The sequence below is a fragment of the Corynebacterium macginleyi genome (assembly GCF_003688935.1).
Lineage (GTDB): Bacteria > Actinomycetota > Actinomycetes > Mycobacteriales > Mycobacteriaceae > Corynebacterium > Corynebacterium macginleyi.
Map to the genome: position 1 here is coordinate 1 of NZ_REGE01000005.1, position 57,671 is coordinate 57,671.

Here is a 57,671-nt window from a genome sequence, read left to right on the forward strand (position 1 = left end):
CGCGGGTTACATTCCTTTCGAGGATAAGTAAGAGTTGATTCGAAAGGTACCCGCGGTGGTCGCCTTTATGTGCACCGGCACGAGGCTTCACCCGGGTAACAGATACACCACACTAGCGGACGCAACCATCCAATGGCCGTGAAAAACCTCCGCGCCCGAAACACCAGTACCAACAAACGTAACACTTGCACACACCACAAAAGTTGCAGTCAACTTCTTTCCAAATCTCATCCGTAGCCCTTCCATGCCACCGCACCTTCAACAGCTCAGCCCCAGATAATTGACAGCCAAAATTATGGTATCGCTACGATTGCACACCGTCCACAGAAATGTGAATAAAAACGCTTTTTCAAACGAAATAATTAGCCAAAACGCCAGATAGACACAAGCGCAGACTCGATCTTCGCGTCTCGCAACAGACCGTCAAATAACCTATATGGGGGGTATATAACTCTAAACTGCACATTCAGGCTGGGCAGTTTACGCATTGCATGTCACCGATGCACTTAGGGGACTCGACCCCCGAAAAGTGGACACATCGGGGGTTGGGCCCGCCTTTCCCAGCACGGCATTACAGCTTCCACCGGAAGTGTTGGTGACTCCTATAATAATGCACCGGCGGAAAACGTTAACGGGCCCTCACAAGAACAAGCTAATCCATACCCGCAGGTAGGACGACGTTGTCGAAGTGGAAATCGCCACGTTCGAGTGGGTGTCATGGTGGAACGAGGTAAGGCTCCACCAAAGCCTGGGATACCGACCCCCCAGCCAAGGTGGAAACCGAATTTTGGAAGCAGACCCCGCAACAGGGAATAATAGAAATCAAGGCAAATGCCTAGGAACAAAACCCGGGGCACTTCAATCATCATCGTTGCAACAACCCCTAGAATCCAAGCGCTATGATTATGCCCGTCGCTTCTTTTTGACCCCAGAGAGGAACTGCCAATGCTGGTTGCCGCCCTCGTCCTTGCTCTTGTGGCCTTTGTAGCTTTGGTGACGTATGTACTAACCACCGGCGAGTGGGCGTTGTACTTCGTCTTTATCGCGGCGGGCGTCGGCATCGTTGCATTTATTTTTGATTGGGCGCGTAAATACCGTGCAGATAATCAATTGATCGAAGATGACTTGTCCCAAGAGCGGAAGCAGCACTAAGGCCGGATACAGTTCTAGCTCACGGCAACACGCGTAGGTCTGAAGCTGGCTTCAGCCACTCTGAGGTTACCCTCGGGAGGCCGCCAAAGAACCAGCAAAATACCCGGCGTAGTTGAAGGTCGCGATCCACGCGCGGGACTGTGCCAACCAACCCAGGCAACCTACCGCCAAAGGCAAGATGGGGGTACAAAAGAATCTCCCCAAGCCTATGGCTACAGCTGGGTCGGCCGTACCACGCGCCAGCGAGGAAGTCACTTTCACAGAAAAAGCATCCAGGTGAGTAGTTTCAGTCGTGGAGGAATGAGCGTCTCCTTCAGGCTTCCCTATTGTTTTCCTCTTGCGCAATGCCCTGGACGATTTTTGCCCTTTCTACTGCAGTCGGCATTCCAGCGTATACGCCAGCATGGAGAATAGCTTCAATAATTTCTTCAAATGAGCACCCGTTGCGGCGCGCTTCTCTAATGTGCGTCGCGAGCTCCGCATGTCTGTCTTGCGCAGCAAGAATACCTACGGTAACTAAACTGCGGGTTCGTAAATCGAGTCCATTTCTAGGCCAAAGGAATCCCCAGGGAGCTGTCTCAAGTAATTCGAGCACGGGTTGTGCGGGCCCCATCCTTTTAAAGTGGTGTTGACATAGTTATCACCCAGGAGAGAGTGTCTAATGGTTTGTGTGTAGGTTCCCAACCTACATAAGGAAATAAGCCAGAATGACTAGTGTGGCACGACGAGATGCGGCTGATAAGGCCACAATTTGATGCGATTGAATAAGGAAGCTTCTTGCTCACCCTGAGATGGCGAAACTTATTGACGAGCTAGGCACGTCCACCACGGATGCCAATGACCTGGTTCGCGGCATGTTGCAAGTCTCGATCACTAGGGGCTTGAATGCTGAGATGGATGCCCACCTGGGCTATGCATCCGGTGATAGCCCAGCTAAAGCTACTGTTGGAAGAAGATAACTACCGCAATGGGACGTATCCAAAGACCGTGGATTCTAACTACGGGCCTGTAAGCAGTGATGTTCCACGAGATAGAAACGGCACGTTTGTCCCTACCATGGTGCCCAAAGGCTTAAGGAGATTGACCGACGTTGAGTGAGACGATCGTCAGCTTGTATGCCGGCGGAATGACCATTCGGGATATCCAGCATCATATGGCAACAGCGATGCGTGTCGATATCTCTCATGAAACAATTTCCGCGGTCACCGATGCCGTTCTCGGTGAGGTCATGGTCTGGCACAACCGCCAGTGAGATGAGTTCTACCCCGTTATCTTCCTGGGTGCTGGTTGCGTCCAGTAGTGTGGTGTATCTGTAACCCGTGGTAAGCCTCGTGCCGGTGCACAATAAGGCGACCATCACGGGGTACCTTTCGAATCAACTTCTACTTATCCTCGAAAGGAATGTAACCCGCGATGGCCACTAACCCTCATCATATCGATCCCACTGCGTATCTGGAAGAATTGCTCACCCAAGCCTCCCCAGACTTGATGCGCCAGATGCTTACAGACTTCATCAATCAGATCCTCTCGGCCCAAGCAGATAGTGTTTGCGGCGCCGATTACGCCACGGTGTCTCCACAACGGACTAATACCCGCAATGGCTACCGTCACCGCTGCTTAGACACCAGGGTAGGAAGCATTGATGTTGCTATCCCGAAACTACGTCACGGCGCATTCTTATGGGCCTGACCCCCGAAAAGTGGACACATCAGGGGATAGTTATGCTGCTGTGGTCCGGGTAGCTGAAATCTTGGTTTCACACACATTAGGTGTTACAAGGTTGCACCAAGAGTGCCGTCTTCGCGTATTACAGAATATCAATGACCGTGGCCACATCCTTGGTTGTTCCTCCCTTGTTAGCAGCAGGTAGGTAATGTCGCCGACATCAACTCGATTCGGCGCGTTAGCGCTAAAATTGCGGCCTACTACATCCGGCATGAGGCGATGGCCAGGCTCACACCTAGTGGTGGTAAATCGTCGGCGCTGCGGTAACCTTCGCGACGATGACGGCATCGGATTACATCTCTAACCTGAGGATTTTACGGGTTTGGACCGATGTATAAAACGAGCAACGATTCAGCTTTAAAACGTGTCACATCCACTTAACCGAGTATTCGGTTCGATGGTCATAGCCACACTGAGAAGCAGAACTCCCGTGAGTTGCTTTAAGCAAATTATTTTGCAGCCTTACCCAGGATGTCACGTTCTTCGCGCAGCTTCGCGTTTTCTTTCTCCAGCTGGCGGATCCATATCAGGATTCTTTCGCCGTTTGGGCATTCTCATGCACCGGTTTTATGCAGGCGCGTTTGCCGGTGCCGTACTTAGTGCCCCATGAATGTGTTGATGCGCGGTTGATTCCGAGCTCGGCTGATGCTGAGTTCAGCGAGAGGTCCTCAGTGTTTTTGATAGAGGGCCACGGCATCGCGTGTGAACTGTTCGGAGTGCCTGGGCATGATGGTGGATTACCAATTTTGCTAACCCAACCGGACTGGAGATCAGGTGTCCGCCAAACTGGGGTGAGCCCGTAGATTCCGTAGCGACGGCATACTAAGCGGTGCCATGTATCCTCCCACCTTTTAGCAGCTTGGTGGAGTGAAAATTCGCCGACAGCCGAAAGAACGCTACGCCCACTCCTCTAAGGGCGTGGGCGCTACGGTTACCTATTTTAGGTTAGTTACTCATCCAACCAGCATCTTAGTTCTTACCGGCACCGCCGTTAGGAGCGGCAGTTCCGCGAGTCTCGAGCTCTTCCAGCTGAGACTCGAGGAGAGTCTTCAAGCGGGTGCGGTACTCGCGCTCGAAAGTGCGCAGCTCGGAGATACGTGCCTCCAGAGCAGTCTGCTGCTGCTTGACCGTATTCATCACTTCAGTGTGCTTCCTCTCAGCATCAGCCTGCAGCGATGCGGCCTTTTCCTCCGCCTGGCGAATCTGTGCCTCGGCACGGGAAGAGGCATCGTATTCGGTCTGCTGAGCCTTGGACTCTGCTTCAGAGACTAGCTTCCTCGAACGGTTTTCTGCATCCTGCACCTGAGCGTCGTACTTCCTCTGCGCCTCAGCAAGCTGTGCCCTGGAACGAGATTCAGCATCGGAAAGTTGCTTTTCAGCAGCTGTGCGAGCTTCAGACAGCATGGACTCAGACTCGGCGCGAGCCTCAGAAGTCAGGCGATCTGCCATCTGCTGGGCCAAGCCCAGCACGCGGGCTGCCTGCATGTGCGTATCGGGGGTAGCCAGGCCGTCTTCACCCTGTGTAGCACCGGCAGCGGTGGCCGCAGCGCTGAAGGAAGCTGAATTGGAGGAACCTGCTGCGGAAGCGGAGCTCTTCCAATTTTCGTTCTCACGCTGGGAAGACTCTAGCTCATTCCTGGCCCTCCTGGCCTCTGCACGAGCCTCCTCGGCTTCCCTCTTGGCCTTTTCTGCCTCGGCCTGAGCTGCCTTTGCCTGCTCCTGGGCCTTCTTGGTTTCTTCCTTCGCGCGAGCAACCTCAGACTTGGAGTCCGCCAACTTGGTTTCATACTCAGCACGCAGCTTAGCCTCAATCTCCTTGCGCAGAGCTTCTCGGTCTGCGCCAGAGGTTGCGGCGGCCATGGCACCGGACCCTGCTCCGTTCATCTTAGCCCCGGAGCTAAGATCGCTCACCTGCGCCTGCAAGTCTTCATTTTCATCCTGCAGCTGGGCAAGGGCGTCCTCAACGAGGTCGAGGAACTGATCTACCTCATCCTCGTTGTAGCCACGCTTGCCAATCGGCGGCTTACTGAACGCGACGTTGTGTACATCAGCTGGTGACAGTGGCATGACTTGTCTTCCCCTTCGAATTGATCCAGCCCCGGAGCTTCCAGGGCCTTAGGAGCTGCGGTTCCAGTTTATCTAAACCTTCCCCACTAAGTTATATGTGGTTCATGATACGGGTTATCGCATTATATTGTAACCGAAAGTCCACAATAATGGACGTAACGCCGACTCTCAATGTCTACCAAAGGTTACGGAGTGATGCGAAGTTGTCCTACAGGAAAATAACCTGCAGGAAAAGCGTCAAGAACGACAGCATAAAAAACAGCACCAAGACGGAAACATCCAGCGCGATCCCGCCCATCTGCAGCGGCGGAATAACCCGGCGCAAAGCTTTAACCGGTGGGTCCGTAATGGCGAACAGAGGTTCGGCGACGATCATGAACCACCGCGGAGGGTTGAATTGCCGCGAGAAGGATTGAATCATCTCGATAATAATCCGAGCGATCAATACCCATGTATAAACCCTCACCAAAAAGATGAGAATAATTCCAATTTCAATCACGATTAGTCAGCCTATCGAATAGTCCCCCGTAGGTGTGCATTGCGCACTGTACGGGGGTTAACGGAATCTGCGGCGTAACATCTGGCTCGCGTTCCTAGCGCAGACCGCCGGCTCGCTCCAGTTCAGGTGTGGCAATATCGGCAGACCTAGGCACGACGGCGAACACCCGACGCTGGGTATCCATACCCTTCGTCAGATTGAGCATGCGCCCTTCCAAACCGAAACACAGGCCCGCGGCGAAATCGATGAAACGTTTAGCGGTGCTGTGTTCGGCATCGGTAACCTCAAAGACGACTGCGTCGCCATCACGGAAAGGCTCGCCCACCTTGGCGGCATCGTTGAATGAGGTCAGGGAGATAGCCACAATAGTAGGAACGAATTTTTCCTCGACGAGTGATGGTGTTGGGGTTGGCTCATAGGCCTGGGGAGCGCGGCGCGGTGCATAGGCCGCAGGGGCAGCGGCTCCATTGCCCATATAACGCGGCTCGTCGTTGTAGTAGGCGTCGTCTTCTTCGAAATCCATCGGACCAAGCCCGAAGAAATTCTTCGTCCTATCAATGAATGACATTTTGGGTCTCCCTCTGACCTAAATTTGTTCAAAGTTTAAGCGCGCAAATGTAAATGATGTGACTCATGTGATTTGCGCTGTGAAATGCGCTTTTGCAATATTTTTAACCTACTGGGCGCTTTCCCATGATGCTGGTTCCGACACGCACAATATCCGTGCCCGCGGCAATCGCTGCATCCAGATCCGCGCTCATCCCAGCCGAAAGTTTGAGGCGTCGGTCAAGGCGCTCGGACAACCGGTCAACGTCGGCCCGGACCGTTTCGAATACCTCCCGTGCATCAACATTGAGAGGAGGTACCACCATGAGCCCAGCAAATTCTAAATGCTCCGCCTTTTCAACGGTCTCGACCACCTCGTCCAGTTCTTCGCGCACTACTCCCCCGCGAAAAGTATCGCCATCGGCGGAGACCTGAATGAATACCGCAAGGTTGGTGTCTCGCTCACCGCGCTCATGTGCAAGGCTCACGCCGCGGTCGAGGGCCTTGGCCAACTTCACCGAATCCACCGAATGGACGCTGGTGGCCCACCGCGCGACATGGTTGGCCTTTTTTGTTTGAATCTGGCCAATCATGTGAAATCGCAGCCGATCTAATTCCTGTGCCTTCGCTCGGGCTTCTTGCTCGCGGTTTTCCGCCACGTCTTCTACCCCAAGCTCCGCCAAAAGGGCGATGTCTCCTGCGGGATGGAACTTAGTCACGACCAGCAACTGCGGGGCCGGGCGGTCATGCTCGGCGGCAATGGTGCTTATACGCTCCCGCGTTGCGGCCAGATTTTCTGCCAGTTCTTGTTTCCGTTTACTCATGATTAGCCTCCAGCCAAATCACACCAGCCTGGCGTCCAGTGGTTCCTTCGCGCCGATAGGAAAAGAAATTCGTGTCCTCAATGGTGCAGCGCGGATCCGAATCGATGTTGGTAATGCCTAGGCCCATCAATTGGCGGATAAGCCCAGCCCGGACGTCTATGCCCCACGTACCCTGCGCGGTCTTGCATTTCGAGCCTGGAAGCCGCCGTTCAACATCGTTAGCCATTTCTTCCGGCACCTCGTAGTTTTTGCCGGATGCGGCGGGCCCCATGACCACCTGGATTCGCTCCGGCTGGGCACCGAGTTTCTGCATCTCACGCACGGTATTGACTACGATTGCGTTACGGGCACCGAGCCGACCGGCATGGACGGCGGCGATGACCCCGGCGGAAACATCAACAAGCAGCACGGGCGTACAATCCGCGACGAGGACGCCTAGGCCGAGCCGACGTTGCGTGGTCAAAATCGCGTCCGTTGCGGGCACCGGGGTATCGCGCGGGCCGTCAACGACGGTGACCGTATTGGTGTGGAGCTGTTCCATCCACACGATGTTTTCAATCCCGGTGATACGCAAAAGGCGCTCACGGTTAGCCGCCACGTTAGCCGGATTGTCGCCGACATGGCTGCCCAGATTGAAAGACTCATAGGGATAGGCAGACGCCCCGCCTGCACGGCTGGTAAAAACCATGCGGACGGGGCGGTTAGTGCGATGTTCCTCGTTTACTGACATGCACACCAGCGTAGCGGTTTGCACTTAGCGCATGAAGGACGGCACATCGAGATCGTCGTCGCCATCGTCACCACGGCGCTGACTTGGCCGGGACAGACGGTAGTCTTCACGGCGGTCCTCGCGGAAGCGATCGGAGTTGGTAAAAAGTCCACTAGACTCGCTGCGGCGCTCCTCCGGGTGGCGGTCATCGTAACGGCGCTCATCAGCGCGACGGTCCTCAGCCCCGCGAGCCTGGCCAGCGCGCGGCTCATAGGAATGGCGCGGTGCGTAGTCATCGGCAGCGGACTGGGCAGACGCCGGGGTGGCAGAGGCCGGGGCGGCAAGGTTGCCGGCCTCGCGATCACGGTTCTCAAAAAGCGAGCCCGGCTTGCGCTGCTCGGGGGCGCCCTGTGCGGATGCCGCCTGGGCCGCGTTAGCCTCGGCATCGAAACCGGTGGCGATGATGGTGATGCGGATTTCATCGCCCAAGGTGTCATCAATGATAGTTCCAAAGATGAGGTTGACGTCTTCATCCGCACGTTCTTCGACCATCGAGGCTGCGGAGTTGACCTCGTGCAGCCCCAGGTCGGAACCGCCGGCGATGGACAGCAGCACGCCCTTGGCACCCTCCATCGTGGATTCCAACAGCGGCGAGTTGATGGCCTGCTCAGCGGCGGTCATGGCGCGGTTATCGCCCCGTGCGGAGCCGATGCCCATCAACGCGGAGCCTGCATCAGACATAACAGAACGAACGTCAGCAAAGTCGACGTTGATCATGCCTGGGATGGTAATCAGGTTGGTAATACCCTGGACACCATTGTGGAGGACCTCATCCGCTGCGCGGAAGGCCTCCACGATGGAAAGCTCCTCCCCACCGAGCTGCATCAGGCGATCATTTGGAATGACGATGAGGGTATCGCAGACCTCGCGCAGCTCTTCGATGCCGGCCATGGCCTGGCGAGTACGACGCGCGCCCTCGAATTTGAAGGGGCGGGTAACAACGCCCACGGTCAGCGCGCCCATTTTCTTCGCGATGGACGCCACAACGGGAGCGGCACCCGTACCGGTACCGCCGCCCTCGCCGGCGGTCACGAAGACCATATCAGAGCCCTGCAGGGCGTCTTCGATTTCGGACTTGTGGTCTTCCGCAGAGGTCTTGCCTACCTCAGGGTTGGCGCCTGCGCCCAAACCACGGGTGGCCTCGCGGCCGATGTCGAGCTTAGTATCGGCATCAGAAAAAATTAGCGCCTGGGAGTCGGTGTTAATAGCGACAAATTGAACGCCTTTCAGGCCTTCTTCGATCATGCGGTTAACGGCGTTGACGCCGCCGCCGCCGACACCGACGACCTTGATATCCGCGAGATTGTTATTAGAAGAGATCATGTGAGTAGGTCTCACCTTTCGCTACTTTAAGTCTGCACGTGCATTAAACGAGGGATGTATGCGCTTCACAAGTGTGAACCGCGTTCCACTCCATCTTTAACGACACAGCTGTAATTTTCATGCTCATTTTACGCGTGTCGGGACTCTCAAGTACCACTTTAGGGTTGCTGGCCTGCAGTTTTGCCTTCCACTTCAACAACACTGATAGCAGCTGCGGAAAAAGATCAACGGCTCTGCCGCGCATACGATAGGGCGCAGTAAAAAAGGGACAAGTGCGAGTACTTTCTCTGTCCCCACCGAGGGTTCCACCCTATCTGCGGGTAGTGACCAATTCGGGGTTGGAGATATTCCATTCTTGGCCGCCCATCTTCAGCACAGTCTCAAAAGCGCGGGCCTTATCGTCGTTATTTTCATCGCTGACACCCCAGAAAATACGGCGATCATCTTTGGTAATAAACTGCAAGGAATAGGAATCGGTGACCTCGAGGGTAGCGACTTGGTGGCGCACCTCATCAGACAGCGCGGCGATGGCAGAGACCGCATCTTTGGCCGCAGTGGAGCCACTGTCGATGTCCCCGGTGAGTTCCACCGCACCTTCAGGCGGATCGGCGGAAATAAATTCCTGTCCCTTGTCATCGATGAGGTAGGTGGTGTCGTCCCTTTTCACAAAGGCGACGGCCTTGTGTTCCTGGACGGAGATGTTCAAAGTCGATGGCAGGTCGCGCGAGACCGTCACAGAATCCGCCCAGTCCAGGCTCGCAACGCCACGAGCCGCCTCGTGGGCGTCTACCCGCAAGAGGTTTTCGCCCTCAGAGACTCCTGCGGCCTCTCGCACCTGGGCAGCATCGAGTTGGTGTATGCCCTCAACCTCAAAGTTTTTCACCGTGAAGATGGGCACCGCCCACACCACGCCGCCCACCACCAGCACGAGGGCAAACAGGCCGCCGATGATGCCGAAAAAGACCTTCTTCGACACCCGCACTAGTGGGCCCGCAATTCATCGAGGATTTCTGCGGCCACGAGGGTGATGGAACCGGCTCCGATGGTTAAGATAATATCCCCCGGCCGCGCAATGGAGACCACGTCTTTGGCCGCAGCGGAAAAGTCTGGCTCAAAGATAACCTCCATCTCATCTGGCATCTTCGTGGTGATAATGCGCGACGTAATGCCCTCAACGGGTTGTTCGCGGGCGCCGTAGATATCGAGTACGACGGCGGCATCGGCAAGCGCAAGCGCCTGCGCAAACTCGGCGTCGAATTCCATGGTGCGCGAGTACAGGTGTGGCTGGAAGCAGGCGATGACGCGCCCGCCATCGCCTTCCGCCGCAACCTTCGCGCGCGCCGCCCGCAGCACAGCAGCGACCTCGGTGGGATGGTGGGCATAATCGTCGAAGACGCGGACGCTTCCCCCCTGCCAGTCCACGCTTCCCCGGTACTCAAAGCGGCGGCGCACTCCGCTGAAGTCCGCAAGACCCTCCGCGATGGTGCCGGGCTGACCGCCGGATAGCACGCCAGCGATAAGCGCCGCCATGGAATTGAGCACCATGTGATGGCCGGGGATCTGCAGCTGGTAACTCACAGACTCTTCCACGCCGGGCAGGGAAAGCTGCACGGTACACGCCATGCCGGCGGCGGTGGTCTCCTCCGCCGTGAGCGTTGCGGCCAGCGGCACGGAGGTAGTGCGCGCCGTCTCTGCGCCACCATATCCAAGGACGTTGATACCGCGGCTCAATGCCTGCTCGCCGATCCTGGCCGCATGCTCGTCCTCCGCGCACACAACGAGGTAGCCGGTCTCCGGGGTGACCAAATCCGCGAAGTCCGCGAAGACCTTGAAGTAGGCTTCCGCGGAGTGGAAATAATCAAGGTGATCCGGCTCCACGTTGGTGATAACGGCGATATCGGGGCTATAGCGCAGGAGCGAGGCATCGGATTCGTCGGCCTCTGCGACGAAGGCCTCGCCGGTACCGCTGTGCGCATTGGTTCCGGCGCGGTTGAGTTGACCGCCGATGGCAAAAGAGGGATCCAAACCCGCGTGTTGCATGGCACTGACCACCATCGATGTCGTCGAGGTCTTGCCGTGCGTGCCCGCCAACAGCACCTGGGTGTGGCCCTCCATCAGCGCGGCAAGCAGGTCCGAGCGGCGGATGAGCGGAATATTATTCTCCCGCGCGGCGAGGAGCTCCGGGTTATCCTGCGGAATCGCCGCGAAGGACGTCACGACGGTGGTAGGCAGCTCACCAGACAACTTGAGGTTTTCCGCGTGGTGTCCAATGGCCACCTGTGCTCCCATAGAGCGCAGTACCTCCACCGGGGTGGAATCCTTCACATCGGACCCGGTGACGACGGCGCCACGGGCAACGAGGATGCGGGCAAGACCCGACATCCCAGAACCCCCGATGCCAATGAGGTGGACGCGGCTGAGATCGTAGTGTGCGGGATCGGTCATTTACTTATCCTTCTTTCCTACCTGCAGTTCTGCCTCCTGCACACGATTAGCGATGCGGTCAGCGATGATATGTGCCGCATCCCCCGCCGTGGACTGGGCAGCCGCCTGCGTCATGGCTTTCAGGCGCTCTGGATCATCGAGGATCGCGCGGACCTCTTCGATGAGGCGATCGGCATCCAATTCCGCATCGGGAATCTGCACGGCGGCGCCGGCTTCTACCATTTCACGCGAGTTCAACGCTTGCTCGCCGTTGCCGTGGGGCAGCGGAATATAGATCGCGGGAAGACCCGCAGCGGAGACCTCAGCCACCGTCATCGCGCCCGAACGGCACACCACGAGGTCCGCTGCGGCCAGCGCACCGGCCATATCATCGATGTACGGCAACGCGGCGTAGTTCGGGTGTGGCTCGGGTGGATCGTTTTTCTTGCCATATGCATGCAGGAGCTGGAAGTCTTTCGTAAGGTCCCCCGCTGCGCCCGCCACGGCGCCATTGATGCTGGAGGCCCCCTGGGAACCGCCAGTAATCAAGATGGTGGGAAGCTGCGCCAAGTCCCACTTCGCGCGAGCATCCGCGGCGGCATTTCCGTTCTTGTCCGCAGCATCCGCGGCCAGGCTGGGGCGCACTGGGATGCCGATGACCTCACCCTCCATGCCGGAATTGGCATGGGCGTTGAGGCCGATGCCGCCGAGCTTGACGCCCAGCTTATTGGCCATGCCTGCCAGGGCATTGGTCTCGAGGACGTAAAAAGGAATGCCTAAGGTCTTTGCCGCGATATAGGCAGGCCCAGAGACATAACCGCCGGTACCGAAGACGACATCGGCCTCCACCTCTTTTAAGACCTTCCGCGCCTGGTAAACGGACCGCGTGAGTTTGACAGGCAGCTTAGCCAGGTTGATATTGACCTTGCGAGGAATCGGCACGGGGGTAATCAGGCGTAGGTCCACACCGCGGGTGGGGATGATATCGCTTTCTAACCCTTTTTCTGTCCCTAATGCAGTAATCCGAGCGCCGTAGCGCTCGCGCAGAGCTTCACCGACGGCAAGAGCGGGCTCAATATGTCCTGCAGTGCCGCCACCTGCAAGGACGACGGAAAATGGCGTGGAAGTCATAGCCTAAAGGCTACCAGCGCCTACTGCCACGGACGGTTCTCGGCGCGCGGATATCTCCGCCCACTTCCGGTCACCGGGCGGCCATAGCGGGCGTCGCGCGCCCGCGGACTAACCTCCCGCGGCCGGGAGTGCCGGGGTTGGGAATGCCGACCCCGCGATTTCTGCTTCCCCGCCGCTGGCGGCTGCGGCTCACCGATAAGAAAGAGGCGATCAAACAGCGGGCGTCCGAAGTTCTGCATGGCAGAAATCTGCATAGGCTCGTGGCGCGCCACATTGCACAAAATGCCCATCGAACCGATCGTGATAATCGCGGCGGTACCACCCGCAGAAATCATCGGCAGCTGAATACCAGTCACCGGCAGCACACCAATGACATAGGAGATATTGATAAACGCCTGGGTCACCACACCGATGGTCAGCGTCGCGGCAAGCAGGGATTGATATTGGTTCTGTGCGCGAGTCGCGGTGCGCAGCCCTATGTAGCCCAAGGCAGCGAATAAAAAGATCACCAGCGCGCCGCCCCACAGGCCGAGCTCCTCGCCCACGATGGCAAAGATGAAGTCATTCTTGGCTTCTGGCAGGTAGAACCATTTGGCGCGCGATTGGCCGAGACCAACGCCCCAGAAGCCGCCATCAGCAAGCGAAAGAAAGCCCTGGTAAGACTGAAAACCCGTGCCCTCGGTATCGGAAATATTGCCAAGGAGAGCATCGAAATAGGTATGGAAACGGTGGGAGCGGAAGCCACCGATGAAAAAGACTGCGAGGAGCCCCAGCGCACAGAGGATGCCGATGACAATGGGCACCCGCCTATTCACGCCGGCGAAAATAAGCGTAAAGACCACGACGGTCGCGAAGGACAAGGCCATGCCCAAGTCGCCTTGTCCCACTATGAGCAGAAACATCACGCCCGCGATAAGTGAATACATCATGAACGGGTCCGATAGTTTGAGGGACTGGTGTTGCTTATCAGCCAGGACAGAGGCACCGAACATTCCTACCGTGATGCGCGCAAGCTCGGAGGGCTGCAGGGAAATCGGGCCAATATAAATCCACGATTGGGACCCCACCTCCGCGCGGCCGGTACCAATGCCGGGAATGAGCACCGCGATCAACAGCAGAATGGAAAGCATCAATAGCCACGGGATAAATTTGCGCAGCGTATGCGGGGAAACTTTCAGGCCGAGCCAAAATGCAACCAACCCGAAAATGACCAGGCCGGTTTGCCGCAGCGCCTGGTTCCACACGCCGCCATCTTCTGTCAGCGACGTGGCCATGGAGGAGGAAAAGACCATGACCACGCCGATACCGATGAGCAGGAAGATAATCAGACGCAGCAGCTGATAATCTAGCCCGGCCTGCTGGCGGGCTTGTTCGCGCACGTCACTAATTCGCTGGCGCAAGCTCGTCGAGCGGCGCCGGTGCGGGGAGGTGGCCGTCATGAAGTCTCCTAATTAAAAAAGGCCTACTGCGCACAGGCAATTTTGCGCGCCGCTGCGGCAAACACATCACCGCGTTGGGCCATTCCGGTGTACATATCCAAAGATGCCGCAGCCGGGGCCAGGAGGACAGTATCGCCTGCCTTGGCGTGTTGCACGGCGGCGCGAACGGCAGAGTCCATAGCCACCTCCGGGTCGGTATCCTCAATGAGCTCCACCGGGGTATGCGGGGCGTGGCGCGCGAGCGCTGCAGCGATAATACTCTTATCGATGCCCATCAGCACTGCAGCCTTCAACCGCGCGGCGTGGGTGGCGATGAGCTCATCCACGTCCGCCCCCTTGAGTTGTCCCCCGGCGATCCAGATAACGGAATCGTACCCTCCCAGGGCGGCATCAGCCGCGTGCGGGTTGGTAGCCTTGGAATTGTCGATATAGGACACCCCACCGTGCTCGTGGACCACGGCGCCGCGGTGCCCGGCCACCGCGTAGGCGGCTAAACCTTCCTGAATGGCGGCGGGGCTTGCACCCGCCAAGCAGGCCACGCTCGCGGCCGCCGCCGCATCGAGGACTCCCGCAAGACCGGCCGGCTCTATGCCCTCGGCGGCGCCCAGATCTAGGGCTTGCCCGCCGCCTAACCTAGATACCAAGCGCCCGGCGCTCACCCCAACCTCACCGGAAGCTGGCTCACCGGCGGTAAAGCCGTATACGCCATCGATCCCCTCGACATAGCGGCCCGCCACGGCATCATCCCTGCCCACGACGGCGCAGGTGCCGTGCAAGGCCTTGGCCTTGGCGCGGGCATAGGCATCAAAGGATCCGTGCCAATCCAGGTGGTCTTCAGCCACGTTGAGCAGCACTCCCACATCAGGACGAAGCTCACTGGACCAATGCAACTGGAACGAGGACAGCTCGGCGCACAAGACATCTACCCGCGAGGTTGCGGTGAGGGCATCAAAAAGCGACACCCCAATATTGCCCACGGCCTGGGCACGCAGTCCGCTACGGGGGGTATCGGCCTGCATGATTTGAGTCAGCATCCCCGTGGTGGTGGTCTTACCATTCGTTCCGGTGACAACGAGCCAGATGCGCGGTGGGCCAAAAACCTCGGCGCGGTCGAGGCGATAAGCCAACTCCACATCGCCGATGACCTCCACGCCCGCGGCCTGGAAAGAGTGTAGGAGTACGGAATCGGGACGCCAGCCCGGCGAGGTCACCACCAGGTCATATTCGCCCGGAACTACGACGTTGGCAGATACCGTCGCCACGCGAAAATCTTCCGCCACGTTTGCTAGGGCCGCAGCATTGGAATCAGCGACGGTAGTATCCACGCCGAGGTGCGCGAGCATCGCCACGCACCCGCGGCCCGCGATCCCCGCGCCTGCGACAAGTACGCGCCCACGCAGAAAAGGTGGAAGCTCAGCCATGATGAGTGCCTCAATTCTTAAATATCTGGTGCCTGAGCACTATTTCAGGTTTCCGAAGCTGACTGCGGAGAGCCAATCGCCGTAGAAGATGCAGATGCCCGCCATCGCGGCCATCGCACTCAGCAGCCAGAAGCGCGTCACCACTGCGGTTTCGGCCCAGCCGCCGTTTTCAAAGTGGTGGTGGATGGGCGCCATGCGGAAAAAGCGCTTGCCTGACGTGCGGAAGACGACGATCTGAATAACCACGGAGACCGTCTCTATAACGAAGATTCCACCGATAACGATCATCAGCAACTCAGTGCGGGTAGTCACAGAAAGGCCGGCGACAAGGCCGCCGAGCGCAAGCGAACCAGTATCGCCCATGAATATTTTCGCCGGCGCGGCATTCCACCACAGGAAGCCCAGGCACCCGCCCAGACCAGCGGCTGCGAGAACAGCGAGGTCCAAAGGATCGCGGACCTCGTAGCAGCCGGCCGCCGGGGAAATGGAGCACGAGTTGCGGAACTGCCAGAAGCTAATGAGGGTATAAGCACCCATCACCATAGCGGTGGTACCAGCGGCAAGGCCATCTAGTCCATCAGCCAGGTTGACAGCATTCGACCATGCGGCGATAAGCAGGTACAAAAAGACCAACACGAGGATCGTGCCGATAACAGCACCGCCGACGGCTATATCAAAGGTATCGAAATCACGAACGAAGGACAGGTTTGTTGAGGCCGGGGTCAGCCCGTTGGCATCCGGGAATTGAAGGGCGAGAATACCGAAAATAAGCGCAATGGCCAGTTGGCCTACCAGCTTGGCGGTTTTATTAAGGCCGAGGTTGCGTTTTTTAAAGAGCTTAATGAAATCATCCGCAAAGCCCAGGCCACCGAGTCCCATGGTCAAGAAGTAGACCAATAGCCCCGAGGGGCTAAATCCGCCGTTGCCCGTCGCGCGTGCATAGATCCCAACTATAAGGTAGGCCACCGTTATGGCCAGCAAAATCGCCAGACCGCCCATCGTGGGGGTGCCCCGCTTCCGCAGGTGGAGTTGCGGGCCGTCCTCGCGGATTTCTTGGCCTTTTCCGACACCAGAAAAATACCGAACCAAAACCGGGGTGGTAAAAATCGCGATGAGGAAACTGACGACGCCCGCGATGATGATCTGAGTCATTGCTAGAGATCTTTCTCCTTGAGATGGTGACTAACGGCGATTGAGCTTTTCTGCCACGCGCCACAGGCGCTGGGCATTCGAAGATTTCACGAGGACGACGTCCTTAGCCGAACGCGCGGACCAGTCCTCTACCCCGGCAGGGGCTACCCGCAGGATATTTTCCACGGCCGCCGTCGCGGCCTCAATATCGGGGCAAAGTTCGGTCTGGATGCCGTGCGCGTGAGCGGCCTCCGCCATGGCTATGGTATTCGCTCCTTGTCCTACTGCGACTAGGTGGTCCACATGGTATTTAGAGAGTACCGAACCTAACATGCGGTGAGCTTCGACAGCCTCACCGCCGAGCTCGCCCATCTCCCCGAGCACCGCGATGGAGCGGGCATCGGGGCGGCCGGCGGAAGTATAGGCCAAAGCAGCAATCGCGGCGTGCATCGAATCCGGGTTGGCATTATAGGAGTCATCGATAACGGTGAGACCATCGCGGCGGGTCCGCACGTCCATGCGATGCGCCGAGCTCGTCTGGTGCCCGCTCAGCGCCCGAGCCACAACCGCGGGATCCACACCCGATTCAATGGCCGCAGCGGCCGCAGCCATGGCGTTGGAAACCTGGTGCTTGCCAAAGACCTGCAGCTTAATCTCCATCGGTGGCACGGCTGGGGCGTGAAAGGTAAAGGATGGGCGGGCGACATCATCAAGCTCAATATCCGTGGCATAGTACTGCGCGTCCGCGGCATGCGGGCGGCTGGCGGAATAAAATACCACCTTCGCCTGGGTTCGCGGCGCCATGGAAGCCACGAAAGGATCATCCGCATTGAGTACCGCTACCCCGCCGTCTGCTGCGGCGGGAAGAGCCTCAATGAGCTCGCCTTTGGCCAGGGCGATATTTTCTCGCGAACCGAACTCACCCAGATGCGCGGTGCCTACGTTGAGCACCACACCCACCGTAGGAGCCGTAATCTCCGTCAGGTGGCGAATATGGCCGATGCCGCGCGCGGACATTTCCGCTACCAGGAAACGGGTGTGCTCATCGCAGCGCAGGGCGGTATAGGGAAGGCCTACCTCGTTATTGAAGGAGCCGAGAGGAGCCACGGTTTCGCCCTCGGCGCGAAAAATGGTGGCCAACAAATCCTTTGTAGAGGTCTTACCCGCGGAGCCGGTAACGCCGACAATATCTAGGCCTTGCTCCGCTGCGAGGCGGGAAGTCACCTCGCGTGCCAGATCAGATAAAGCCCCAATCACAGCGGCGGCAGAGCCATCCTCATCGTTGGCATAAATATCTGCATTTGCAGAATCACCGGTTACGCGGCCTTGGGGCTCAAGGACTACCGCCGGTACCCCCACCGGCCGAGCGGCTAGCACAGCCACGGCGCCTTGTTCGATGGCCTTTTTAGCGAAGTCATGGCCATCGACGCGGGCACCAGGCAGGGCTACGAACAGGCTGCCGCTGGTGACCTTGCGCGAATCAAACTCCACGAAACCGGTTACGCGCCTATCGGGATCATCTACGCTATCCAGCCTACCGCCGGTTATCGCGGCGATATCTCCAATAGAAAGTGGAATCATTGCTACTCCTTCGTACCCCTAAGAGTATCGCGATACGCCATTCCCGCCAGCTTTTCCTCAATAGCGCGCGCCATTTCTTCTCGGTCATCAAAATGCAGGGTGCGCTCGCCGACGAGCTGGCCTACCTCGTGCCCCTTCCCAACGACGATGATGGCATCGCCCGGCTGCGCCCAATTCACCAGCTCATCAATGGCGCGCGAGCGGGAGGCAATCTCCCTAATATCGCCGTGGGGTGCAGCCTGCCGCGCGCCTTGAATGACCGCCGTACGGATCGCGGCAGGGTCTTCGGTGCGGGGATTATCATCAGTAACCACCGTGAGTTCCGCCCGGGTGGCCGCGGCCGCTCCCATCACCGGGCGCTTGGTGCTATCGCGATCACCACCAGCACCGACGACAACGCCGACGCGCCCGGAAGTGCCCTCCACTTGCTGGCGCAAAGTATCGAGAACCTCCGCAATGGCAGCGGGCTTGTGGGCATAATCCACCACGGCTACGAAGTCTTGCCCGCGGTCGATCCTTTCCATGCGCCCGGGAACTGCAACATTTTCCACCCCGGCCAAGAATGCCTGTGGGTCTTCACCCACGGCAGTGGCCATCCCCAGGGCGAGTGCAACATTGGCGATATTGAACTCGCCGGGCAACGGCAGCCGGAAGGAATAATCGGTGCCGTCCAAGTCGAGGTCGACCTCTTGTGCCCCGGTCGGCTCGGTGGCTGTTTGCTGGGCAGTGATCGTGGCATCGCCTGCGCGCGTTGCCACCGTCGTAACCGGGGTGCCTGCGTCTGCTACCAGCCCGTGGAGGCGCTCGCCCCACTCATCATCGACGCAGATGACAGCCCGTTGAGAGGCTTGCTCACCCAAGAACAGCCGGGACTTGGCAGAAAAGTATTCCTCCATCGTGGGATGGAAATCGAGATGGTCCTGGCTGAGGTTGCTGAACCCAGCGACCGCAAAGTTGGTTCCGCGCACCCGGCCGAGCTCCAAGGCGTGAGAGGAGACTTCCATCACCACGTGGGTGACACCCTCGTCCTTCATGCGGGCAAAAAGCTCTTGGAGCCGTGGCGCTTCCGGTGTGGTCAAGGAGGTAGGCACCGGGGTGCGATTGATGCGAGTGCCGGTAGTGCCGATAAGCCCCACTGAATGGCCGGCGTGTAAAAGGCCAGCCTCCAGTAAGTAGCTAGTCGTGGTCTTGCCGGATGTACCGGTGATCCCCAATACCGTTAGATCGCGGGTGGGATGTCCATATATTTCTGCCGCGATAGGACCTAAGACGGCGCGGATATCGTCTACTACGATAATTGGCCGGGTCTCGTTAGTTTGGCGGAGATGGTCAAGCCCGGCGGCATCGGTAAGAACCGCGCCCGCCTGGGTATCCCCGACGAACTGGGCGCCGTGCACGCGCGTACCGGGAAGCGCCGCGAATAGCGCGCCAGCGGGAAGGCGGGCGGAATCCAAGCCGCACGCGCTGACCTCTACGGTGCCATCACCGATGAGGCGTCCGTGTGAAAGCTGCGCAAGTTTTTCTAAGGAAACAGACATTTCAAGCTCCTATTGTTCCCGCAGTAACAACCGCGGCGCTGGGTTCGAGGTGGGAATGTTGTCGCGATTGAGCAGCCAGGAGGAAATATCCCGAAATATGGGGGCCGCAGACTGGCCGCCTCCGCCATTGTCTTCCACGCCGGACTTAGGTTCATCAACCATGACTGCAACGACGAACCGTGGGTCATCAGCAGGTGCGATGCCCGCGAAAGTGATCCAATACGCGGAATTAGAATACGCCCCGGAATTCGGATCTACTTTCTGCGCGGTACCGGTTTTGCCGGATAGCTGGTAGCCCTCCAATTGGGCATTTGCGGCCGTGCCGCTCTGCACGCCGGCGTCGTCATCTTGGAAGACAGAGCGGAACATATCCACCGTGGTTTGGGCGGTGTTTTTGTCCACAACCTGGGTCTTCTTCGGCTCGGCGAGTTGTTCGATCTCGCCATCGGGGCCTTTGATCTCAGCAATGATGCGCGGTTCGATGCGCTCGCCGCCATTGGCAATTGCTTGGTAGACGCTCGCCATCTGCAGTGTTGTCCACGCCTGGCCCTGGCCGATGGGCAGGTTGGCGAAGGTGCCACCTGACCACTGTTCTAGGTCTGGCACAGTACCGGCGGATTCATTCGGAAGCTCCACACCCGTGGTCGCGCCCAACCCGAACTTCTTCAGATAATCCGCATACTTTTCGGGTCCAAGTTTGTCAGCTATCATCAGGGTGCCCACATTGGAAGACTTACCAATGATCCCGGTGGTGGTGTACGGCTCAGTGCCGTGGGCCCAGGCATCGTTGACGGTCACACCAGCCATATCGATGGAACCGGGTACCTGGTGCACCTCATCCGGCGTGGTGATGCCTTCTTGCAAAGCAGCTGCCGCCGTCACCACCTTAGCTACCGAACCCGGCTCGTAGGGATGGGAGATGCTGCGATTCTCAAAGTCTTTGCCTTCTTTGAGTTGCTTTTCAATATCTTTATTTGGATCCACCGTGTCAGTGTTAGCCATGGCGAGCACCTGGCCCGTCGCTGCATCAAGCACCACCGCCTCGGCCCCCTCCGCCTGAGAATTGGCCTTGGCCTTTTCCAACTTTTGCTGGACGTAAGTCTGCAGATCCAAGTCCAGGGTAAGGGTGACATCGCGGCCATCGACGGCCTCCACAACATCGCGCAAGGTGCCGGGTATGACCTGCCCGTCGGTGGAGACATCCTCCGTAGACTGCCCATCGATGCCGGTCAATTCGGTATCGCGGGCTGCCTCAAAGCCAAATTGGCCGTGGCCGCCCATCGATACCTTACCCACAATGTTTTCAGCAATCGCCCCATTGGGGTACTGGCGGATATCTTGCCGGTCAGCCGCCACACCGTGATACTTATTGGAAATCTCCACGGCGACATCCGGATCCACGTTGCGAACCAAAACCTCATACTGGGTATCAGCCTTGAGCTTGTTTTTAATATCGTCCGCTTCAACCTTGGAAGCAGAGGCACCCGAATCCGCAATCATTTTCGGGATCCCTTCAGCCATCTCTTTGAGCTTGTCCTCCATTTGCTTGGTGAGGTACTCATCTCTGCTACTGTCATCCAAGCCCTCGAGCTTGCCTTCGGAGGTGGCCTCAATCTTGGCCTGCTCCTTGAGTTCAACGCGCAGGCGCGCCGGAGAGACAGTCAAAGAACGAGATTTCATTGTATAGGCCAAACGCTGGCCATCGCGGTCCAATATCTCTCCGCGGCGGGCAGGATCGATATAGACGCGTTCGCGCTGGGTAACAGCCTTCGCCGCAAGATCTGGACCCCACACCAGTTGCACCCAGGCGAGGCGACCGCCCAAAGCCACACCGACGACAATAACGCAGGTCAAAATGATGCGCAGACGCTGGCGCATGATGGCTTTTTGGGGCACAACAGAGCCCACAGCGCGGCGCGGCCGCGGACTGTCCCTACGGTTACCACCATTATTCGGTGCAGTCACGGTGCCTAATCACCTTCCCTTCGCCGCCACAGGTTCTTGCATGTACCGATTGTGCCCTACAGAATGGGCTGGGCCCGCGCTACCACGCGCGAGCACCTAGAATTTCACAACTTATTCTGTCCGTTTAATCGTTCTAGCCGGTATACGGCGCGCGGACGGGAAGGTGGGGGCGATTTTCGCCAGCGCTATCGTGGTTATCTGCGTCATCGCTACCGCGGAACTCGCCCCTATCCTCGTCCGCATCATCGGTGCCGACGTATTGCTGCTGACCGCGCGGTACGGCGTTAAGGGAATCAGACATTCCCTCAGTGTCCTTCGGGTCGCTTGACGCTTGCCCCGGACGGATGGGCTCGCCGTTGACATCGATAAGTTTTTCCGTATCCGGAGTGCCTTCGCGCTTGGCGATGATCTCTCCATCCCCGCCTACCTCAGTCACGCCAGGTTGCTTGGGCACTGCCAGGCCCAATTCATCAGCGCGGCGGGCAATATCGGCCGAGGAGCTCAAATTTTCGGCGTCCCGGTTGAGCGATTCAACCTGGTTATCCAATTGCGATTCCTGCACAGTCAGCTGTTGGATTTTAAACGTCTGCGTGGTCGACAAACCAGACAGCCACATGGCTAGCACTACCCCGCCGATGAGCAAGGTGGCGGCCAAGACAGCCACGCGGGTATAAGAATAATTCTGCTTCGCCTGCGATTGCAGTTGCCGGCCACGGAAGCTGACGACCTGTTTCGAACCCAGCCGATTCGCCCCGCGGTGTGGAATCCTGGTACGACTAGGGACGGTCCGGGGTGCCGTTGTCCCAGCAGTTCTGGTAGAGGTACGCTCGCGCACTGCGGTTGGCGCTCCCGTATCAATTCCGGTGGTGAAGTCCCGGCTGGCGCCCATACTGCGAGTGGCCTGTCTGTCGCGGCTACCCGTTAAGTGCTGATTTCGACGTGGGATGGTACTCATTTCTTGCCTCCCGGGGGTAAAAATTCTGGCGTGCCTTTCAGCCGTTCTAGGGCGCGCACGCGCACGGATGCGGCGCGGGAATTTTCATCTACTTCCGCTTGAGATGCCTTTTCGGCCCCGCGGGTTACCGTGGCGAATTCCGGTGCGGTACCCGGCAGGTCCATCGGCAAGCCGATAGGCGTGGTGGACGTAGATAGATCCTTGAATGCCGCTTTGACAAGGCGATCTTCTAAGGACTGGTAACTCATAAAGACTGCACGGGCCCCGATAGATAGCGCACTGGTGATGACAGGAAGCACATTCTCAATAGCCTCCAACTCACGGTTTACCTCGACCCGCAGCGCCTGGAAGGTGCGCTTTGCTGGGTGCCCACCCGTGCGGCGAGTCGCCGCCGGAATGCTCGAATAAAGAAGTTCCACCAAGCGGCCCGAGGTGCTAAAAGGTTCCTTCTCTCGCTCCTTGACAACAGCGGAGGCAATCTTGCCGGCAAAGCGCTCGTCACCATAGGTCTTGAGAATCCGTGCCAAGTCTTTGTGCGAGTACGTATTGAGTACGTCAGCAGCGGTAAAACCGTGGCTGGAATCCATCCGCATATCTAGCGGCGCGTCGGTCTTATAAGCAAAGCCGCGCTCTGCTTGATCCAGCTGCATGGAAGAAACACCCAAATCAAACAAGGCTCCCGAGATGCCGTGGGAGCGGGCAGTAGCAAAGATCTCACCCTCACCTTGGGCAATGGCGGTACCGAGCTCATCGAAGCGAGCATGAACCGCACAAAAACGCGAGCCAAAAGGCGCTAGCCGCGCAGTAGCATTTTGCAATGCCTGCTCATCGCGATCCACACCGATAACCTGCGCCTGCGGAAAGGCCTGAAGGAAGTACTCGCTATGCCCCCCGGCACCCAAGGTGGCATCCACAAGAACAGCCTGCGGGCCCGCAGTCTCCACCCCAGGGCGCAGAAGCTCTGCCATGCGCTCGCGCATGACCGGCACATGTCCGTGGTTATCCACCACATCGTAATTAAGGTTAGTTGTAGCCATGTCTCCCCGCGTCCCCCCTTTCTCATTTCCGCTGTGCAGGACTTCCCATCGTGGAAAGCATGCCGAGTGCATATAGGGCCCTGTCCGAGGTAGGTTTCTGATATCGGGGAAGTACACCAGAATCATCCACCTCGGACAGAGTCCTTACACGCACTCGATATGCAGGCTTCTAAAGCAAGCCCGCAAGTACGTCATCGGCATCTGCCGCCGAATAAGCATCTTCAGTTTGCGATTGGTACTCAGCCCACGCTGCCGCATCCCAAATTTCGAGAAAATCCACCGAGCCAACCACCACACACTCTTTGGACAAGCCCGCGTACTCACGGTGACCGGCGGACAAGGTGATGCGACCATGCCCGTCAGGCCGCTGTTCGTCCGCACTTGCCGCCAAGTTACGAATAAAAGCGCGTGCTTCCGGATTAGTTCGAGAAACCGCCGCGGCCTTCCGTGCGCGTTCGGCGAACTCTTCCCGCGGGTACACGGCCAAAGAATGATCCTGTCCCTTAGTAACCATCAAGCCACCGGCGAGTTCATCACGAAATTTTGCAGGAAGCGTTAAGCGCCCTTTGTCATCAAGTTTCGGAGTGTAGGTTCCGAGAAACATCCCGGCTTCCACCTTCCTCATTCGATAACACCGGATTCCCTCACGTCGGAAGAGAGTTTTTCAACCCCAATCCTCCGCTGCGCCCCACTCTACCCCACTTTCCCCCACATTCCCCACTTAAATCGCCACATCTACGGTAAACCAAAAGGAACATGCAGGTAAAAAGGCATTTTTTCGGTGGGAAGAAATCCTACATCCCATCTTGACAGCCCCGAAAACTCACCCCTTTAGCCATAACTGTCACAACAAAATTACTTCGCCCCATACGTCACTTACAGCACATTGCCTGCATATTGGACCTGTTATCACCCTCCGCTACCCACAAGCCCGCACCGATCTGCATGTTGTGGTCAATTAGTGGGGCAAAGTGGGGAATTTTGGTGAGGGCGAAAAAATCCCCAGCCACTCTTTCAAGTGACTGGGGAAATGGAGAGCTCGCGGTTAATTCTCCTCAAAACGCCGACGGAAGTTTTCCTCAAGCTTGCTACCTACTCCATTCTTACGAGACGGCGCGGCTTTCCTCACCTTTCCATTAGTGGATTTTTCCCTTACTCCACTAGTAGGCCGGTCGCCGTGGAGCATCCACACACCAGAGGCAAACATGACCAAGAATCCGGCGATAGACAGCGCAATAAACCACAAGCTTTGCTGCGCCAAGGCCACGCCGCCGACGAGCATGCACAGACCAACCACAATGAGCGCAACCCCACGCAGGGTAAATGCACCACCGGAAGCACCGATCGAAGTAGATTTAGACACAGAAGCGCCAAACTTAGGATCGTCCGCTAATAACGATTCCTCTATTTCACGGAGCGTGCGTTGCTCCTGTTCAGAAAGAGACACTGTTCCTCCAACTAGGGACTGGGCTTCGGCCGATATTTCTTCTACCAATACTAACGTCCAGAGTAACCAGTATGTTCCCTAAAAGATAGTCACTCCTCTCAAAAGTGATTATGCAGCGAAAGATCCTAAAATTGTCTCGGTTTCACTCTCATCCAAGAATTGCGCCGCCTGCTGCATTAATCCATATACATATTCTTCATCCGGAGTTGCATCCAGGCCAGATGCCACCCGGGCGCGTGTACGGGAATAGGACTTAAAAACCTCCGCCCACTGCTTTTCTCCGGCTCCTACTAGAGCCAAGCGATCCCACGCGCTCGTTGGCAGACGTCGGCGGCGAGAGACCACCGACACGGCCACCCGCGCGCCAGCCGTGCGCAATGCAGACTGATAGGCAACCTCCAGCGCCTGATCAAAGCGGCCATCCGCCGCATAGCTTCTTGCCCGATCCAATAGCTCACGAGCTTGAAAAAGAAAGTGAGCCCGCTTCGCCCCCTGCTTGCCAGCTAGGTGACCGGTAGAGCGGGACTGCGTTGCCGAAATAATCTGTGCCATTATTTCCTCCTGTACTGCGCCAATAACTAATCATGCTCGATTGCCGTTCACCTTAACCAGCAAGCCGGACATCTACCCATAATGGTAGTTCAAACGTTCGAATTAATCAATATTTTTACCTGCTCCAATCCTGAATCCATCGTGCTATGTTCGAATTTTTAAGGCTCTATCGAATAACCCCGTCCCACCCTCGTCCACCGATAGCCGCACGTATCTGGTGTGATGGATAACGTGAGTTTCGAAATCCGGCGCTTAACCCCGCAAGAGTTCGCGATGTTGTCTACCCAACTCGTGGAGATCTACATCGAGGCCATGGGATATGACCCGATCACGTTTTCGCGCAGCGTTGACAATTGGCGGACGGATTCGATGCGCCCTGGGTTTACAGCGCTTATCGCTACGCATGATAACGGCATCGTAGGCCTCGCCTATGGGTTTTTGGGTTCACCAGATAGTTGGTGGGACTCCGAATTGCGCCGAGCTCTGCGCAGCGCAGGCGGCCCAACGGAGTCCGACTGGCGCATGTTGCGCAGTTACTTTGAGGTGGCCGAAATACACGTGCTGCCATCCTTTCAAGGACACGGCTTGGGCAAGAAATTATTAAAAGGGCTGTTGTGGAATGTCCCTGCCCGCTACGCCCTATTGTCCACGCCGGAGGCCCCACAGGAGGCAAACGGGGCTTTTCGCCTCTACCGTTCTGTAGGTTTCTTTGATGTCGTGCGCCACCATCGCTATCCCACAGATCTCCGGCCCTTCGCAATTCTGGGAGTGTGCCTGCCGCTATAATTCTTGCGTTATTTTCTTCTCGGCCCAAGGCGGTATCGTATGAAGGTGTGACTATGACGAATATTCCTGAGCTTGCGGATATCCCCGGCGCAGTGCGCGAAGAGTTAACCAACTTCTTAGACCAGCGCCGGGACCACGTGGCCGAGATCGGCACCCCAGTTAGTACCGCAATGAGCTTATTGGAATCATTCATTCTCGACGGCGGGAAAAGGATCCGCCCCATCTATGCGTGGGCGGGCTATCTCGCCGCAGGCCGCGGGACGGAATCCCCAGAGGCCATGCTGCGCGCAGCGTCATCTCTCGAGTTCATTCAAGCCTGCGCGCTCATCCACGATGACATCATTGACGCGTCGAATACCCGGCGCGGGAAACCCACGGTGCATCGGAAAGCAGAGCAACTCCACCGGGAACTCGATTACTTAGGGGATCCGGAATTCTTCGGAACGTCTGTTGCCATCTTGGTGGGCGATTTTGCACTGGTCTATGCCGAGGATATGTTTCAAGATTCTGGGCTCAGCCCGGAGGCTTTGCAGCGTGCGCGCGACCCGTGGCGCGGAATGCGCACCGAAGTTTTAGGCGGCCAGTTGCTCGATATTTCCCTAGAGGCAACCGGTTCAGAATCGGTGTCGCTGAGCAATTCCGTTAACCGCTATAAAACCGCAGCCTACACCATTGAACGCCCGCTGCATTTGGGCGCAGCCATCGCCGGGGCGAGTGAGGAACTAATCACGGCTTTTCGCGGCTATGGGCACGATATTGGCATCGCTTATCAGCTGCGCGATGACCAACTAGGCGTCTTTGGTGATCCTGCGGTTACAGGTAAACCCGCCGGTGACGATCTGCGAGAAGGCAAGCGCACGGAGCTTCTCGCCTTAGCGCTACAGCGCGCCGATGAACACGACCCCAGCGCCGCCGCTACCCTGCGGAAATTCATCGGCCGCACCTCCGATCCCCAAGACTTGTTGCGCCTGTCCCAAATCATTGCGGATTCCGGTGCGCCCGCTGAAATTGAGCGCCGCATCACGGCGCTAACAACATCCGGATTGGCCCATCTCCGTGCGGCGAATGTGGATTCACAGATAACGAAAACGTTAGAGCACCTAGCAATTCAGGCCACGACGCGCCAAAAGTAGGTATCACCGTGGCTAAAACGTATACCCTGCCGGCCCCACGCGCTCTCCCTCTGGGCCTCCTGGCCTCGTGCGTGCTCCTTTTCTCCTCCTTTTCTGGCGGAGCGACCCGCAATCGCGGCGGCTTGCTCGAAGCGCTCAATATCGGCTTTTTATCATATGGACATGGGCGCAACCTTGGGCTGGTGTTGTACTGGGTGGGCATTTTTCTCCTCGCCGCCGCCTGGGTCCTTGCTGGAGCTATGATTATTCGCCGGCATCTTATCCACCCGCGCCCAGAGGGAGGCGTACGCGAGTTACAACGTATCCTTATTGCATGGGTCGCCCCGCTTCTTTTCGCCGCTCCATTGGCTTCCAGGGATGTGTATTCCTACCTCATGCAGGGCGCCATGGTCCGCGATGGTTTCGACCCTTATACTGAGGGCGCCGCCGTCAATCCCGGGCCTTTCTTGCTCGAGGTCTCACAGGACTGGCGCAACACCACCACCCCATACGGGCCATTACACTTGTGGATTGGCAAGATCGTGACCACCGTTGTAGGTGATAGCGTCACCGCCGGGATCATCTTCTATAAGTTGCTATCACTGTTAGGCTTTATTCTTATTGCGTGGACAGTGCCGCACATTGCGAGAAAGCTCGGCGCGGATCCGGCGGTCGCCCTGTGGATTGGCGTTGCCAACCCAGTCATTATCTTGCATCTCATCGGCGGCATGCACAATGAATCACTCATGGTCGGTCTGGTGTCCTTGGGGCTTTTGGCTGCACTGCACCAGCGCTTCTGCGCCGCGCTGCTTTTGGTCGGCATGGCGGTGGCGATGAAGGCTACCGCGATCTTCGCGGCCCCCTTCATCGCCTGGCTGATGCTACACCGCTTTGCTCCCAAAGGTTCTACCGCGGTGCGCACGGCGGTAGTCTTTTTCTGCTCAGGGCTAATCGCCGCTGTGGAAGTCATCGCCTCGGTAGCGCTTATTACCTGGGCCTCTGGCACCTCGTGGGGCTGGCTTTCCCAGGTAAGTGGCAACTCTAAGGTGATCAACCCCTTAGCAGGGCCAACATTGGCCGCTGACATCATCGTCCCAGCGATACATATTTTCGCCCCGGACGCCTCCTATAACGCTATTCTTGGCGTACTGCGCACGGTCTCGATGGTATGCATGCTTATCGGACTAGTCATCGTCTGGTGGCTTAGCCGGCATACGGCCCGCGATGCGATTATGGGCACCGCAGCGGCCTACCAGGTTGCCTTCGTCTTCAACTCAGTAACCCTGCCGTGGTACTACACCTCCATCTTCACGCTCATGGGCACCTTCCGCCCGCCACTGTGGCTGCTGAAATTTACCTCTGGAGTCACACTATTTATTAGCTTGAGCTTTTCCGGCGACGGCAACCACCAACTCTATAATTGGTTCTGGGTCATCGGCGTCATCGTTTTATCGTGGTCAGCAACACAGTGGCTATTTACTGGCGTTGGCTGCAAAGGCCCCAAACGCACGACTAAAAAGCAGATGCTTGTGCCCGCCGAATAACCTCGCGCGCAAGGTGGCCGTGGAGAGCGTCGATGGGACGGCCAGGCAGAGAATCATCTGCAGTAAAAAGGTGGCGCAGGATTTCTTCATCGTCGAAGCCACCATCAGTGAGCACGGTAATAACGCTAGTGATGTGTTTAGCGATGTTCCCCTTATTATTGAAAAATGCGATCGGCACGCGCTTGCCTTCGGGTGAGTCCCAAGCAATGATTTTACGGTCCTCCAGCAGGTCATAGGCGCGCGTGATGGGAAGCCCTAGCTTTTCTGCCAACTGTTGCATGCTAAGGAGCTCTTCGCCGGCCAATAAAGAATTCAGGGAAATTTCTGCGGTAGTCACACCACCTACTTTAACGCGGCCTAGGGGATCGGCCATACTGGGAGGTATGACTAGGTTGGAAATTGGTGACGTTTTGGAAAATCGTTACCGCATCGATCGCCCCATCGCCCGCGGCGGTATGTCTACGGTTTATCGTTGCGTAGATATGCGCTTGGGCCGCCAAGTGGCCGCAAAGGTCATGGATGAGCGTTATGACGATGACCCGGTTTTTATCAAGCGCTTTTCCCGTGAGGCCCGCGCTATGGCACGGTTGCAGCACCCCAACCTCGTGGCCATTCATGATTTTTCCGCTGATGGCGAACCCCTCTACCTCATTATGGAGCTGATCGATGGCGGAACGTTACGCGAGCTACTTGCCGAAGGCGGCCCGCTTACCGTGCCCGCCGCCTTATCCACGTTGCGCAGCGTGCTCCAAGGCTTGACCGAGGTGCACTCGACGGGGCTTATCCACCGCGACATTAAGCCGGATAACGTGCTCATCACCTCGCATCACAGGGTGAAATTGGGCGATTTCGGATTGGTCCGTGCCACAAATGCACAGCCAACCTCGAATATGATTGTCGGCACCGTCTCATACTTGGCACCGGAACAGGTCACCGGCGAGGATATGACCCCCGCCACCGACGTATATTCGGCTGGCATTGTGCTCTTTGAGCTCTTAACCGGAACCGTACCTTTCTCCGGCGATACCCCGATCGCGCATGCGACCGCGCGCCTGAACGCGGATGTTCCTGCCCCATCCACGCTAGGCAAAGGCATGCCCAAGCTTGTCGATGCCCTCGTGGCCACCGCCACTGCCCGCGATCCCCGCGAGCGCTTTGCCGATGCCGGAGAATTTTTAGATGCCGTCGAGGATATCTGCCGGGAATTGGAATTGCCCACGGTGACCATCCCGGTTCCCCGCAACGCCGCTGCCGCACGCACCGCACAAACGCCTACGGACTATTCAGGTATCAGCGCCACGGATGTGTTTGAGCCGACGCAGACTGTCCCACACGGCACCACCGATCATGTGGACTGCGGGCCCACAGAGGTAATCCCCTCTGAAATCGAATCGCAGCAACCGGACTTCGAAACGCGCCTCGATGTGCCCGAAGTGCCCTTCAACGTTTCTTCGCAGCCGCCACTGCCGCCCGTCCCAGGACCGACGCACACACCGACCCCAGCGCAATCACCTGCACCGGGAGCCACAGCGCCGCAGCCTGTAGCGCAGGCGGCAGAAGAAGAACCTGCCGAGCGACCCCTGACCAATCGCCATCCGGCCTCCCTACTGGTGTTTTTGCTCGCCGTTGCGGTGGCCGCCGGTGCGGTTGCTATCGGCGGGTGGTGGTTTGGTTCCTCCTATTACACAGGAACCCCCAGTCTCTGGGTCTAGCTGAGACTAGTTCCGCAGCATCTCCGCTATGAGGAAGGCGAGCTCGAGGGACTGCTGTGTATTCAGACGCGGATCCACGGCGGATTCATAGCGGCCCGGCAAGTCCAGGTCAGTAATGTCCTCCGCGCCGCCCAAACATTCCGTGACATCTTCACCAGTGAACTCGAGGTGCACACCACCCGGGTGGGTGCCCAAATCACGGTGCACCTCGAAAAAGCCCTGTACCTCATCGACAATCTTGTCGAAGTGGCGAGTCTTGTAACCGTTGGAAGAGGTGAAGGTATTGCCGTGCATGGGGTCAGATTGCCACACTACGGTGTGGCCGGAGTCTTCCACGGCTTTGATGATGGGTGGCAAGACGCTGCGGACCTTGTCGTGCCCCATGCGGGAAATGATAGTCAAACGGCCGGGCTCGCGGTTCGGATCCAATTTTTCGGCATATTCCACGGCCTGCTCGGGTGAGGCGCCAGGCCCGAGCTTGATGCCCACCGGGTTACCGATCATGGCGGCGAAATTCACGTGGAAGTCTTCCAGCCCACGGGTGCGCTCCCCAATCCACAACTGATGGGCAGACAAGTCATAGAGCTTAGTATCGCCATTATCGTCCTCACCTAGGCGCAGCATGGAACGTTCATAATCCTTGAGCAGCGCCTCGTGCGAGCAGTAAATATCTGCCGAATGCAGGGTTGAATCCTGCACGCCGCAGGCGTTCATGAACTTCAGGCCATTTTCGATCTCGCGGGCCAAGTCCTGGTAGCGAGCACCGGCGCGCGAATTACGAACAAACTCGCGGTTCCATTCGTGCAGGCGGTAGAGGTCGGCGGTGCCGGAGGAGGTCAAAGAGCGCACCAAGTTCATAGCCGCAGAGGAATTAGCGTAGGCCCGGATCATGCGGGCCGGGTCGTGGCGGCGTTCCTCATCAGTAGGTTCCACGCCGTTGACGATATCCCCGCGGTAATTCAACAAGCCATTTGCGTCAGTATCCGAAGAACGCGGCTTGGCATACTGCCCAGCAATGCGTCCCAGCTTCACTACTGGAACGGAAGCACCGTAAGTCAATACGACTGCCATTTGCAGCAACGTCTTGACGTTGCCACGAATATGCGGTTCGGTATTCGATTCAAAGGTTTCGGCGCAATCGCCGCCTTGCAGCAGGAAAGCGTTACCCAGCGCAACATCGGCAAGCTGCCGCTTCAGCTTCTCAATCTCGGGGGCGACGACGATGGGTGGCACCGATTCGAGAATCTTGCGCACGTAATCGGCTTGCGTGGGATCCCAACTGGGCTGCTGCTTCGCGTCGCGCTTGATGACGTCCTGGAAGACCTCTTCAATGCCATCTGGCAGCGGTGGGAGATCAGGGAGCACACTTCGCGGAATATCTACTGTCCAACTCACTCTTCCATTTAACCACTTGCTGCCTGTCGATTGGTAGTTAACTATTAAAAATTGATTCTATTACCCTTGGACAAGGGCAAAACCTCGGTGCAAGCGCGGAATTTGGCGAGGTTATGGCGGGCATCAACAAGCGCATCGTGGTTGCCCTGGGGCACGGCTGGCAAGTCGGGCCGGCCGGCGAATTCCCACAGCTGCTTAAGCTCGCGGGTATAGCGTGGCAGGCGCTTGGGCAAGCTCGCCATATCGCCCCACAACTGCGCTAACACCACGTGGTCATACGCGCCCACCCACGCCCACAATTCAATGGGCGTAGAGCTACGCGTGAGAAATTCCAGGATTTCCGTACGTATGGTAAGCGCCGGCTTCCACGCGGAATCGTGGGGGCTGGGTAGCTTGGCCAGGACTTTTTCCTTGACCCAAGAATTGGCCTTGGACGGATCAAAATCCGTAGAAACGGCATAATATTCACTTCCGTTCTCACCGACGATGCCGATGGAGACCAATTCAATGGTCTTGCCATCTTCGATAAATTCGGTGTCATAGAAGTAACGCACGTCTCCCAAGCCTAGCGTCGCGCCGATAACCGCGGAAAATTGGCCCCACGATCGCACGACTGTAAAATTTTGCGGGTGAACAGAATCGATAATAAAGCCCTGTGGACTACCGCCCTCCCCCTAATCCTGTCAGCGCTTGCGGCCCTGTGGTGGATTATCGATATTCCTGCCCTATTCTCCGGCGAGTTTCACGCTTTTTACCACATCGACCTGGATGTTTACCGCGAAGGCGGGGCTGGATTTGGCAGCGATCTTTATAATCGCGACTATTTCGTAGGGACCGACCGCACCGTCTCCCTGCCATTTACCTACCCGCCATTTGCGGCCCTGGTCTTCGCCCCGCTGCAGTGGATCCCCCTTACCGCTGCCGCCATGGTGGTCACGGTCCTCTCCGTGCTCGCATTGTGGGTCTGCATTGCGTTGGTGCTGCGGTCCCTCAACCGTCAGGAATGGGCGGCCTGGGGGCTTTGTGCCGCCATGCTGACCGAGCCGATTACTCAGACCTTTAGCTTTGGCCAAATCAATATCCTGCTGACCGCACTCGTAGTTATTGATTTGCTGTGGGTAAAGAAGGCTCGTGGCATCCTGACTGGCATCGCCATTGCCATCAAGCTCACCCCCGCCGTCTTTTTGGCCGTCTTCTTCGTGCGCCGCGAATGGAGGGCATTTTTTACCACCCTGGCTTCCTTTGTGGCAGCGGGTTTTCTCGCCTTTGCCGCCAATCCGCATAGCTCGATGGAGTATTGGACATCCACCCTGCGCGATTCCGAGCGCATCGGTGGTCTGGCTTATAGCGCCAACCAGTCCTTACGCGGGCTGTTTAGCCGCCTAAACCCGGACACCGCAGAGACTTTGTGGCTCATTGGTGTCATCGTCATCATCGCGGTTGTGTGGTTCGCCATGGAGCGCCTCTCTCACGGCCATCAGGTCCTGCTCATGCTGCTAGCAGCGTCCGTTTCGCTACTGTGCTCTCCCGTCTCGTGGTCGCACCACTTCACCTGGCTGGTATTAGCGGGAATCTACCTCGCCGCCAGCCGCCGCTGGCTGCTCGCGGCACTGACATGGCTCGCGCTTTTCGCCCGCGGCCACTGGCAAGTTCCGCATACCGAAGATCAAGAACTGGCTTGGACATGGTGGCAGCACATCGTTGGCAATGACTACGTCATCATTACTGTGTTGTTGGTTGCTTGTTCACTACCATTGGCTCTACGGCAGGGCGGTGCCGATCGATCCGCGGCGGAACCAGTGTCCAACCAAGGATAGGAACCTTTCCTAGCGCCCACAGCGCCAGCGAAGATATCGCCGTGAAAATAAAGCACATAGCAATCCAGAACCACGTGTTTTCCAGCGGCCACAACCCCGTCATTGACACGACATAGTCGTGATGAGCCATGAAGTACCCATAGCCCACGGTCAGACCAATGGGATGCGACAAATAGATCGGTAACGTGTGCCGCCCGACGAACTTCACGCCTTCCGCAATCCACGGAATGTGGCTAATGACCACTGCCCCAACGATGCCCGCAGGCACCTCCAGCGCCTGTTCCACGGCGCGCATCAAGAGGTTGACATCTCCCACACCTAGATAATCCGCGCCCGCTAGGGGCCAATTGAAAGCAACGCCAACTTCGTTAACATCCCGCAAGTGGCGAAGGGCCACACCTGCGCAATAAGTGCAGACGGCCGCAGCATGTGCCCCAATACTGCGCATGCTCCACGAGCCATAAAATACCTCTTCTACCGCGGCAGCAAAACGCGTGATTGGCTCCCGCAGATAGGCTGCACCTACGAAAATGGGGAGGAACATAATGGCTTTACTAATAAATTGAAATTGTTCCTGCCACCCAATAAAGAGCACGGGGATAAAGCTCAGCCCAATACCCGCCCACGCTGGCAATGTGCGCACGCACCACAAAAATAAGTTGAACAAAATCAACGCATGAATAAACCACGCCATGGTATGCCCGAGCAACAGGTTGCGCACCAGCGTGGTCATACCCATGGGCGAGTCACCGAATACCCATTGGTATTCTAGTTGCGCCGTCATATGCTCCACCGACATCCACACTAAGTATGGGATAAGAAAAAACCAGAGTCGGCGGATAAATAATTCCGGGAAACTATAACAAAAGACTTTATAAGAGAAGTAGCCGGAGACCAGAAAGAACAGTGGAAGGCGCAGGGGATCGAGAAAGGTATTGAGAGTTGCTAGCCACGTTTGGTCGGCTCCTGGCACCTTCAGCGTGATGTGTAGGAGCACCACGCCGATAATGGAAATTCCTTTCGCGATATCCGGCCACGCTAAGCGGGCCTGAGGAATTGCAATTACCTCCCTTTAATCTCCGCACCGGCGGGGTACCCATGGCCGGCCTTTAATGATTCCTTAACGTCAGCCGCATAGACGTCCACATAGGGATTGCCAGATAGCTCAGCTAATCTTCCCATGACCATATCCGTGAACGCGCGGATAGTCTCATGCTTTTGGGGATCCATGCCGTGCTCGCGCGCCCAATCATGCGGGTAGATCGGGTCACCAACTCGCATTCCCACCTTGGCGGGGCGAACAATCCACGAACCGATCGGATTGGCCTTGCGGGAATTGATCATGGCGATAGGATAGACAGGCTGATTAGTCTCCATGGCGATGCGCCCCATCCCGGTTCGGCCCTTGTACACCCGTCCATCTGGGGACCGCGTTCCTTCTGGATAGATGCCGAAGAGATCGCCGCGACCCAAAATCTTCCGCGCTGTTTCAAGCATGGCTTGGCTGGCTGATTCATGATCACGCTCGATGGGAACTTGCCCGACGGAGGTGAAAAACCACTTCTGCATACCACCTACGATTCCGGGGGTGGTAAAGTACTCGGCCTTAGCTAAGAAGGTGATTTGGCGTGGGCATAACAGAGGGAAGAAGAAAGAGTCCATTACCGCCTGGTGGTTGGACGCCAAAATCGCCGGGCCTTCAGCGGGGATTTTTTCCATTCCTTCTGACCAAGGGCGGTTCCATACACGCAGGGCGGGCCCTAAAAAGATGTGCTTAAAAGCCCAGTACCACTTGTTTTTCATCTCCAGTTCGTCCTTCGCTCGTCCTAGTGGCCCCGGCGGGCCAAATCAGCTACGCCAATCATACCTGCTGCCGAGCCCAACTCTGCGGTTACAACGCGAGCAAGGGGGCGGTGCCCAGCGCCGACGATATTCCCACTCATGGCTGCGGTGGCTTCGTCCAAATACATGTCCGCATCTTGGGATACTCCTCCGCCAATCACAATGAGCTCAGGATCGAGCACGTCAGCCACGATAGATAGGCCTTGGCCCAACCACTGCCCAAAGTTCTCCATCACCGCCATCCCGAGGGGGTCTCCCTCACGTGCTGCGCGTGCAACCTGCTCACCGGTGGGATACGGCGGCAAGGAGGTGTCATAGTCTGGGCGCAATTCTCGCGCCGTATCCGGCAAGGCTGTGCCAGAGGCATAGCGCTCTAGGCATCCTCGTTTGCCACACGAGCACTGCCTGCCATTCGGCACCACGACGATATGGCCAAATTCCGGGGCCGTGCCGAATGCCCCACGATAGATGCTGTCACGAGTCATCAAGGTAGCGCCGATGCCGGTGCCCACCGCAAAAAATACCCAATCTTTTGCTCCGCGCCCTGCACCAAAGCGCCACTCGCCCCAAGCGGCGGAGTTGGCATCGTGCTCCAGCCGGACATGCAGGCGCAAGCGTTCCGCAAGATTTCTACGTACGGGCGCATTCCGCCACGGCAGGTGCGGGGCGAAGCGGACGGTCTCACACTCCGGATCTAAAAAACCCGCAACAGCAAGGCCCACTGCACCGACAGGGTAATCTGCACGCAGCTCTTCGACGATTGCGACCAGGTCTTCATCGAGCTCGCGCGGGTCCTCCGACGTTGGCAGGGAGCAACTCGCGAGGATCTCACCATCGCGAGTTATTACTCCACCGCGCACATTGGTGCCACCGACATCGAAGCCGATAGTAAGATCGGCGGAGTTGTTTTCAAGCATGAATATCAGAATATACCGACATCCGGGCCGCGGTCACATCAAGCCATCAGCTGTCTCAGCCGCTGCCCCATTGTCTGCCAGCTCCATTGCTTTTCAACGTGCCTACGCCCCGCCTGCCCCATTCGTGTACGCATTTCTGGCGAGCGCAAGAGCTTCTTCAAAGCACACACGAGCTCATCGACGGAATCACCCTTCACGACTATACCCGTCTCCTCCGTAATCGTCTCCGGCGCTCCTCCAGAATCACCTGCAACGACTGGGACTCCACAAGCTTGTGCTTCCAGATAAACAATCCCCAGGCCTTCCACGTCCAAGCCTCCGCCGCGGGTGCGGGCCGGCATGGCGAAGATATCGGCAGCATGGAGTGCAATTTCAATACTGGGGGCCGGTTGAATCACCGCATCGGGACAGTAAAGCTCGGCCAATTCTTGCAATACGCCGTGATAGCGCCCGCGACCGATCAACATCAGTTGCGCATCAGGGAATTCCTCCCTGACCTCTGGCATTGCCCGCAGTAATTGGTCTTGTCCCTTGCGCGGAACTAACCGGGAAATACACACAATGGTAGGCCCGCTTACCCCGAATTCCGCTTTCGCTGCCGCGCGTTGCGCATGGGTTGCGGGAGAAAGCGAATCTAGACTCACCCCAGAAGGCAGGTGAACCCACGCTGGGTGCGGTCCGAACGGACCGCGCAGGCGCCGCAGGGTGTAGTCCGAGATATAAGTGATAGCATCGGCGCTATCGCCGATGCGCCGCAGACACTGTCGCGCTCCCGGGACCATGGACCAGCCCACCTCGTGGCCATGGGTCGTTGCCACTATGCGGCGGGCCCCCGCCCGCCGCGCGGCCTTTCCCATCAATGCTAGCGGTGCCGCTGCACCGAACCACACAACATCAATCGCTTCCTGCCGGATAATCTCTTGCATACGGCGTTTAGTTGCCGGGGTAGGAAGCATAACACGGTGGGGCCACCGAATGACTTTATATGCAACAGAGGCGTCATAATCCTCCGGCGGCTCTTGAGTTGAAGCGAATACAACAACAGAGTCGGAGTTGAGTTCTTCTAGGTAGTCGCGAAGGTAGGACTGGATTCCTCCGACCTTGGGAGGAAAGTCATTCGTTACCAGCAGTATGCGGGCCACTTAGAACCGTGCAGTCCCCGAAATAGGCATCGAATTAAGTGGAACGACCTGAACCGGCACGCCGTAAGTCGAAGCGTGCACTACCTGACCGTTACCAATGTACATTCCGACGTGAGTAACTCCTGGGTAATAGCCCACAATATCACCAGGCTGCAACTGATCTACTGGCACAGGGGTACCACCTGCGATTTGTGCTTGCGAGGTACGCGGAATAGTTTTTCCGATCTGCTGATAAGCCCAGTACATCAGCCCAGAGCAATCGAACTGGTCCGGGCCGGCAGAACCCCATCCATAGGGCGAACCCAGCTTAGATAAGGCCGCAGCGCTAGCACCGTCGGCAATCTGACCCAAGTTGATGTCTGGCTTAACCGTGCCCCCGAATTGTCCCTCCCAGGCTTCGCGCTGCTCATCGCTCAACGCATCCACCTGGGCTTCGATGCCAGCCTGCTGTTCCTCCAAGGCCTGCTTTTGCTTTACCAGCTCATCGCGCTGCTTTTCGAGCTTCTTCTTTTCTTCCCTCACCTTTTTCGCGGCATCGGCAGCTTCTTGCTGGATTATTTCAGCCGTGGAGGCGGCGTCAGCCTTGGCATCGAGGGTGCGCTGTGCCTTGCGCGAGAGCGCACCCAAGTATCCCATGCGCTCAACGGCGTCTTCAGCGTCTTCTGCCGCCAGTGCGCCCGACAGAGCAGAACGGGAGTCACCCCGGTAACGAGACTGCGCCAAGTCGTCCACGCGGCCTTGCTGCGTGGTGACATCGACCTGCGCATCATGAACACGCTCTAGGGCCCGAGCGGCATCCTCCTCCGCCTGGGCGACTTCTTCTTCCTTGGCTACGAGCTTATCTTCCAGCTCTTTGACTGCTTCATTCTTAGCCGACACCTCGCGCGCGACTTCACCGACGCGATCCACCAGCTCATGAATATTTTCGGAGACAGATTCTTGGTTCGGTTCCGCTTCTTGCGCGATAACCTGCGGGAGACCAGAAAGAGAAGTAACAGCGAGGACTGCAGTTAGTGCAGCGGCTGGAAGCACACGTTTAGACACGAGAAGACCTTCAACTCAAATTTTTCAAAAATCGAAATCATTATAGCGGGTTTTAGCCACCGTTGCACAACAAAACCCTCTCCTTTTCTGTAAGGAAAGGGCGTGTCATTTCACTGCCTATTAGAAACGGACAGCGTTGTAAATCGGCATGTAGTTCAGGTCGCGCTCTTGCACAGGGATGCCGGAGTTGAGCGCGTCGATGATTGTTCCATTGCCAGTATAGATGCCGACGTGGGAAGCGCCACTGTAGTAGGAAATGATGTCACCAGGCTGGAGCTGATCTAGGGGAACCGGGGTGCCACCAGCAGCCTGAGCCTGAGAGGTACGCGGAATCTGAACGCCAGCCTGGGCGTATGCCCAGCTGGTCAGGCCAGAGCAGTCAAATGCGCTTGGTCCAGCCGCGCCATAAACATATGGCGAGCCAATGACGGAACGTGCAGCTTCCAGAGCTCTTTGACCAACGGTAGATGGCGCCGGAGGAGCCAGCTGCTCTACAGCTGGCACGAAGTTGCCCCCACCCTGGTTGGCAACCTGCCGCAAGGACGGAACGTACTTGTCAATATTGGGGACCAGGTCAATGTTCGGGATATTTTCAAGGCCGACGACCTCGAAACGGTAGTCAGTATTGGGAACAACGACCTCAGCAGCCTGAGCGACACCTGAGGCGGCTACAGTTGCGGTTGCAGCGATGGCTGCAGTAGATGCGATACGACGGGTATTTACGGTGCCCAGACGACGGTGCTTTGCCACGAGAAAAACTCCAAATCTTCCTACGCGTCTACCCCCCCCTTACAGAAAGGCTCTGACCCTGGGGCCTAGTGTTCATTGGAGAGCCATTCCTTTAGGCCTTCCTCCACTCGGCCCCCCACTAGGAGGAGCCAGATGCGACGCTATAAATTTTCATTTCGTATTGAGCACCTTTCGGGCGGTAACTCAATGTCTCAATTAGGTTACGAAATCATCACAATCGATGTCCATTCCTCAACTCAAATCCGGCTTCGTTACACGTTCGTTATCTTGCCTTGACCAAGCCGAAACAATCTCGCCATGACTGACATTCAATAGAGCCGTTCCCGGCAGATAAGGCTCATACACTGCAGGAATGGCCGAAAGTTACTCAATCCAAAACTGGCGATCCGACGTTTAAATACTTAAAGAAAAAACCCAGAATTTCAGTATGTGAGCTTAATCACATCCGGGCTTGTGTAATCACTTCTATGCCATCAGGCTACTTCTTTAACAGGGTCTAGCCAATCGAAAACTACTTAACCTCGCCCATCAACTAACCCTCTTCGCCTAAAAAAATGAGGCACACAAGTAAGCTCCAGCGCCGACCTGACACCCTGTGAGAGAGATGAAAACACGTACCCGTCCATAATCATTGGCCCCATTCACGCGCACGCCATGAACTCGCCGGCCACATGCGTGCCTAATTGGCCATCGATACCTTAACCCCCACGCTGAGGCGTCCCAGATCCCCCCCCCCCCCTTTTTTTTCCTTCCCGGCCGGGCCGGATGCCAGTTTTTTATCATACAGGGGTCGGATCCAATTTCGTGTTCGTCCTAAAAATGCTTATCGGCACTCGCCCCCATTAAGGGTTAAACCTCGAACCAAAATTAGAAAAACTTCATAGACTGAAGTATAAGATTTAGGTAAGCCTTACTTCTTGCCAGTTTCCTGAATCGAGGTTGACTATGCCCCAAAAGTCCTCTACGCCGCAGCCGACACAGAATGGAAGCTCACCCCATGGCCCGACGGCACGGTTAAACACAAGGGATCTCATCAACGCCGGTATATTTGCTGCACTCTACTTTGTGATCACATTTGTGACCGGGATGATTGGATTCGCAGGGCCACAATTCATGTTTATTGGATGGTTCATCGCAGTAATCGCAAACGCTATCGTGCTAGCGCTTTATGCCGCCCGCACGCCCAAAATGGGCGCTTTCACTATTGTCGGCGGCATCAACGGGCTCGTATTTATGCTCACCGGTCACTACTACTGGACCTTTCTAGGAGGCATAATTCTTGGGTTTATTGCGGATTTGATTATTACAAAAAGCCGTCTCGGGATAACCAAGTCCTTCCCTATTGCCTACGGCGTCTTCTGCACATGGGTCGCTTTGCCTTTTGTCCCGCTAATCCTCGACACGGAATCGTATTACGCCGATATCGCGAACCAGATGGGCAAAGAATATGCCGATGCTATGTCGAATATCTTCCAGCCATGGACCGTCGGCGTACTCGCCATTGGTGCGCTTATCGTCGGCTTTATTGGAGGAAAGGTCGGAATTCGGGTCAGCCGCAGGCACTTTGAAGGTGCTGGTCTTCTGTGACCTTACAACAACAGGTTGGGCTCCGTCGATCCGCTATCGATCCGCGGACCATACTGCTTTCTGTTCTGGTAATCAATGCGGTAGTGCTCAGCCACGGCCACCTACCGACACTGCTGATTTCTATCGTCTTCAGCGCCATAGCACTAGCTACTGTAAAGCCACACTATGGTCTTATTTCTCTGTCCGCTTTCACATTATCCTACCTAGGATATTGGGGCCTTTTACAGCTTCCTGGTTCCACATTTTTCGCATTTACTGCGGCTACTTTTTCTTGGCTTAGCCGTTTTGTTATCAGCATGTCCATCGGTGCATTCGGCTTACTCACTCTCACACCATCTACCTTAGCCTCAGCGATGCGGAACCTCTGCTTACCAGGTTGGGCCACCATTCCACCGGCGGTATTCCTGCGGGTTTTGCCGATCATTATGGCAGAAGCCAAGGCCATCCGTGATGCCATGGTCCTTCGGGGTCTCCAGCCTGGAGTGAAAAGTTGGCTCACGAAGCCCACGCAGTCGTCTGCGATGCTGATCATCCCCTTGTTAGGTGCCGTCGTCCGCGCCGGAGATGAGCTCGCTGCCTCGGCTCTTATCCGCGGGTTGGGAGGTCCCATACGTCCGACTACCACCGCAAATCTTTCGTTCAGGTATGTTGACGCAATTGCGATAGTCGGCTTGGGCCTCGTTGCTGTATCTGTCTGGCTGCCCCCGGAGGTCCCCGCATGAACGAGCATAGAGTCGCAACCAGTGTAAACGCCCACGAAGTTTCTTTTACATATCCACTGGGCGCTCGGCCAGGCATTCCAGGCGTATCTAATGTGTCCTTTTGTGTCTCTCCAGGGCAGTGTCTGCTGATTACCGGTGATTCCGGGTCAGGAAAGTCCACGATACTCAAGCTGATCAATGGACTCATTCCCCATTTCAATCCGGGAGAGTTACTAGGCACCATCACTATTAGGAAAAATGACCAGACTTTCACCCCTGCACAAGAACCACTGTCACGCGCCATCGAGTTCAGCGCCTCAGTATTCCAGAATCCACGGACGCAATTTTTCACTGAAAGCGTCAATGCAGAATTGGCCTTCGGGCTAGAAAACCTTGGTATCGATCCCGCAGAAATTGAATCTAGGATTCAATCAGCAGTCGATCTACTAGGCATCAGGGATCTTCGGGGTCGGCGATTAAAAGAATTATCCGGTGGACAATTACAAACGGTGGCATGCGCATGTGCGCTTGTGTTCCCGGGCAGTCTCGTGCTTCTTGATGAACCGACTTCCAACCTCTCAATGGATAGCATCGAGATGCTTGCATGCATGCTTCGTCGCCTAAAGGAATTGGGAACGACTATCATCATCGCTGATCACCGTCTCTTTTTCCTAAAAGGTATCGCTGACCAAGTTATCTACCTGAATCAGGGAAAAATATCACGCAGTTTCCACGCTCATGAGTTTTATGCCTTAGACGAAACCGCACGCAAGCAATTAGGGCTGCGTAGCCTGCACCACGTTCCCCTACCTGCGAGTGTGCCGACATCACCTACGCAAGAAAACACCGATCCCCAGCAGAGCGGGCTTGAGCTAAGCCGCGTCCGTTTCTCTTACGGCACGCATGAAGTGATCAACATTGACCACGCATATTTCCCAAAGGGAGAAGTCACCGCCCTAATCGGGCCCAACGGCGTTGGCAAAACAACCCTCGCCAGGATCATTTGCGGTCTTGCCTCTCCTAAACGCGGTGGTATTCTCCGCTTGAACGGCAAACGCATTAGAGCAGCAACGCGCAGGCGCAGCGCGTACATGGTGATGCAGGATGTTGGCCGCCAGTTGTTCGCCGCCACCACCGAAGAAGAGGTCACGCTCGGCCTAGCAAAGAGTGAGCGGGAGCACTGCAATGTCAACGAGATTCTCCATCGCCTTGATCTGGAGGATGTGGCCCTGCGGCATCCGCAGTCGCTATCCGGCGGGCAACGGCAACGCTTAGCCATTGCTTCCGCCCAAGCCGAGCAAGCAGAGGTCTACATCTTCGATGAACCTACCTCTGGGGTGGGTTGGCACCAGCTGCAATCCATCTCTACGCTGCTTCAATCTCTGGCAGCAAGCGGCGCGGTGGTCATCGTTATCACCCATGACCACGAATTCATTCAAGAATCTGTTACCAGAATCATCGATATGACGGAAATCAATAAGAATTGAGAAATAAATGTCTGAGATAAAACGAAGTTCCACAGAATCAAGCGGAATACACACACCAAAATCACACGGTGGGTCACCGGAAGAAGAGGCTCGTAGCAAACGAAAAGCCGGTCAGGTCGCTCTAAAAAAGCTACTGGCCCCGGTGCAACCAACTATCTACTTCGCGCAATTTCTCACGCTTATATCCTCAGTACTCGCCGTAGCACCCTACGTTGCGTTAGTGGCGCTGGGGAATGCTCTAATCGATAGCAAAACCGATGCTGTTGCCTCCATCGTGAAATGGCTCCTTGCGGCATTTTTGGGGCAGCTATTCTTTTACTCCTTGGCTCTTACTATCACCCACTTCGCAGATGCAAAACTAGTGGGGATTAACCGACGGCAAATTATTTCCGCTATCGCGAAAGCACCGCTGTCGTGGTTTAGCCAAACTAATTCCGGCAAAGTCCGCAAAGCCGTCGAGGACGATACGTTGACTCTGCACACCCTGACAGCCCATGCTCCTGTAGATCAAGTTGCCGCAATCTTTACCCCTCTTGCACTTCTGGTGTATGCCTTCATTTTGGATTGGCGGCTTGGCCTACTTTCTATTGCGACGGTGCCCATTTTCTTAGCAATCCAGGCGTATTCCATGAAAGATATGGGTACAAAAACTGCGGAAATGGACAATTATCTAGGCGAGGTATCCGCCACTGCAGTAGAGTTCTCGGAGGGCATTACCGTCGTCAAGGCTTTTGGCACGGTTGGCAAAGCCCACGCTCGGTACCGCAAAGCTGCTAAACAATTCGCTGACTTCTACTATGAGTGGGTCCGTCCGCTTCTACGCGTTAGCGCAATTTCGGAGTCCGTCGTGGCGGTTCCCGTACTTATCCTTATCAATGTAGGAGTCGGTTCTCTGTTGATAGCTGGTGACTATGTCACGGTTGCGGAGGTCATTGCCACAACGTTGATTGCCTTGGTGATTCCGGGCACGATTCAGACCGTCGGCCAAATGATGTGGTCTTACCAGCTCGCTGGCAATGCCGCGTTACGCCTCGATGAGGTTATGACTATCTCCCATGTGCAAGAAGGCTCAATGAGTCTCGATACCAGTGGTAAGGACATGGAAGTGGAGTTTCACAATGTTAGCTTTAGCTACGCCCCAGGCACACCGGTCCTCCGAAACTTCTCTGCTCAGCTAAGCGCAGGCACGGTCACAGCATTAATTGGTCCCTCCGGTTCTGGCAAATCCACAGCAGCGACGATGCTGGCGCGTTTTCAGGATCCAGATTCGGGCACAATCACTATTAACAACGTAGATATCCGCGATCTCACCTTCGACAGTTTGTACCGCAGTGTGGCTTTCGTCTTACAGGATCCCCACTTACTCCGCATGAGTATTCGGGATAATATTCGCCTTGCACGCTCGGAAGCTAGCGATGAAGAAATCTGGCAAGCAGCAGAAGCTGCGCACATAGCTGCTGATATTCGCGCTTTACCGGCTGGACTCGACGCCGTCGTTGGTGAGGACACCGCGTTATCCGGTGGGCAACAGCAACGCATTTCTATTGCTCGGGCCATTATTACCGATGCCCCGATCTTGATCCTAGATGAGGCTACAGCGGCAACTGACCCTGACTGCGAAGCAGAGATTCAAGCGGCTTTGGCCACACTCGTTAAAGGCAAAACCGTCTTGGTTATAGCCCACAAGCCGGAGTCAATCCAAGGCGCAGACCAAATAATCCGCCTCGAGCCTATGAAGGATAATTCTCATGTCTAATGCCTCTATGCCTGCCAGTTCGCGGCTGCGCGATCCGCTACTTACTCGCAGTGTAAAAAAGCTGCTGAGTCCGGCCGGCCATAAGCTCTATAAACGGTATACCTTTCTATCTCTTTTCGTCGGCGTGCTTGACGGCCTCGCCGTTCTCACACTTGTGCCGCTTACACAAGCGCTCGTTGGTGATACAACGATCGCGCCATGGATGTGGTTGCTCGTAGCAATTGCGCTCGGAGCTTTTATACTCCGCTTTTTCGCCACCATGGCCTCGTACCACACGTCTTTGGATTTTGCGCGATCCGCGCACACGACCGTGGGCGATAAATTAGCGACGCTTCCCCTCGGATGGTTCGTACCGTCTAATACCGGCGGTTTATCTCGCCTCGTCTCAGATCGCTTCATGGTAGCGGCCGAGACTATTGCGAATGTTCTAGGTATTGTATATCGCGATAGCGCCGCACTTGTCACTCTGTTAGTAGGAGCATGTTTCTGGAATCTGCAGCTAGGCCTAGTCTTTCTTATCATCGCACCGGTGGCGCTCGCGGTGATGCAGTTGGCTGCATGGATCCGAGAGAAGGCATCGAACCGCGCACTCGAGCCGAGTAAAGAGCTCTCCCAGCGCATCGTGGAATTTGCTAACCACCAACCGGCGCTGCGCGCGGCAGGAAAGTCACAAGGTTTTGCACCTCTAGAGCAAGCACTGGAAATCGACCATAAAGCACGATTACGGGAGCTATGGGTATCAACATTAGCTTTGCTGTTCAACGGCATAGTGGTGCAGATCTTCATCGTGACCCTCATTACGGTCACCGCAGATCTTGCCATTGAAGGCACACTCTCGCCGCTAGAAACAATTGCGATCATCGGAATCAGCTTGAGGTTTACCCGCACCCTAGAGCAACTGGGGAATTCTTTCGTCGGTTTAGACGCCGGCCGTATCGCACTTGCCGAAACCGAGCTCATCACGGATACGCCTTCCCTCCCGGAACCCACCAATCCGCAGCCAGGAGATGGTTCAGGCAGTGTCGAACTGAACAATGTCACGTTTGGGTACGGCGATAAGCCGGTTTTGGTAGATGTAAATTTCCATGCTCGGCCGGGCACAGTTACCGCCATTGTCGGTCCTTCCGGCTCCGGAAAGACTACAATTGCGCGCCTTATTTCGCGATTTTGGGATGTAGATTCCGGAGCGGTGATGGTTGACGGCGTAGATATCCGCGAGCTTGGAACCGAACGGCTAATGTCCAGACTGTCCATGGTCTTTCAGGACGTCTACCTCTTTGATGGTTCTCTGATCGCAAATATCCGCGTTGGTCGTCCCGATGCCTCCGATGAGGAAATTTTCCGCGCAGCTAATCTTTCAGGTGTGACATCTATTGCGAACCGCCTAGGGTGGCACACGCCGGTTGGTGAAGGAGGACGGCTTCTATCCGGTGGCGAACGCCAGCGCGTATCTGTAGCTCGTGCACTGCTCAAACAAGCGCCTATTGTGCTCTTTGATGAGGCTACTTCCGCACTCGATGCTGAGAATGAGGCAAATATCCTTGCCGCAATGGACGAGTTGAGGGCGCAATCAACTTTCATCGTCATCGCCCATAAGCTAGATACAATTAAATCTGCTGATCAAATCGTAGTCCTGGATAAACACGGGCGCGTCAGCCAGCTTGGCACACACGCTGAACTTTCCGTTGTTCCCGGTATCTACCGTCACTTCTGGCAACAACGCAAGGCAGCGCATGGATGGACGATCGATTCTGGGCGCGATTAATGAGCACCGAGGTAGGAATGCTTTGGGCCACTTCCTACTTCGGTTAAACTAACTCCGATTATTTCTTAAGCTGGCCAAGGTTCTCTGCCGCAGCACCTACCAGTAGCCTCCGCCGAGGCAAACCCAAGGCCCAATTCATAAAGAAGGCCCAGTTCATAAAAGAGCAGCGGTGCGGCATTGAGCCAAACATTCGTATCCGGCCCCATACACGGGACTAAGATAAGGACACCGGTGAATGCCAAGCCGAGCCCGCCGAACACGATCGCGGGCGTCTTATATTCGCTGATACCTAAGCCGCCATTGCGTTCAATTACCTATCCAAGATAAACGCACTAGTCCCTTCAAGAAAGGCCTGCTGTAGTGCGTTAAGACAGCAAACCCGCCACTCCAATCAATACTGTAAAAAGAAGAGCCTGCTGTCCACCAAGATTTAAGTGGACAGCAGGCTCGTCTGGTGAGCGTGTATGGAACTAACCAGGAAAGGTTAGATTCGACCGTTTTCTTCGTCCTCACGACGGTTAGCCTCGTTGAGGCGGCGGAACATTTCCGCTTCTTCCTCGCGGTTCTCCTCGTGAATATCGTGAACGCGGCGCATGAGTGCCGGATCATCCGGGCTGAAGATGCCCTGAATCTCGGAGTCAGCGTAACCGAGGTGGTTAAGTTGCTTCGGTACCTGAGCGCCTGCGTACTCTAGCGGTACTGCATGGCCGTGCTCATCAACCGGGCCAAGCGGCTGGTGAACCTCAATGAAGGAACCATTCGGTAGCTGCTTAATGACACCAGTAGCAATACCATGCTCCAGAACCTCACGGTCAGAACGCTGGAGACCAACGCAAATGCGGTAGGTCATGAAGTAAGCAATTGGTGGCAAGATAATCAGGCCGATACGCCCAACCCAGGTCATCGCATTCAGCGAAATCTGGAAGAAGTGCGCAACGTGGTCGTTACCACCGGATAAGGTAACCAGCAGGAAGAACACGATTGCTGCGGCACCGATAGCGGAACGGGTAGGAACGTCGCGAGGACGCTGCAGAAGGTTGTGGTGAGCATCGTCACCAGTGAACTTCTTCTCCAAGAACGGGTAGGCAAACAGCAGTGCCACCATCAGACCACACAACAGCGCGACCCAAAAAGCGGAAGGAATCGTGTAATTACCCAGGTACAGCTCCCAAGCTGGCATGACACGAGCCACACCGTCTGTCCAGAGCATGTAGATATCGGGCTGAGAACCTGCGGAAACCTGCGATGGGTTATACGGACCAAGCAACCAGATGGCGTTAATGGTCAGCACTCCGGACATCAAAGCCAACACGCCAGCAACCATCATGCCCATACCAATTGCCTTAGTTGCGAAGACCGGCATAATGCGCACACCAACAACGTTGTTCTCGGCGCGACCCGGTCCAGGGAACTGGGTGTGCTTCTGGAACCACACCATGATCAAGTGCGCTGCGATGAGGCCCAGGATGACGCCCGGGATGACCAGAACGTGAAGGATATAGAAGCGGTCCAGCATCAAATCGGACGGGAAATCGCCGTTGAAGATGGCCCAGTGCAACCAAGTACCGATAATCGGCAGGCCTAAGATGATGGCGGACATAATGCGCAGACCGACGCCGGAAAGAAGGTCGTCCGGCAAGGAGTAACCAAGGAATCCCTCGACCATGCCCAGCAGGATAAGGGTACAACCAATAATCCAGTTGGCTTCGCGGGGTCGGCGGAAAGCACCGGTGAAGAAAATGCGCAGCATGTGCGCGACCATCGACATCATGAACAGCAGTGCTGCCCAGTGGTGCATTTGGCGGATAAAGAGACCGCCACGTACCTCGAAGGAAATATCGAGTGCCGTTGCATAGGCCCGCGACATCTCGACACCGTTAAGCGGTGCATAGGTGCCGTCGTAGATGACCTTTGTGATGGAAGGGTCGAAGAATAGCGCCAGGTATATACCCGTTAGTAGAAGAATGATGAAGCTGTACAGCGCCATCTCACCGAGCATGAAGGACCAGTGGGTTGGGAAAACCTTATTCAGCTGCGTCCTTAACACGCCGGCGGCGCTGTAACGCTCATCCATGTTGTTGCCCATTTGGGCCAGTTTATTGCTCATTATGACTTACGCTCCCAGAATGCCGGACCGACGGGCTCAATGAAGTTGCCCTCTGCAACAAGGTAGCCCTCATCGTCCACCGTGATGGGCAGCTGTGGCAGAGCACGGGCAGCCGGGCCAAAGACCGGCTTACCGTAGTGCAGTGCGTCGAACTGCGACTGGTGGCATGGGCACAGGATTCGATTAGTCTGTGCCTCGTACAACGACGTCGGGCAACCAATGTGAGTACAAATCTTGGAGTAGGCGTAGTAATCGCCGTGGTGGAAGTTTTCTTGACCCTCACGCTCGATCGCCTTCTGCGCATCGGAATGGCGCAGACGAATCAACATCACCGCGTTGCGGTTGCCGTGGATGGAGTGCATGTGGTGCTCATATACGTCGCGCTTGGCGTCGTATAGGTCTCCGTCGTTGACGTCTTCTTCCGCGAGCGGGAAGACAGTCTCCATGCCGCCGGCAGCCAAGTCCTCGGGGCGGACGCGCACTAGGCGGGTAACACCTTCGGTGGTGTAGTGCTCACCGGACGCACCGGAGTGCTTCTCAGCAATCGTGCCAGTGTCACGGGCAAGGTAGAGCTTCACGCCCTTTTCATGCATCGTCCAACCGGAGGTCCACAGCGTGCCGTCGCCAGCATAGTTCAGGTCGTGGCGAACCTTCCAAGGGTTGCGGATTGCGCCGCCAAGGGGCGCGATAACTGTCAAGCCGAAGAGAACACCGGCTCCACCGAGCAGACCCTGAATGGTCTTGCGGCGACCCAGCGTGGAAGTTTTCCACGAATCGTTCAAGAGCGCGGTAAGAGTGCGGCGGTCCACTTCATCGGAAGGACCATCATGGCGACGCTGTACCGAAATTTCTTCCGGCAAAATCTTCTTTACGTACTGGACGATGGCACAGCCAAGTCCAAAAATAGACAATGCAGCGGTAACACCAAGCAGCGGGGTGTAAAGAGTGTGCCACAGGAGGCCATCCTCCCCGAGCTGCTTGTACTGCCAAGGCCAGAAGAGGTAGACGCCCAGGAAGCCTAGTCCGCCGATAACGGAGATTGCCAGCCAAATAGCGACATTGCGACCGGCACGCTTTTCTGCGGGGTCACCATCAACCGGGAAACGCTCCTTGCGGAACGCAACGGTAACATCATCGAGCTCGGTACCAAGTGCAGCAAGTTCATCATTGCTCATCTTATCGAGCTCTGCGTCAGTGTAATTCTTTTTCACATTGCTCATGAGCGCGATCCAATCCACATAGCAGCGGCGCACAGGGCGCTGATACCAATAATCCACATTGCTAGGCCTTCAGCCACTGGGCCGAGACCACCAAGGTCCCAACCGGCGGGAGACGGAGTCTCTTCTGCCGACTTCAGGTAGGCAATAATATCTTTCTTTTCATCTGCAGTCAGCTGACGGTCAGAGAACTTTGGCATATTCTGCGGACCGGTCAACATTGCCTGATAGATTTCCTGCTCGTTGGCAGGTGCAAGCTCAGGGGCGTATTTACCGGAGGAGAGCGCACCACCCTGACCGGTGAAGTTGTGGCAAGACGCACAGTTCATGCGGAAGAGTTCAGAGCCCTTAGCGACATCTTCGGCCTGAATGCGGCCGTTGTAGTTGGCGCCGCGAAGGGACTCTTGAGCAATGCTTCCGTCGTCGTTGTAGACGATATCCGCACCGCCACCATTCGCAGCAACATAAGCGGCCAGTGCCAACGTCTGCTGTTCGGTGTATCGAGGCGCCTTTCGCTCCGCCTGAGCATCGTTGGACATCATCGGCATGCGCCCAGAGTGAACTTGGAAGTACACTGAGCCGGCGCCGATACCTACGAGAGAGGGTCCACGGCCTTCGATACCCTGCAGATTGGCACCGTGACAAGTAATACAGGCGGTGTCGTAGATGTCCTTACCCTCTTGCACGAGGGCTTGGTCATCTTTTTCCGCCGTTGCGACCTGAGCATCAGGGGTCAAGGCAGAAGCCAAGACACCGGCGCCGGTCAAACCGATGGCCAAAGCGAAACCACCGGCCAGGGAGCGCTTCGCCTTACGGCGACGCCGGGTCTTCTTAGCCGTGGCAGTGGTCTGCTCCACTGCCTCGGACTGCGAATTGTTATCCATCATTTTCCTTTAGATAACTCGAACACGGAAGGACTGGTTTGGGGAGAGGCTCGCCAACACTACTGAATCAAGTAGATAACGGTGAACACACCGATCCACACAACGTCAACGAAGTGCCAGTAGTAAGACACCGCCATAGCGGCAGTTGCCTGTGCCGGCGTGAATTTTGATTTAGCGATACGCGCCAAAATGATTCCGAATGAAATCAAACCGGCGGTTACGTGCGCAGCGTGGAAGCCGGTGATGATGTAAAACACCGAACCAAAGACGCTAGATTGTACCGTAACGCCTGCGTGAATTAACTCAGCCCACTCAAACGCCATGATGCCGAGGAAGCCAACACCCAATACCACAGTGATGGTGTACCAGAGTCGAAGCTTGTAAACGTCACCCCTTTCTGCGGCAAATACGCCGAACTGCGAGGTCACGGAGGAAGAAATCAACACTGCAGTAATGAGAAAACCCATTGGCACGTTGATATGGGCAGTATGCTCTGCCCAATCGCCTTCCTGACCGTTCGCTCGCGAGGTGAACCACATCGCGAACAGTCCGGCAAAGAACATCAATTCCTGAGACAGGAACACGATGGTACCCACGCTGACCATGTTGGGTCGATTCAGCGAGGCAATACGTGGTGCTGTCATACCTTGGTTAGAAACTACGCTCGTCACAGTCGTAATTATTGCCGTTCCAGACCCTAAAGTCACTTCGATTCCCCCCGGTTTCCTCTATCCAATTTTTACTGAATTGCCAGCTACCAATACAGAAACACCAGGGACGCAACGACAATAATTACCTGGGAACTTTTTCAATTTCTATCCGACGTGACATCAACGCAGGTAAAGCACTTAAACTTCAGCTACAGTCACAATCCCCGCCGTTTTACATAACGAGCGCACTACGACCAGGCCGGCACCCGCAACCGGTTTCGGTAAATTTCTTAGAGAGATAAATCACATGTCAATTTTCGACAAAATAGCTGAATTGCAACTTTTGGTTGACCCCCGAAAAATACCGTTTAACGTGCTGGGATGCGCTTATAATGCCACTTGAAACTTGGGCACAATCCTTCTCTTCCGCCTGTGCAACATCTCTTGACCGTTGGGAACTTTTCGTTGCTATTTACGACGGGATCGCCAAAGCCCTCCTCACTGAGCACGGTGAGGAGGGCTGAGAAGTTTAGGCAGTGGCTACGACTAGATAAAAACTAGTGCTTTTCTTTTGGCAGACCATATTGCAGGGACAAGCCGGTACAAGCTGCAATCAAGCACGCGGCACCCAAGGCGATGAGCCAGTAGTACAAGAAGATGACGCCGAGACCCAAGAGGGCGATGGAACCTGTCATGGCCAATGGCCAAATGGAGCTTGGGGAGAAGAAGCCCAAGATACCAGCAGAGTCTTCGGTCTCTGCTTCTTCCCAGTCTTCTGGCAAAACATCGCTGCGGTTATCGGTGAAGTGAAGGTACCCGCCCAGCATCAGGCAAAGCACGATGGAGAGGAGCATGCCCACGATGCCAACCCACTCGGGGCCGTAGAGGTAACCATCATCCTTAACAAAGGTGACGCCGAGGATGTAAACAATCAGCGAAACGAAAAGGTATGTTGCGATTGAGTAAAAGACTTTCGATGTTGCACGCATTGTGTAGTGTCCTTATCTCTTATGCCGCGGTCTTGACGTAGTTGTTGCCGTCGGCAGTGTCGCGCTCGCCGGAGAACGGATGGGTGGTAACTGCGTACGGATCCTGGCCAATCGCCTTCAAAGCCTCGGCGTTAGTGGCTTCCGGGTTCTTCTCGCGGAAATCCATATAGTCGTTGAAGTCCTCTGGGGACACGACACGAATTTCAAAGTTCATCATGGAGTGGTAGGTACCGCACATCTCGGCACAACGGCCCACGAAGGCGCCCTGTTTATCAATCGACTCGATCTGGAAGCTGCGCTCCTGAGCGTTGGCTTCGGGGTGGGCGTAGACGTCGCGCTTGAACAAAAACTCCGGGACCCAGAACGCGTGAGAAACGTCAGCAGAAGCCAAACGGAACTCGATTGCGGTATCGGACGGAAGAACCAGGACCGGTACCTCTTCGGTAGATCCAACGGTTTCAATCTTGTTGTAGTTGAGGTAGGAAAGGTCACCCTTGGACTTGCCATGAATTGGGTTGGGGTTATCCACACCCTCAGGGTCATGAGAAGACTTTTCCGCTTCGGCCTGACGCGCTTCGTCTACACCGTTGTAGTTTTCACCGTTCACACGGTTTTCGGCATAGCCGAACTTCCAGTTCCACTGGAATGCGGTGACGTCAACAACGACCTCGGGATCCTTATCCAACGCGGTGACTTTCTGTTGAGTCTGCACCGTGAAGAAGAACAAGGTCATGATGATCAAGATTGGAACGATGGTCAACACCATCTCCAACGGCACGTTGTACTGCGTCTGGCGCGGGAACTCACCCTTGCCATCACGCTTAGCCTTCTTTGCACTCCAGTGGAAAATTGCGGTGAGGAATAGACCCCACATAATGAAGCCGACAATCCAGGCTGCAACCCAGACCCAAATCCAGAAGTTGTACATTGCTTCAGCCTCAGGGGTAACACCCTTTGGCCAACCGAATCCCAGGAGGTTCTCTACAGCAGTTGGCGCCTGAACGTCACAACCAGCCAGGGCGAGACCGCCAAGGGCGAGTGCGCCAGCTACGCCCGCCTTACGAGCGAAGGTGCGCTTATTACGCTGTCCCACGTGTGTTCTGCCTTTCTGTCCACACAAACTTCTCGAATACTCACAGAGCACCCTTACCCAATCAGAATAATGGATAAATGCTTGGTTCCCAGCCGTTTCGAAGCTAGAAAAGAGACCCAGCGCGCTCGATTAGCATTCACGTCCCAGTAGGTTACCGCCCCACCTGCACAATGTTCCAACCGTACCCCCAGTCCACACCGTCACCGTGTGCCTCAACTCACACGCAACAATCCCGGCCATCATCCGAAAGTTCGCACCCTTACGGGGAAGCTAAATCTAAGCTTCTCTACACTTTCTTTCAAGCCGTGGCGCTTTCTGGTTTCCACTCCACTCGCCGTAAAGTAGAGCAACAAGCACTAGTCGCTTAAGTAAAAGGAGCTATCTTTACATGTGCGGACTTCTTGGCATGCTCGCGGCCACCGGTGACGTGGACAAATATGTTGACGCGCTGGAGCGGTCGCTTCCTTGCATGCACCACCGCGGGCCGGACGCAGCCGGTACTTGGCATGATGGCGACGCCGCCTTCGGCTTTAACCGCCTGTCCATTATCGACTTAGAACATTCTCATCAGCCTCTGCGCTGGGGTCCTGAGGACGAACCAGAACGGTATGCCCTTACCTTTAACGGCGAGATCTACAACTACTTGGAGCTCCGCGAAGAGCTCAAGTCCTTGGGCTACACTCTTCATACAGAAGGCGATGGCGAACCCATTGCGGTGGGCTACCACCACTGGGGCAAGGACATCGTCGAGCACCTCCGTGGCATGTTTGGCATAGTCATTTGGGATACCAAGACCAAGACTATGTTCGCCGCGCGCGACCAGTTCGGCATCAAACCGCTGTACTACGCCACCACGAAAGCCGGAACGGTCTTTGCCTCCGAGATGAAATGCATTCTGGACCTGGCCGAGGATATAGGTCTAGAACTCGACCTGGACCGCCGTGCTATTGAACACTACGTCGACCTGCAATACGTACCGGAGCCGGAATCCCTGCACGCCAATATTCGCCGCGTCGAATCCGGATGCACGGTCACTTTGACACCGGGCGATGAAGTCGTGTCCGAACGCTACTTCACACCTCGCTTCCCGGTCCAGCAGGTACCAGAAGGCCAAGAACAGCACCTCTTTGACCGCATTGCGGAAGCCTTGGAGGATTCCGTCGCTAAGCATATGCGTGCCGATGTCACCGTTGGTTCTTTTCTATCTGGTGGCATCGACTCCACCGCCATCGCTAGCCTGGCCAAGCGCCACAACCCAGATCTGCTGACCTTTACCACCGGTTTCGAGCGCGAAGGCTATTCCGAGGTAGACGTAGCCGCAGAATCTGCGGCAGCTATCGGCGTAGAACACATTGTCAAAATCGTCTCGCCGGAAGAATATGCCGAGTCGATCCCTAAGATCATGTGGTATTTGGATAACCCGGTGGCCGATCCTTCTCTCGTTCCGCTGTACTTTGTTGCCCAAGAAGCCCGCAAGCACGTCAAGGTGGTCCTGTCCGGTGAGGGCGCCGATGAGCTTTTCGGCGGCTACACAATTTATAAGGAGCCGCTTTCCCTTGCCCCATTTGAAAAGATCCCCTCTACCCTGCGCCAAGGTTTGGGCAAGCTCTCCCGCGTGCTGCCAGAAGGTATGAAGGGCAAGTCCCTACTCAACCGGGGATCTATGACCATGGAAGAGCGCTACTACGGCAATGCCCGTTCTTTTAACTTTGAGCAAATGCAGCGCGTTATCCCATGGGCCAAGCGCGAGTGGGATCACCGCGAGGTCACCGCGCCTATCTATGCACAGTCGGAAGACTTCGACCCGGTAGCCCGCATGCAGCACCTTGACCTATTTACCTGGATGCGCGGTGACATCCTTGTTAAGGCCGATAAAATCAATATGGCCAACTCTTTGGAGCTGCGCGTGCCATTCCTTGATAAAGAAGTATTTAAGGTCGCAGAATCCATCCCGCACAATCTGAAAATTTCCCACGGTACCACCAAGTACGCGCTACGCAAGGCCATGGAACAGATTGTTCCCGCGCACGTCCTCAACCGCAAGAAGCTAGGCTTCCCGGTTCCCATGCGCCACTGGCTAGCCGGCGACGAGCTCTATGGCTGGGCGCAAGATACGATTAACGATTCCCAAACCGAGGATATTTTCAATCAGAAAGAAGTTCTAGAGATGCTCAAGGAGCACCGCGATGGCGTCTCAGATCACTCCCGCCGCCTGTGGACCGTGCTGGCCTTTATGATCTGGCATGGCATCTTCGTGGAAAAGCGGATTGACCCGCAGATCGAGCGGCGCGATTACCCTGTCAAGCTTTAAGCCACATTGGGAAAAGCTCCCCACTGAGCTTTAAAGACATCAAAGAGGGTGAGTGCTTCGCGGCACTCACCCTCTTTCTTATCCTTCGGTTTAATTGAAGGAATCGCCACACGCGCAGGAGCCGGTGGCGTTAGGGTTATCTATGGTAAATCCCTGGGACTCGATGGTGTCAGCGAAGTCTATCTTGGCGCCGGTGAGGTAGGGCACAGACATCTTGTCCACAACGAGCTTGATACCACCTACCTCATCAACCTTATCGCCATCAAGACTGCGGTCGTCGAAGTAGAGCTGGTAACGCAGACCAGCGCAGCCGCCGGGCTGCACTGCGATGCGCAGGGAGAGATCGTCGCGGCCTTCCTGATCAAGCAGCCCCTTTGCCTTTGCTGCTGCTGCCTCGGTCAGAATGACGCCGGTTTCGGAAGCTGGAGCGGTCATCACTTCTCCTCAAATTTATCGTGGTTGCCTAGCGACTACCCTACCTGCATCTACCAAGAAGGGAAAAGGTAGCCCACCGTAATAACAACGTCGTGGGCGGGCCTATTCCCCTCTTTGGGTCGAAACCTTGTAGTCTGATCAGGGTGAAACTTCCGTGGAAAAAAGATGACAATACCTCCCCTGAACCTGTTACCGCGCAGGAAGAGGTTCAGGAAGAAACCCACCGCAAGGGGTATACCCCTCCGAAGGGTCGTCCCACGCCGAAGCGCCAGGAACAAGAAATCGCGCGCGGTGTCAAGCGCGATCCTCATGGGATATCCGATGCGCAGCGATATAAGCGCCGCAAGGAACTCAAAAAGTCCATGAGTAAGGACGAGTGGAAAGAATATAAAAAGCAGGAGCGTAAGGAGCGCAACGAGCGCAACCGAGAAAACCAGGAGCGCATGGCTGAAGGCGATCCACGTTTCCTTCCAGCTCGCGATCAGGGCGAGGAGCGCGCCTATGTACGCGATTGGATCGATGCGCGCCGCACGCTCTCAGAATGGGTCATGCCGATGGCACTTGCCCTTATCGTCGTAGTCTTTGTAACCTATGCGGCCCCCAGCATCGCCGGCATCATCAATGCCATCGCGATGGTGATCATCCTAATCTTCGCCATCGACGGCATCTGGCTGGCCCGCCGTGCTAATAATGCGGTCCGTACAAAGTTCCCGGGCACCACCGCCACCGGCTTTAGCCTGGGATTCTACGCATTTTCCCGCGCCAGCCAGCCCCGGAAGTGGCGCATTCCTCGCCCGCGCGTAGAGCGCGGGGCCGACGTTTAAGGAAGCACGCTAATGGCTGATTCCCCACAGCTTTTCGCCTACGGTCGACTAAGCGATGCCGCACAGTGGCTTGCCTCCTGCCAAGATCAACCCCTCGCTTCCGAGCCACAGCGGGTGCGGGCCATCATCTTCGCCGGAGATGGCAAAGGGATCCCGCAATCCACGGAGACCGCTGCGCGGCGGGTTGGGGCTAGCATCGAAGCCGTGACCGTGGCGGATTGCACCGCGGCCTATGACTTGGGCGTACACACGGCTGATGCGGAAATCGATGGCGGTGC

General features: G+C 56.3%; 53 protein-coding genes and 2 pseudogenes (1 of these 55 running past the window's edge). 17 read left to right on the forward strand and 38 right to left on the reverse strand.

Annotation, left to right across the window (positions count from 1 at the left end):
• Positions 1-688 precede the first annotated feature (688 nt).
• Positions 689-988 carry a hypothetical protein gene (locus D9V82_RS13240; RefSeq protein ID WP_121911334.1) on the forward strand — a complete coding sequence of 100 codons (300 nt, stop codon included), beginning with the start codon at positions 689-691 and terminating at the stop codon, positions 986-988.
• Positions 946-1,152: a zinc-binding dehydrogenase gene (locus tag D9V82_RS04990; RefSeq protein ID WP_121911335.1), complete on the forward strand. Its 207-nt coding sequence runs from the start codon at positions 946-948 to the stop codon at positions 1,150-1,152. The genes D9V82_RS13240 and D9V82_RS04990 overlap by 43 nt, the downstream gene beginning before the upstream one ends.
• Positions 1,153-1,218: 66 nt before the next feature.
• Here D9V82_RS04990 and D9V82_RS04995 read toward each other — a convergent pair whose 3' ends face one another.
• Both D9V82_RS04995 and D9V82_RS13100 read right to left on the reverse strand, forming a co-directional pair.
• Positions 1,219-1,413 carry a YbfB/YjiJ family MFS transporter gene (locus D9V82_RS04995; protein ID WP_325167960.1) on the reverse strand — a complete coding sequence of 65 codons (195 nt, stop codon included), beginning with the start codon at positions 1,411-1,413 and terminating at the stop codon, positions 1,219-1,221.
• Positions 1,414-1,465: 52 nt separating this feature from the next.
• Positions 1,466-1,765, reverse strand: coding sequence for a carboxymuconolactone decarboxylase family protein (locus D9V82_RS13100; RefSeq protein WP_420826856.1), 300 nt, complete (start codon positions 1,763-1,765; stop codon positions 1,466-1,468).
• 94 nt (positions 1,766-1,859) lie between these two features.
• Between D9V82_RS13100 and D9V82_RS05005 the strand changes: the two are divergent.
• Together D9V82_RS05005 and D9V82_RS05010 are read left to right on the forward strand one after the other, a co-directional pair.
• Positions 1,860-2,401: pseudogene (locus D9V82_RS05005) on the forward strand (transposase); the annotation flags it as partial.
• A 164-nt stretch (positions 2,402-2,565) separates the two neighbouring features.
• Positions 2,566-2,829, forward strand: a pseudogene (locus tag D9V82_RS05010) (transposase); the annotation flags it as partial.
• 1,017 nt (positions 2,830-3,846) lie between these two features.
• Here D9V82_RS05010 and D9V82_RS05015 read toward each other — a convergent pair.
• From D9V82_RS05015 to D9V82_RS05115, 20 genes are all read right to left on the reverse strand, one after another.
• Positions 3,847-4,944, reverse strand: coding sequence for a DivIVA domain-containing protein (locus tag D9V82_RS05015; protein WP_121911336.1), 1,098 nt, complete (start codon positions 4,942-4,944; stop codon positions 3,847-3,849).
• Between the two features lie 208 nt (positions 4,945-5,152).
• On the reverse strand, positions 5,153-5,443 hold the full coding sequence (locus tag D9V82_RS05020) for a YggT family protein (protein ID WP_121911337.1): 291 nt from the start codon (positions 5,441-5,443) through the stop codon (positions 5,153-5,155).
• Between the two features lie 94 nt (positions 5,444-5,537).
• The gene (locus D9V82_RS05025) at positions 5,538-6,011 is read right to left on the reverse strand and encodes a cell division protein SepF (RefSeq protein ID WP_121911338.1); all 474 of its coding nucleotides are present in this window, start codon (positions 6,009-6,011) and stop codon (positions 5,538-5,540) included.
• A gap of 103 nt (positions 6,012-6,114) precedes the next feature.
• Positions 6,115-6,813 (reverse strand): YggS family pyridoxal phosphate-dependent enzyme, encoded by a 699-nt coding sequence (locus D9V82_RS05030; RefSeq protein ID WP_121911339.1) that lies wholly within the window; start codon positions 6,811-6,813, stop codon positions 6,115-6,117.
• Positions 6,806-7,543 carry a peptidoglycan editing factor PgeF gene (gene pgeF, locus D9V82_RS05035; RefSeq protein WP_121911340.1) on the reverse strand — a complete coding sequence of 246 codons (738 nt, stop codon included), beginning with the start codon at positions 7,541-7,543 and terminating at the stop codon, positions 6,806-6,808. The genes D9V82_RS05030 and pgeF overlap by 8 nt, the downstream gene beginning before the upstream one ends.
• A 24-nt stretch (positions 7,544-7,567) precedes the next feature.
• Entirely contained in the window at positions 7,568-8,905 is a 1,338-nt protein-coding gene (gene ftsZ / locus D9V82_RS05040) for a cell division protein FtsZ (RefSeq protein WP_121911341.1), read from the reverse strand.
• Positions 8,906-9,215: 310 nt separating this feature from the next.
• Complete coding sequence (locus D9V82_RS05050; RefSeq protein WP_238995886.1) at positions 9,216-9,881, reverse strand: cell division protein FtsQ/DivIB; 666 nt, start codon at positions 9,879-9,881, stop codon at positions 9,216-9,218.
• A 5-nt stretch (positions 9,882-9,886) separates the two neighbouring features.
• Complete coding sequence (gene murC, locus D9V82_RS05055) at positions 9,887-11,350, reverse strand: UDP-N-acetylmuramate--L-alanine ligase (protein ID WP_121911344.1); 1,464 nt, start codon at positions 11,348-11,350, stop codon at positions 9,887-9,889.
• The gene (gene murG / locus D9V82_RS05060) at positions 11,351-12,460 is read right to left on the reverse strand and encodes an undecaprenyldiphospho-muramoylpentapeptide beta-N-acetylglucosaminyltransferase (protein ID WP_121911345.1); all 1,110 of its coding nucleotides are present in this window, start codon (positions 12,458-12,460) and stop codon (positions 11,351-11,353) included.
• A 20-nt stretch (positions 12,461-12,480) separates the two neighbouring features.
• Entirely contained in the window at positions 12,481-13,899 is a 1,419-nt protein-coding gene (locus tag D9V82_RS05065) for an FtsW/RodA/SpoVE family cell cycle protein (protein WP_121911346.1), read from the reverse strand.
• A 23-nt stretch (positions 13,900-13,922) separates the two neighbouring features.
• Positions 13,923-15,320, reverse strand: a complete 1,398-nt coding sequence (gene murD, locus D9V82_RS05070; RefSeq protein ID WP_121911347.1) for a UDP-N-acetylmuramoyl-L-alanine--D-glutamate ligase — start codon at positions 15,318-15,320, stop codon at positions 13,923-13,925.
• Between the two features lie 39 nt (positions 15,321-15,359).
• Complete coding sequence (mraY, locus tag D9V82_RS05075; protein WP_121911348.1) at positions 15,360-16,472, reverse strand: phospho-N-acetylmuramoyl-pentapeptide-transferase; 1,113 nt, start codon at positions 16,470-16,472, stop codon at positions 15,360-15,362.
• Between the two features lie 30 nt (positions 16,473-16,502).
• Positions 16,503-18,032 carry a UDP-N-acetylmuramoyl-tripeptide--D-alanyl-D-alanine ligase gene (locus D9V82_RS05080; protein WP_121911349.1) on the reverse strand — a complete coding sequence of 510 codons (1,530 nt, stop codon included), beginning with the start codon at positions 18,030-18,032 and terminating at the stop codon, positions 16,503-16,505.
• A gap of 2 nt (positions 18,033-18,034) precedes the next feature.
• Entirely contained in the window at positions 18,035-19,570 is a 1,536-nt protein-coding gene (locus tag D9V82_RS05085) for a UDP-N-acetylmuramoyl-L-alanyl-D-glutamate--2,6-diaminopimelate ligase (RefSeq protein ID WP_121911350.1), read from the reverse strand.
• 9 nt (positions 19,571-19,579) lie between these two features.
• Positions 19,580-21,448, reverse strand: a complete 1,869-nt coding sequence (locus D9V82_RS05090) for a peptidoglycan D,D-transpeptidase FtsI family protein (RefSeq protein WP_121911446.1) — start codon at positions 21,446-21,448, stop codon at positions 19,580-19,582.
• A gap of 220 nt (positions 21,449-21,668) precedes the next feature.
• On the reverse strand, positions 21,669-22,490 hold the full coding sequence (gene ftsL / locus D9V82_RS05095) for a cell division protein FtsL (protein ID WP_121911351.1): 822 nt from the start codon (positions 22,488-22,490) through the stop codon (positions 21,669-21,671).
• A complete protein-coding gene (rsmH, locus tag D9V82_RS05100) occupies positions 22,487-23,527 on the reverse strand; it encodes a 16S rRNA (cytosine(1402)-N(4))-methyltransferase RsmH (RefSeq protein ID WP_121911352.1) in 1,041 nt (346 codons plus the stop codon). Before rsmH ends, ftsL begins: the two co-directional genes overlap by 4 nt.
• 169 nt (positions 23,528-23,696) lie before the next feature.
• Positions 23,697-24,131 (reverse strand): division/cell wall cluster transcriptional repressor MraZ, encoded by a 435-nt coding sequence (gene mraZ, locus D9V82_RS05105; protein WP_034654127.1) that lies wholly within the window; start codon positions 24,129-24,131, stop codon positions 23,697-23,699.
• 441 nt (positions 24,132-24,572) lie between these two features.
• A complete protein-coding gene (locus D9V82_RS05110) occupies positions 24,573-24,974 on the reverse strand; it encodes a DUF3040 domain-containing protein (protein ID WP_121911353.1) in 402 nt (133 codons plus the stop codon).
• Between the two features lie 108 nt (positions 24,975-25,082).
• Positions 25,083-25,526 carry an SAV_6107 family HEPN domain-containing protein gene (locus D9V82_RS05115; protein WP_121911354.1) on the reverse strand — a complete coding sequence of 148 codons (444 nt, stop codon included), beginning with the start codon at positions 25,524-25,526 and terminating at the stop codon, positions 25,083-25,085.
• Positions 25,527-25,757: 231 nt separating this feature from the next.
• On the opposite strand from D9V82_RS05115, the gene D9V82_RS05120 reads away from it, so the two are divergent.
• Genes D9V82_RS05120 through D9V82_RS05130 form a run of 3 tightly spaced genes read left to right on the forward strand, consistent with a single transcriptional unit; the run spans position 25,758 to position 28,968 of the window.
• Positions 25,758-26,312: a GNAT family N-acetyltransferase gene (locus D9V82_RS05120; RefSeq protein ID WP_121911355.1), complete on the forward strand. Its 555-nt coding sequence runs from the start codon at positions 25,758-25,760 to the stop codon at positions 26,310-26,312.
• Between the two features lie 53 nt (positions 26,313-26,365).
• Positions 26,366-27,445, forward strand: a complete 1,080-nt coding sequence (locus D9V82_RS05125) for a polyprenyl synthetase family protein (RefSeq protein WP_121911356.1) — start codon at positions 26,366-26,368, stop codon at positions 27,443-27,445.
• Between the two features lie 8 nt (positions 27,446-27,453).
• On the forward strand, positions 27,454-28,968 hold the full coding sequence (locus D9V82_RS05130; protein WP_121911357.1) for an alpha-(1->6)-mannopyranosyltransferase A: 1,515 nt from the start codon (positions 27,454-27,456) through the stop codon (positions 28,966-28,968).
• On the opposite strand, the gene D9V82_RS05135 is transcribed toward D9V82_RS05130, so the two are convergent.
• The gene (locus D9V82_RS05135; RefSeq protein ID WP_121911358.1) at positions 28,937-29,341 is read right to left on the reverse strand and encodes an Rv2175c family DNA-binding protein; all 405 of its coding nucleotides are present in this window, start codon (positions 29,339-29,341) and stop codon (positions 28,937-28,939) included. The genes D9V82_RS05130 and D9V82_RS05135 overlap by 32 nt on opposite strands.
• Before the next feature lie 10 nt (positions 29,342-29,351).
• On the opposite strand from D9V82_RS05135, the gene D9V82_RS05140 reads away from it, so the two are divergent.
• The gene (locus D9V82_RS05140) at positions 29,352-30,680 is read left to right on the forward strand and encodes a serine/threonine-protein kinase (RefSeq protein WP_121911359.1); all 1,329 of its coding nucleotides are present in this window, start codon (positions 29,352-29,354) and stop codon (positions 30,678-30,680) included.
• Positions 30,681-30,686: 6 nt separating this feature from the next.
• Here D9V82_RS05140 and D9V82_RS05145 read toward each other — a convergent pair whose 3' ends face one another.
• Both D9V82_RS05145 and D9V82_RS05150 read right to left on the reverse strand, forming a co-directional pair.
• Positions 30,687-32,075 (reverse strand): class II 3-deoxy-7-phosphoheptulonate synthase, encoded by a 1,389-nt coding sequence (locus D9V82_RS05145; protein ID WP_121911360.1) that lies wholly within the window; start codon positions 32,073-32,075, stop codon positions 30,687-30,689.
• Positions 32,076-32,119: 44 nt separating this feature from the next.
• Positions 32,120-32,629: a polyadenylate-specific 3'-exoribonuclease AS gene (locus D9V82_RS05150; protein ID WP_121911447.1), complete on the reverse strand. Its 510-nt coding sequence runs from the start codon at positions 32,627-32,629 to the stop codon at positions 32,120-32,122.
• 75 nt (positions 32,630-32,704) lie between these two features.
• Here D9V82_RS05150 and D9V82_RS05155 point away from each other — a divergent pair, with 75 nt between their 5' ends.
• On the forward strand, positions 32,705-33,892 hold the full coding sequence (locus D9V82_RS05155; RefSeq protein WP_121911361.1) for a glycosyltransferase 87 family protein: 1,188 nt from the start codon (positions 32,705-32,707) through the stop codon (positions 33,890-33,892).
• Here D9V82_RS05155 and D9V82_RS05160 read toward each other — a convergent pair.
• The 6 genes from D9V82_RS05160 to D9V82_RS05185 all read right to left on the reverse strand — a co-directional run bounded on the left by D9V82_RS05160 (position 33,798) and on the right by D9V82_RS05185 (position 39,587).
• Positions 33,798-34,892 carry a hypothetical protein gene (locus D9V82_RS05160; RefSeq protein ID WP_220702656.1) on the reverse strand — a complete coding sequence of 365 codons (1,095 nt, stop codon included), beginning with the start codon at positions 34,890-34,892 and terminating at the stop codon, positions 33,798-33,800. The genes D9V82_RS05155 and D9V82_RS05160 overlap by 95 nt on opposite strands.
• A gap of 62 nt (positions 34,893-34,954) precedes the next feature.
• Positions 34,955-35,695: a lysophospholipid acyltransferase family protein gene (locus tag D9V82_RS05165; protein WP_121911363.1), complete on the reverse strand. Its 741-nt coding sequence runs from the start codon at positions 35,693-35,695 to the stop codon at positions 34,955-34,957.
• A gap of 23 nt (positions 35,696-35,718) precedes the next feature.
• Positions 35,719-36,651, reverse strand: coding sequence for an ROK family protein (locus D9V82_RS05170; RefSeq protein ID WP_121911364.1), 933 nt, complete (start codon positions 36,649-36,651; stop codon positions 35,719-35,721).
• A 38-nt stretch (positions 36,652-36,689) separates the two neighbouring features.
• Positions 36,690-37,793 (reverse strand): glycosyltransferase family 4 protein, encoded by a 1,104-nt coding sequence (locus tag D9V82_RS05175; protein WP_121911365.1) that lies wholly within the window; start codon positions 37,791-37,793, stop codon positions 36,690-36,692.
• Positions 37,794-38,837 carry a C40 family peptidase gene (locus tag D9V82_RS05180; RefSeq protein WP_121911366.1) on the reverse strand — a complete coding sequence of 348 codons (1,044 nt, stop codon included), beginning with the start codon at positions 38,835-38,837 and terminating at the stop codon, positions 37,794-37,796.
• Between the two features lie 120 nt (positions 38,838-38,957).
• The gene (locus tag D9V82_RS05185) at positions 38,958-39,587 is read right to left on the reverse strand and encodes a C40 family peptidase (RefSeq protein WP_121911367.1); all 630 of its coding nucleotides are present in this window, start codon (positions 39,585-39,587) and stop codon (positions 38,958-38,960) included.
• A gap of 945 nt (positions 39,588-40,532) precedes the next feature.
• Between D9V82_RS05185 and D9V82_RS05190 the strand changes: the two genes are divergently transcribed.
• The 5 genes from D9V82_RS05190 to D9V82_RS05210 are packed head-to-tail and all read left to right on the forward strand — an operon-like array spanning position 40,533 to position 46,883.
• Positions 40,533-41,174 carry an MptD family putative ECF transporter S component gene (locus D9V82_RS05190; protein ID WP_121911368.1) on the forward strand — a complete coding sequence of 214 codons (642 nt, stop codon included), beginning with the start codon at positions 40,533-40,535 and terminating at the stop codon, positions 41,172-41,174.
• Entirely contained in the window at positions 41,171-41,896 is a 726-nt protein-coding gene (locus tag D9V82_RS05195; RefSeq protein ID WP_121911369.1) for an energy-coupling factor transporter transmembrane component T, read from the forward strand. The genes D9V82_RS05190 and D9V82_RS05195 overlap by 4 nt, the downstream gene beginning before the upstream one ends.
• On the forward strand, positions 41,893-43,362 hold the full coding sequence (locus D9V82_RS05200) for an ABC transporter ATP-binding protein (protein WP_121911370.1): 1,470 nt from the start codon (positions 41,893-41,895) through the stop codon (positions 43,360-43,362). The genes D9V82_RS05195 and D9V82_RS05200 overlap by 4 nt, the downstream gene beginning before the upstream one ends.
• A 7-nt stretch (positions 43,363-43,369) precedes the next feature.
• Positions 43,370-45,118 (forward strand): ABC transporter ATP-binding protein, encoded by a 1,749-nt coding sequence (locus tag D9V82_RS05205; RefSeq protein ID WP_121911371.1) that lies wholly within the window; start codon positions 43,370-43,372, stop codon positions 45,116-45,118.
• Positions 45,111-46,883, forward strand: a complete 1,773-nt coding sequence (locus D9V82_RS05210) for an ABC transporter ATP-binding protein (RefSeq protein ID WP_121911372.1) — start codon at positions 45,111-45,113, stop codon at positions 46,881-46,883. Before D9V82_RS05205 ends, D9V82_RS05210 begins: the two co-directional genes overlap by 8 nt.
• A 484-nt stretch (positions 46,884-47,367) precedes the next feature.
• On the opposite strand, the gene qcrB is transcribed toward D9V82_RS05210, so the two are convergent.
• From qcrB to ctaC, 6 genes are all read right to left on the reverse strand, one after another.
• Positions 47,368-48,990 carry a cytochrome bc1 complex cytochrome b subunit gene (gene qcrB / locus D9V82_RS05220; RefSeq protein ID WP_121911374.1) on the reverse strand — a complete coding sequence of 541 codons (1,623 nt, stop codon included), beginning with the start codon at positions 48,988-48,990 and terminating at the stop codon, positions 47,368-47,370.
• Positions 48,990-50,210, reverse strand: a complete 1,221-nt coding sequence (gene qcrA, locus D9V82_RS05225; RefSeq protein WP_121911375.1) for a cytochrome bc1 complex Rieske iron-sulfur subunit — start codon at positions 50,208-50,210, stop codon at positions 48,990-48,992. Before qcrA ends, qcrB begins: the two co-directional genes overlap by 1 nt.
• Entirely contained in the window at positions 50,207-51,094 is an 888-nt protein-coding gene (qcrC, locus tag D9V82_RS05230; RefSeq protein ID WP_121911376.1) for a cytochrome bc1 complex diheme cytochrome c subunit, read from the reverse strand. Before qcrC ends, qcrA begins: the two co-directional genes overlap by 4 nt.
• Positions 51,095-51,150: 56 nt before the next feature.
• On the reverse strand, positions 51,151-51,762 hold the full coding sequence (gene ctaE, locus D9V82_RS05235; protein ID WP_445887850.1) for an aa3-type cytochrome oxidase subunit III: 612 nt from the start codon (positions 51,760-51,762) through the stop codon (positions 51,151-51,153).
• A 536-nt stretch (positions 51,763-52,298) separates the two neighbouring features.
• Positions 52,299-52,730 (reverse strand): aa3-type cytochrome oxidase subunit IV, encoded by a 432-nt coding sequence (gene ctaF, locus D9V82_RS05240; protein ID WP_121911377.1) that lies wholly within the window; start codon positions 52,728-52,730, stop codon positions 52,299-52,301.
• A gap of 19 nt (positions 52,731-52,749) precedes the next feature.
• On the reverse strand, positions 52,750-53,823 hold the full coding sequence (gene ctaC, locus D9V82_RS05245) for an aa3-type cytochrome oxidase subunit II (RefSeq protein ID WP_121911378.1): 1,074 nt from the start codon (positions 53,821-53,823) through the stop codon (positions 52,750-52,752).
• A gap of 388 nt (positions 53,824-54,211) precedes the next feature.
• Between ctaC and asnB the strand changes: the two genes are divergently transcribed.
• On the forward strand, positions 54,212-56,134 hold the full coding sequence (asnB, locus tag D9V82_RS05250) for an asparagine synthase (glutamine-hydrolyzing) (protein WP_121911379.1): 1,923 nt from the start codon (positions 54,212-54,214) through the stop codon (positions 56,132-56,134).
• Positions 56,135-56,224: 90 nt separating this feature from the next.
• Here the strand turns inward: asnB and D9V82_RS05255 are convergent, their stop codons facing one another.
• Positions 56,225-56,569, reverse strand: coding sequence for a HesB/IscA family protein (locus D9V82_RS05255; protein WP_121911380.1), 345 nt, complete (start codon positions 56,567-56,569; stop codon positions 56,225-56,227).
• A 143-nt stretch (positions 56,570-56,712) separates the two neighbouring features.
• Between D9V82_RS05255 and D9V82_RS05260 the strand changes: the two genes are divergently transcribed.
• Both D9V82_RS05260 and D9V82_RS05265 read left to right on the forward strand, forming a co-directional pair.
• Positions 56,713-57,393 carry a DUF3043 domain-containing protein gene (locus tag D9V82_RS05260; RefSeq protein WP_121911381.1) on the forward strand — a complete coding sequence of 227 codons (681 nt, stop codon included), beginning with the start codon at positions 56,713-56,715 and terminating at the stop codon, positions 57,391-57,393.
• A 12-nt stretch (positions 57,394-57,405) separates the two neighbouring features.
• Positions 57,406-57,671 carry the start of a nicotinate-nucleotide--dimethylbenzimidazole phosphoribosyltransferase gene (locus tag D9V82_RS05265; RefSeq protein WP_121911382.1) on the forward strand. It continues 511 nt past the right edge of the window, so the window shows 266 of its 777 coding nt (coding positions 1-266); its start codon is at positions 57,406-57,408; its stop codon lies off the right edge, out of view.

Excerpts from the sequence above, each read along its gene's own strand:
- D9V82_RS05135 (WP_121911358.1), bottom strand. The coding sequence starts at position 29,341 with ATGGCCGATCCCCTAGGCCGCGTTAAAGTAGGTGGTGTGACTACCGCA.
- D9V82_RS05080 (WP_121911349.1), bottom strand. The coding sequence starts at position 18,032 with ATGATTCCACTTTCTATTGGAGATATCGCCGCGATAACCGGCGGTAGG.
- D9V82_RS05140 (WP_121911359.1), top strand. The coding sequence starts at position 29,352 with ATGACTAGGTTGGAAATTGGTGACGTTTTGGAAAATCGTTACCGCATC.
- D9V82_RS05085 (WP_121911350.1), bottom strand. The coding sequence starts at position 19,570 with ATGTCTGTTTCCTTAGAAAAACTTGCGCAGCTTTCACACGGACGCCTC.
- D9V82_RS05015 (WP_121911336.1), bottom strand. The coding sequence starts at position 4,944 with ATGCCACTGTCACCAGCTGATGTACACAACGTCGCGTTCAGTAAGCCG.
- D9V82_RS05205 (WP_121911371.1), top strand. The coding sequence starts at position 43,370 with ATGTCTGAGATAAAACGAAGTTCCACAGAATCAAGCGGAATACACACA.
- ftsZ (WP_121911341.1), bottom strand. The coding sequence starts at position 8,905 with ATGATCTCTTCTAATAACAATCTCGCGGATATCAAGGTCGTCGGTGTC.
- pgeF (WP_121911340.1), bottom strand. The coding sequence starts at position 7,543 with ATGTCAGTAAACGAGGAACATCGCACTAACCGCCCCGTCCGCATGGTT.
- D9V82_RS05165 (WP_121911363.1), bottom strand. The coding sequence starts at position 35,695 with ATGAAAAACAAGTGGTACTGGGCTTTTAAGCACATCTTTTTAGGGCCC.
- asnB (WP_121911379.1), top strand. The coding sequence starts at position 54,212 with ATGTGCGGACTTCTTGGCATGCTCGCGGCCACCGGTGACGTGGACAAA.
- D9V82_RS05125 (WP_121911356.1), top strand. The coding sequence starts at position 26,366 with ATGACGAATATTCCTGAGCTTGCGGATATCCCCGGCGCAGTGCGCGAA.
- murC (WP_121911344.1), bottom strand. The coding sequence starts at position 11,350 with ATGACCGATCCCGCACACTACGATCTCAGCCGCGTCCACCTCATTGGC.
- D9V82_RS05025 (WP_121911338.1), bottom strand. The coding sequence starts at position 6,011 with ATGTCATTCATTGATAGGACGAAGAATTTCTTCGGGCTTGGTCCGATG.
- qcrB (WP_121911374.1), bottom strand. The coding sequence starts at position 48,990 with ATGAGCAATAAACTGGCCCAAATGGGCAACAACATGGATGAGCGTTAC.
- mraY (WP_121911348.1), bottom strand. The coding sequence starts at position 16,472 with ATGACTCAGATCATCATCGCGGGCGTCGTCAGTTTCCTCATCGCGATT.
- D9V82_RS05200 (WP_121911370.1), top strand. The coding sequence starts at position 41,893 with ATGAACGAGCATAGAGTCGCAACCAGTGTAAACGCCCACGAAGTTTCT.
- mraZ (WP_034654127.1), bottom strand. The coding sequence starts at position 24,131 with ATGTTTCTCGGAACCTACACTCCGAAACTTGATGACAAAGGGCGCTTA.
- ftsL (WP_121911351.1), bottom strand. The coding sequence starts at position 22,490 with ATGAGTACCATCCCACGTCGAAATCAGCACTTAACGGGTAGCCGCGAC.
- D9V82_RS05170 (WP_121911364.1), bottom strand. The coding sequence starts at position 36,651 with ATGCTTGAAAACAACTCCGCCGATCTTACTATCGGCTTCGATGTCGGT.
- D9V82_RS05065 (WP_121911346.1), bottom strand. The coding sequence starts at position 13,899 with ATGACGGCCACCTCCCCGCACCGGCGCCGCTCGACGAGCTTGCGCCAG.
- D9V82_RS05255 (WP_121911380.1), bottom strand. The coding sequence starts at position 56,569 with ATGACCGCTCCAGCTTCCGAAACCGGCGTCATTCTGACCGAGGCAGCA.
- D9V82_RS04990 (WP_121911335.1), top strand. The coding sequence starts at position 946 with ATGCTGGTTGCCGCCCTCGTCCTTGCTCTTGTGGCCTTTGTAGCTTTG.
- qcrA (WP_121911375.1), bottom strand. The coding sequence starts at position 50,210 with ATGAGCAATGTGAAAAAGAATTACACTGACGCAGAGCTCGATAAGATG.
- D9V82_RS05115 (WP_121911354.1), bottom strand. The coding sequence starts at position 25,526 with ATGGCACAGATTATTTCGGCAACGCAGTCCCGCTCTACCGGTCACCTA.
- D9V82_RS05030 (WP_121911339.1), bottom strand. The coding sequence starts at position 6,813 with ATGAGTAAACGGAAACAAGAACTGGCAGAAAATCTGGCCGCAACGCGG.
- murD (WP_121911347.1), bottom strand. The coding sequence starts at position 15,320 with ATGGCTGAGCTTCCACCTTTTCTGCGTGGGCGCGTACTTGTCGCAGGC.
- D9V82_RS13100 (WP_420826856.1), bottom strand. The coding sequence starts at position 1,765 with ATGGGGCCCGCACAACCCGTGCTCGAATTACTTGAGACAGCTCCCTGG.
- ctaF (WP_121911377.1), bottom strand. The coding sequence starts at position 52,730 with ATGCGTGCAACATCGAAAGTCTTTTACTCAATCGCAACATACCTTTTC.
- murG (WP_121911345.1), bottom strand. The coding sequence starts at position 12,460 with ATGACTTCCACGCCATTTTCCGTCGTCCTTGCAGGTGGCGGCACTGCA.
- qcrC (WP_121911376.1), bottom strand. The coding sequence starts at position 51,094 with ATGATGGATAACAATTCGCAGTCCGAGGCAGTGGAGCAGACCACTGCC.
- D9V82_RS05090 (WP_121911446.1), bottom strand. The coding sequence starts at position 21,448 with ATGCGCCAGCGTCTGCGCATCATTTTGACCTGCGTTATTGTCGTCGGT.
- D9V82_RS05190 (WP_121911368.1), top strand. The coding sequence starts at position 40,533 with ATGCCCCAAAAGTCCTCTACGCCGCAGCCGACACAGAATGGAAGCTCA.
- D9V82_RS05210 (WP_121911372.1), top strand. The coding sequence starts at position 45,111 with ATGTCTAATGCCTCTATGCCTGCCAGTTCGCGGCTGCGCGATCCGCTA.
- rsmH (WP_121911352.1), bottom strand. The coding sequence starts at position 23,527 with ATGGCTACAACTAACCTTAATTACGATGTGGTGGATAACCACGGACAT.